The following is a 47082-nucleotide window of genomic DNA, read 5'->3' as shown; positions in this document are numbered from 1 at the left end:
CACACCGGAAAGTAATACAAATCAATATAAGCTGTTTATCAGATAAACAGAACGGTGGACTTCCTCATAGGGCAATCCACCGTTTTTAATGCAGTTAAATTAAGAGAGAGAAGGAGTTTCACAACTCCTAATTTATTTTTATCTGCTGGCAGTCAACAGAGTTGCTTCATTCGTTGCCGGAGTAGCCACGTTCATAGCCCAGTTCACACTAGATTCTTCAATCCATTTATCATTCCATTTATAGTTCATATAAGCTACCGGCATATTAGCGTCGTTCAATTCGTACACGCTCTTTTCAACAGCCGCATCGTAAGCTCTGTGAGAATCATTCCAACGTGCGTATACCAAAGTGATTTCATTAGAAGAATAAGTATAATCAATCTTGAAGTACGGCAGCCATTTGTCAGTGGAAGCATCCCATTTGAAAGCCTCTTTGGTAGCCATTCTCTTTTGATCGTCATAGGTAAAATCATATTTCATGTGGCGATAAAGAGAGCCATCTAATCTGTAAATCACCTTCGATACTACAAGATCACCTACTGTTTCTTCATTAGTAATGAAGTTATTGTTTTGTGCCTTCACTGTTGCATTAGAGATACCTGCAAATACCATAGCAACTAAAACGATCATTCTGAATAATACTGTAGTTTTCATAATTGTATATTTTTTATTTGTTCAACATTCTGTTTTTTGTTCTTCTGTTTATTAGACGGATCAAGTGTCTCAAACGGTTGCAACATTCTGAACTTTTTTCATGTTTCTTCGTTGTCCGCTTGCGACTATAGATATGCAACGAGCGTGCCAAAAAGATAACAAGTTAATAATCAGAAAGATTGCAAAACAGAATGGTGTACGAAAATGAACAGTTGTACGCTTAGAATCGAACAACCAATTAAAAAACGAACAAATAAATAAATTACTGACTAATAATGCTATTGAAAGAATGTTCGAAAGGTTCGTCATACAGTGATTTATATTCCCTGCAGAAGTGTTCATAGGTAGTCTTAGCCATATATTGCTTACGCATGAATACGTATGTGGCACATTTGAGTCTAAGTGCCGCTTCGTTCACGGAGTCGAACCGGAAGATAATATCGGATATTAATAGTTTGGTATCAAAAGCTTCATGCTCATCCAGTAAAGTGGCGTACTTTAATAAAGACTCAATAAGATTGTCTGCTATCCGGCTTTTAAAAGCGTCAAGCCACAGATAGTCACATTCATTCAGCAAGCCCCCCTTAGCAGTCAGTGCTGCAATGATTTTGATTCGTTCAGTTGTCAGGCTATCGGGACGAATCCGCTCCGGAAGACATTCATAGTAATCCACAAAAGCGTTCTTCTCAAATTGCACCCGCCAGTTACCCGAGATCTTGGAAATCGTACACCCGCCAACAGATTCTACCAGCACCCGCAACTTGGAAAGATTAACCGCCCGATTGTTTTTGGCACTTACATCATCTTTATCAAACCACAACATGGTAGTGAGTTCTTCCGACGATATTCCATTCTCCGTCGACCGCAAGATCAGCAAAACAAACAACTCACGCAAAAGCGGAGAAAAACGTTGCGAGACTTCTTCACCATTACGGTCAAAAACCTGCAATCCACCAAACAGATAAACGGCATTATAGCGGGGCAACCTGACCTTTTCTCCTTCATCGCCAAATGAAGTGAGTATTTCAACCCGGTTGCTTGCCTTCAACCTCTTCTGGCGCCTACGCCGCCAATGCATCCCCAGAAATACAATCATGTCCACCACTATAATCAACAGAATCCAATACCAGGCGGACAGATGTTGTTCTTCCTTTCCAACCGACAACAATTCAGCGTGCCTCTCAAGTAACTTCAAATGAGAACGTTTATCGCCAAGAATATGGAACCGATACCCCCGGTCCGAACGGATACCATGCGACGAAAAGGCATAAGAATGTCCATTTGCGGATATATAAACGGAGTCTGCCGGAAAATAAACCGAAAAGCCAACCGACATGGTATCGGTTGAGATTGAATCTTCCGGAGAACTGACCTGCACTTTCTCCACCTCCGAATTGCACACCCATAATAATTCGGTACCGGCTTGAGGAGAACGGGAAAGAATCAGATTATATAACTCTTTATCTGTACTTTCAATGCGCATCAGCGACTCAAACACCACTTTATCCTGTCCGGGAAGCATGACTTGCAATGTGATGACACTTCCCTTATCCAAGTAATTAAACTGCTTGGTATCAAGTATCTGATCTGCCTTGACACTCTTAATCTCTTCTGCTGAACGCACAGCACGCAGGGATACAGTGAAAAGGAGGCAGAATATCAATAATATAATCTTTTGCCCTGAAGAATAGAAGCCTTGTATATACGATGCCGATAGAAACATTTTAAATACCTGTGTCTGATGAATAGGTCAACAAAAATAAGCTATTTAACTGATGACTCAAAATTTTGGTCTTACTTAATAGAGTATTTTTGCCCCGGCTGCCGCCATTTTAGCATACTCGTGCGCAACACCTGTCACCTCATACTTATCCCAGTTCAACGAATAACCGCCTTTGGCACTGATACGCTTTACCTCCGAAAAATAATACTTACCACGCTGATATCTGTTTGCGCCTTGTGCTTCGGCACCGGTTGAAGTGTTCAGTCCGTTACGATCCGTATCTGCCGTACCCAAATGAACAATCAGTTTACGGGCAAGCAACGATGCTACTTGGGAAGAAGTCGCGACATCCGTATTTTTCAGGCCATAAGGATAAGCAACATCCACATCAGGTAGTGTATACCAGCCCGCGTTGGCACTCACTGCCCTGTCGACACGAGTATCGGGCATAAACGTCACATACCGGTGCACAAACTGCGCTCCGGCAGAATGTCCCCACATATCATATTTAGTCCGCGAAGAACCGGTATCTTTCCGGACAGTATCAAAAACGGACTTGATAAGCGAGAATGTCCATTCCGAACGGTCGAGCAGTGTATTTCCCTGAAACATACCGCCTTCGATATACTGTGCAGTAGAGTAAGTCTCCGTAGGAAACTCAAACACAAATACCATCACATTCCTATTGGACGCTTCTGTACGCCATGCATTCAGATAATCAGCAGCATTCCTTTCCAGTCCGGGAAAAACAAACAACATCGGCATCTTTTTCATATCCCCGTTGGCAGGGATATGAAAATGTATGCGGACAGGACGGTCAGCCAAAGGCGCATATCCGGAATATGTCACGATACCGTCTCCCGGGAGAAACTTGGAGGTTTCTCCCAAAGATTCTGATTCGTCGTCTTTAAAACAACTCGTCATCAATACGGCAATAAGTAAAATCAATAAGTTTGCTACACGCATCATTATCAAAAGAGAATATGAAGATTCAACTTAACCTGAAATTCCTTGGAACCTGCACCCACTAACTGATTGTATGAGGTATATGAACCGGCCAGCTGCAACTTGAACGTATTATTATTGAAATATTTAGATGCGCCGAAAGTAATGTTATCCGCCTCACGCAAGACACTCTGCCCCGTCTCTTTCCATTCGGGGTTCACTTTACTATAAGCGACATCCAGTGCCCATAATTTACGGAAAAGATATCCGGCCTGTACATTGAGTCCATTTCCCAAAGCCAAGTAATTGGCTATCTGACGCGGTTTCAATTTTGCACCCTCATCCTTTTCTACATAAAGTCCGTTCAAGCCATTCGCCGTTGCATTGACATACTCTGCCAACAACGAGAAGCCATTCCACTTGAATAGTAAATCGGCCGACAGCTTACGATAGTCGGGATAATCCGCAGCACCTTCTTTATCATACATCTGAAAATCATTATGCCCTTCACCTACCATATTGCTGGCACCGACATTATAACTATATGCCGCACCGATAGCCAGTTTAGGAGATTTCTCACGAATAAAGTCATTAAAGACCAACTCATTACCGCTCGTAAAGAAACCCAACGGATAAACAGTGACACGTCCGCCATATTTCAATCCGCCCAAATCCGGATCAGTACTTGAGGAACCAAATGAATTGCGTCCGTCACCGGAAGTAACAGCAGCACCTAAATCGAATCCTAACTTGCCAAGTGACAAGCGGCTTTCAACAAATAATCCCAATTCACGCCCTGTGCGGGAGAATGTACGATCCATCAACGAATGTTCACCGAAAGCAAGTCCCTGATCGAGCATCATCATTTGCCGGGTATTAGTAAAGGTCTGTTTCTGTCCGGCACTGATTTTCAATTGTTTCCAGGGAGCATACGAAACCCATGCATCCAATAAAGGATAAGAATCGGCAAAATCAGCTTGCAAGAAGAAGCCCAGTTTCTCATTCAGGAACGAACCTTCCAGGCTCAAATAAGCATGATCGATATCAAATCCATATTCCGACTCTGCGTTCTTTATATCTGTATAGTAACCGGAACCCTGGAGATAACCGCCAAAACGCAGTTTCTGACCGGGTGCTCTCAAGTTCAAGTCAAGCAAACCATCTTTCAGTTGCGGAAATGCCTCGTTTCCAATTGTCTGCGCATACAGACCAGTAGCCAAAATCAAGGAGAAAACTCCTATTATTATCTTTTTCATATCTTGTATTCTATTTATCGTCATTAATTAATCTATTTCATTTTACGATAGACGCCCAGCGTATTATTTACTGCAGCATCAATCACGCGGTAGTTGACGAAACCATTGGCCGATTCCGGTTCCAGCAATACTGTCACAAGGGTAGCCAAAGGTTGGGACATGGAAATACGATAGCTACCGGCCGGAAGAGTAATCGTACGGTTACTGGTATTTGTTACCACGTTCAACGGCAAGATACCAGCCACTAAATCATGACTTTCTACCGCCTTGGTAACGGTATAGCACTCCAGTTCAATCGTTTCCGGAGATGCCAGCCGCTCCAGTTCAACTCCATATTGCTGCAATATTTCGACTGCACGATTTTGGTTCGCATCCAGATAATAGGCAACAGGACGTTGGCGGGTCAATACGACTTCCGATTCGGGAGCAATACGTGCCTCAACAGGCACAGTCACCTCTTTACAGGCAAGCATGTCGATAAAGGTCAATGGATAACCGGAAGCGGCCTTTGAACGGAATGTCACAGCAACATCACCATTATAATGAGCGGATTCGTCCACTGCTTTTCGTATTTGGCCTTCATGTTCAAAAGTAGTACGGGCAAATGACTCTGCCAATTTGTAAACAGTATATACCCTACGCTTATAGGAGGTACGCCCCAGACCGACACCACGTACTTCCATCAGCATGGAGATAGCTCCACGCAAGGCCATGATATTAGTGGAAGAACGGGGTGAGGAACCGCCAATATTGAATATAATTTCTCCACGATTACTTTTGGTAGTGAAATAGGTGTGATGTGTCAGCCCTTCCGCATCGGCCATGCGAATGGCTTCAGGCACATAAAATTCGTCTACAACAGTACGCAATGCCGGAGACACATTCGGGTTGCTGCTCCACAAAAACATAAAGTCGTTAGGGTTGGTAACCAGCAGTCCGTCGGTCACTTCTTCATAAGAAGCGCGGAGTGGTTTATACTCATGGAAGTCAATAAACAAATGAGGTTTGACTGTCAAAGCAACCCGTTGTAAGGTACGTGCTTCCGGAGTTGACAAAAGCGTCTGATCACGGTTCAGGTCTATACCATTGGCAGTGACCCGTTCTCCCTGTTCGCTTCCGTCAATATTTACCGAAGGCATAATATAGAAGTCCATTTTATCAAGCAGAGCAGACAGTTGAGAGTCACAAGTCAGTTGTTTCATAAAATACAGAAGACCTTCGGTGCCAGCAGGTTCATTTCCATGCACACACCCTGTATAGAGGACACGTAATTTATCATTTCCTCCCTTGCTCACTTTTATCATGGGTATTTCACGTCCACGCTGGGTGCGACCAACAATTTGAAGTTTCACTCGTTCCGGATACGTAGTAGCCAGGTCATGTAAGAACGTCATCATCTCACGATATGTGGTGAAGCCGTGTTTCTTGGCAAATGCCGGGGTATCAATATCGACCTGCGGATCCGGGAAAAACTTCGCCGTCACCTTTCCGGTCTGTTGGGCATAGAATGGAAGACCGGACAATAAAAGACAGAGTATTAATAATATTCGTTTCATAGCTTCATCAGAATTTAAATTGGAACAATAGGTTACCTATCCACTCATTGCCATTATAGGTGTATGTACTATCAGGAGTACGGTTTTCACCATTGCTACGAGCCAGTCCGACAGTCAATTGTATCTTGGCAGCATAATTGCGTGTCAGATACTTGGAGACACTGAAATCATAAAAGTTATGCCTGTTGAAATACAGATTATTATTCATATACGAATATTCATCAGGCTTAAGGTATGTATAGCGCAAATCAAAACTCCAAAGACTACGGAGCATATATCCTGCCTGGATATTAAATCCTTGTCCCAACATCATTCGGTTTTTGATGTAAGCTTCTACATTCTGTTCTCCGTTCACGTCAAAGGTGGTAGCGGTGGAACCGTCGTTTCGTACCCGTTTCGTTATAGAAGAAGGAACATATCCCCATGTCTTTGCATATTCGCCCAACATCGAAAATCCGCGATACTTAAAAGCAAAGTCCGCCACCAGTTTAGCATAATCGGGAAGATCTATTTCATCACGGTCATTCATATAAAGAATATCTCCGTTACTGCGCCCGCCACGACGGTCGGATGTACCGTCCGCATAGCTATATGCAACACCGACACTCAACTTCGGAGTCAGTTCGTAAGCCATATCCCCTTCTCTGCTTCCTCCCATCGAACGGAAAGCTCCAAAAGGAAGGTAATTCAACCGGCCGCCATACTTCAATCCACCATAACGCTTTCCTTCCGAGATCGGACCGGAACCATCGGTGATAGCAATGGAAGGACGTAAAAGTCCTTTGCTGCCTAGCCGGAAAGAACTTTCGGCAAAAACACCCAATTCACGAATCGTGCTAAATGCAGAAGTTATTTTACTACGTTCACCAAACTGTAACGTGTGAGAACTCATCTGCAATTCATAGTTATCCGTAGGAGTGGAACGCTGCCCAAACGAAATGACAAGTTTAGAGCCCCAAGGGCGATAGGCAGCATAGGCATCCATCAATAACGACCCGGAGTCATCATCCGTCTCACTACCTTTCACCAAGTCGAGTCCCAACCGGAAACGCAATTTATCGTGATAGACACTTCCATCAAAACGTACACGGGCACGACGCACACGAAAACGGTTGTACATCTGATCCACATCTTCAAAGCGACGGCTTTCTACCGATGTTTGTACCATCCCGCTGACCGTCAGTTTATTGCCGCCTTGTGTTGTGAATCTTAAGCCATCCCCCATTTTATAGCGATGGAGGACTACTTTATTGTCGATATCTGATAAACTTTCATCGCTGGCTTCCACTATTTCGGCGTCATCACTACCTTCGTCTGTCTGTGCCATTACCGGAAGGAGCAAGAATAGCCCTATCAGGAATAATAGATATTTTTTCATATCCATATTGTTTTAGTATTACATTTCAAAATTTCCCTTACGCATCACGACACCTTCGTGCATCATTTCCGCACCACGGGCATAGACACCTTGCAGTTTCCAATTGTCATCAAACAGCGTTATATCCGCATCCCATCCTTCCCGAAGTTCTCCTTTTCCTTTCAGCTTCATTGTACGGGCAGGGTTGGAAGTTATCAGGCGGAAAGCATCCGAAGGAGCAATGCCTCCGTCCACAATCAGCCGGATCACTTGCTCTAGGTTTCGATGTAACGGCGCCACAGTATAACTATCCTCACCGGTTATCGGATCCTTACGACGTACGCCGGCATTACCATCCGATGAGAAAGTCATACGGTCAATAGATACTCCGGCATTCAATCCCTCCAGTACACTTTCATAAGGTTCACAATATTTTGTTCCTCCTGTGGAAATATCAATCATTCCCCCCATACGGGCAAATTCAATTCCTTGCAAGAATAAATCGTGTGTACGTCCCATGTGAGTAGGAGAAATATAGCTGATTAATGAAGGATACTCCCGTGCTATCTCTAACAATAGCTCAATTCCTCCGGGCAAAGCTCCCAAATGCACATGCATCACTCCGCCTTTGGCAGAAGTAAAACCTCCCAAGCGTACTTGCTGAATGATACGCATCAATTCGGTTTTAGTAGGATAGGAACTACGGTCGTCACTGATTGCTATCTTACAGCCAATCACTTTATCAATGAAAATCAAATCGTTGGCAATGCTATCTGTCAATGTGGGAGTGGGCAGGCCATAGTAACCGGTAAGCATATAAGCGGATATACCGTCCATGCACAGTGCTTTCGTTTTGGCATACAGTGCCGGTAATTGTTTCACGAAACCATCGGTTCCCAACAGTCCGACTACCGTAGTCGTTCCACAAGCCAGTAAACGGCTTAACGGTACTTCAGGGGCCAAAGAAAAGTAGCCGGTTTGTCCGCCTCCGCCAATGATATGTACGTGCTGGTCTATACAGCCGGGAGCAGCATTCATGCCTGCCCCATCGATCACTTCCACCTCTAATCCCCGAATATCGATATGGGGTGCGATACAAGCAATCTTTTCACCACAAATAAGCAGGTCGTTCATCCCCCTGTCTTCAGGAGCATAAAGATGTATATTTTGAATCAGTTTGAACATCATAATCAGTATTACTTGTTAGATAAAAAAGTGAATAACTATCATTACAATCAGTGTAATTGTCAGCGGAATGATATTGCGTTTGGCCAAATCGGTAGCCGACACGCCGGCAATCTCCGAGATAGCAATAATGACACCGGCAATAGGTGATGCCGCTCGTCCCATGCTCGATGCTAATTGCATAGGTAATATCATATCTACGGGAGTCATACCGACTTTGGTAGCAATTGACGGAACCAGCGGACCAAACGAGAAGAACGAAGCATTTCCACTTCCCATCAGGATAGCAGCCAGGAAAAGAATCAGGATAATGACAATCGAAACCAAAATGCCAGAGAATCCCAGACTGGTACATCCTTCAACCAACGCATCAATAAAGCCAAGGCTAATTAACCCCTTAGAGAAGATTTCTGCCGCAACAATCAGTGTCACCACATTGGTAAATACCTTACCCATCCCTTCCCAGAATGATTTCATAGTCATAAAAACAGCTTTAAAAGAACGAAGACGTATCAACTCAAACAACATGGAAACTGCCAGAGAGACAAACATAGCCGTAGTGGTATCCAATTCAATCGGAGGGTCGAACAGGTGTACATATTTCGAAAAGATGATTAACAGGAATAACGGCAACACTGGCAGAATCGCATAAATCAATGGAATATCCACCTTGAAATCTTTTGTATCCATCATTTCTGGTTGCGTACGTCCTGACTGGCGATCCTTGCGGTCAAAATAACGATTGGTGAGATAGTAAACAATCATTAGCAAAATAGTAAGCGGAATGGCCAGCGGAAGCTGGTGTTCAACAAAGTACAGCATATTATTTTGACCGACAAGTTCCGCCGCCCGGGCGGTATTGGCCGAACCGGGACCCATATCAAAAATAGTGCAGGCAGAAATAACCGATACTGCCGTCAGACGACTCACTCCCAAACCTACCAAAATAGGAAAGATAGAAGCAACCAGCAACAAACCAAGTCCTGTTGCGCTCGGTGTACAAATGAAAAGCATCTGTCCGATAGGGATTACAATGGAAGCAGCGATATAGGGAAACTTCTTGAAAATAGCCAGCGGTTGCATAGACACATATACCAATGCATCACTAGCCTTGATCTTTTTCATGTAAGCTACATAACCTCCAATAGTCATAATCATCAAACCAACACGAAGCATGTTCGATGAAAAAGTTTCTTTTATAATCCGAAAGAGGTCGAAAACCGGCGTCCCCGTTGTTTCGGTCAGACTTAGCGAATGCATACCAAGCAACATGCTAAGTGCTAACATCAAAATCCCGGCTACCATCAATACTCCTTGCGGGTTATTCTTTTTCATTAGCCAATAAGCTACCAATACAATTACCTGTAAGGCTATAAATGCACCTATATATATCATCATAGTATTCTTTATTTGAATTATTCTGCTTCTACACCTTTGTTTTTAGTAGTAGTCAAATTATTAAATATTGCGCTCGGAATCTTGAAGTTTGCACCAGGATTGCCACTTAAGTCGAGTTCTGTCAATTTAACCAGATTCGAAACATTGATTTCTGTCAATTTATTATTTTTCAGATTAAGAGTTTCCAGATTGGGGGTATATGAGAGATTAATGGTCGAAAGCGTACCATATCCACTTTTCGTACTACCATTACAATTCAAAATACGCAACTTAGGGTTACCACTCAAATCCAATGAACCGACTCCTGCCGTATTCACTTGTAGGACCTCTAAATTACTAAGTCCAGTAAGCGGAAGTGCCTCGGTAAACTTATTTGAGGTGGCAGTAAATTCAACCAGTCCTGTAAAGAACTGCAAGCCATCTACAGAAGCTATAGGGGTCTCTGCCGTTTCAAGACCGGCTGTAACCAACTCACTGGTAGCGGCTGATGTTTTCGCTACATTTACCGCCGTAACAGTAGCCGCCATCGTCTTATCCAACTGATATTCATTGCCCTCTTTCACAACCAGCCCTTGTGGCAATTTACCAGCATCTGTTGAAAGATAATAAAGATACTCTCCAAAAGCCTTATCCGGGATTGTGAACAATTCACCGTCTTCACCTCCTCCACCTTCGGAATCAGCCACCACTCCGACAGCAGTAGTCAACTGGGTCATTAAATCCTCCGGAATAGCAAAAGGAGCAGCCGGGTTATTGCTCAAATCAAGTTCTTTCAATGCTGCATAGTTTGAAGGAAGAATAAAGCCATTCTCCTGAAGATTTTGGTTCTTTAAATAAATATGTTCTATCACATTATTATTTGCAAAGCTAATTGTAGAAAGTTTGGTAGATGTATCACCGGCCGAATTTCCACCATAGCGAAAGCGAATAAGTTTTGTATTCTGCGACAAGTCCAGTGCTGTAACAGAGTTATTATTCATCTCAACCGTTTCCAGCTCGGTCAATGCAGTCAGATCCATACGCTCCACCGAATTGGAAGTAATCTTCAATGTCTTTAGAGCGGTAAAGAACTGCAAACCGTCCATATCTACAATCTTCACTGCAGCTGTAGCCAATCCCGCATTCTCCAGTTTAGCTATCTGCGCATCGTTTTTTACCAGATAGAGATTTTCTACGGTAGCAGCCTTTTGGGTGTTCAGGTAGAATTTGCCATTTTCCGCAACAGCCATTTCATAAGGAAGCTTGTTTTCGTCTGTACGGCTACAGTTATAAACAAGGTATTCTCCCAACGCACGATCTTTAATTTCATAAAGGTCTTGCTCACCACCTCCCTGTATATCTTCCACATCATTAGTGGTACAAGATGAGAGTCCTCCAAGCAATAATGCCATGCAAAACATTGCAGTAGTCATCGGTTTGTTCATTCGCATCATAATTTCAAAAGTATTGGTTTTGAGCGTAAAAGTAACATTAACGAGTAAACGAAAAGATTAATACAGACCTTAACAAAAGATTAATATTGCAAATAAAGCGCCTTTTTTTGTATTTTCTTCTCTCTACTGATGAATATAACTCTAAAAATGGGAAAATACTCCGCTTGTTGCCCAAATTATTATCTACCTTTGCAGCGATTATCATATCAAAAAAAAGAAGATGGAAACGTCCAGCAAAAAAAGAATTATTATTCTATCCGCTACCGGCATCTTGCTTACCGGCCTCATTTGTCTCTTTATATCCCGCAATATTATTTTATGCCATATCGTTGACAAACGGACTACACGTATCGAACAGGCATACGGACTGCAGATTCATTATCAGAAGTTACAAATGGAAGGCTGCAATAAGGTGGTTTTACAAGGACTTTCTATTATTCCCAACCAACGGGATACCCTGCTGACATTGCAATCTGTCAACGTAAAACTAAGTTTTTGGAAGTTACTAAAAGGAGAAGTCGAAGTACGCAATGTCCATATGGATGGGCTGGCAATAAACTTTATCAAATATGATTCCCTAGCCAACTATGACTTCCTGTTCCTTAAACGACAACAAGAGACAGAGTCAAAGCCTGCCATAGAGAGCAACTATGCCAACCGCATCGACCGGGTATTGAACCTCATTTACGGCTTTCTGCCCGAAAACGGCCAACTCAACCAAATAAAAATAGCCGAACGCAAAGATAGTAACTTCGTTGCAGTCAACATCCCCTCCTTTGTTATTAAGGATAATCATTTTCAATCAACCATTCAGATAAAAGAAGATACACTGCCTCAACAACAATGGCAAGCATCGGGTGAACTGAACAGAAGAGACTATACATTAAAAGCAGCTCTCTTTGCTCCGGAGAAAAAGAAAATCTCACTACCTTATATTACCCGCCGTTTTGGAGCAGAAGTCACTTTCGACACATTATCTTATAGCATGACTAAAGATAAACGTGCGACCGCCCAACTGCTCCTCAAAGGAAAAGCAAGAGTGAACGGACTGGACGTATTTCATAAAGCCTTCTCTCCTGAAATCATTCATCTCGATCGCGGACAACTCTGTTACGAGATGAACATAAACGGACACTCATTTGAATTGGACAGTACCACCATTGTTGACTTCAACAAACTCCAGTTTCATCCTTATTTACGGGCCGAGAAGGAGAAAGGAAACTGGCATTTCACTGCAGCAGTCAACAAATCCTGGTTTCCGGCAGACGATCTGTTCAGTTCTCTGCCGAAAGGATTATTCAGTAATCTGGAAGGCATCAAGACAAGTGGTGAGCTGGCTTATCATTTTCTGTTAGACATTGATTTTGCGCAACTGGATAGTCTCAAACTGGAATCTGAATTGAAAGAAAAAGATTTCCATATCATAAGCTATGGAGCTACTTCACTCTCCAAAATGTCCGGTGAGTTCATTTACACAGCTTATGAGAATGGAGTGCCGGTACGAACCTTCCCTATCGGCCCTTCATGCAATCACTTTACACCCTTAGACAGCATTTCCCCCATTCTAAGAATGTCTGTCATGCAAAGCGAAGATGGAGCATTCTTTTATCATCGCGGTTTCCTGCCCGATGCCTTACGGGAAGCACTGATTTACGACCTGCAAGTGAAACGCTTTGCACGCGGAGGAAGTACGATCACCATGCAACTGGTAAAGAATGTATTCCTGAACCGTAACAAGAACTTTGCGCGTAAACTGGAAGAAGCATTGATTGTGTGGCTGATAGAGAATGAAAGACTAACTTCCAAAGAACGTATGTACGAAGTATATCTGAATATTGTAGAATGGGGACCGCTCGTTTATGGTATTCAGGAAGCGTCTGCTTATTATTTCAAGAAACGCCCTTCGCAACTGACCACGGAAGAAAGTATTTTCCTAGCTTCCATTATCCCGAAACCCAAGCATTTCCGCAGTTCTTTTGCAGAAGACGGACAATTAAAGGAGAATATGGAAGGTTACTACAAGCTGATTGCAAAACGTCTTGCACAGAAAGGAGTAATAAGTGAAATCGAGGCGGATAGTATCCGCCCCGATATCCAAGTTACGGGCGACGCCCGGAATAGTCTAGCCGGTGAAAAACCGAAGTCTAGTTCTCCTACCGCTGAGGAGCAATGAGATTGATATAAATAATAAAGGAATAGGTTATCTTCTTGAACTGCTGTTTCTTTCAGAAGAACGGGAAGAGCTTTGAGTGCTATTACTTCTCGTACTTCCGGAAGAAGAGCGTCTTTCTGTTTGTCCGCTGGAAACATTGCTCCGGGTAGAGCTACCGCTGCTTCGAGTAGAACTCGAACTACCGCTACTACGGCTAGAGGTAGTACTACTGCTACGGCTGGTAGTATTTTCACTACTGCGACTGGAAGAACTACGACTGGAGCTAGAACTGCCACGACCGGAGCTACCACGACTGGAAGAACTATTGTTTCTATCAGAACTGTTATTTCTATTATAGGAACCACTACTATCGTTTCGCCTACTTGAACTTTCCCTTGAGCTGCTACTTGTCTTGCCACTTTCACGGTTGGAACCGCTACTTGTCGAACTTCCGCTTGTCGACCTGCGATTAGAGCTTGAAGAACCGGAACTTGTTTCCGGACGAAGACCGGAATTACGATCTCCTTCTACTCTGTTTGTATTCCCGTTTCTATCAGGAACAACCTCTTTATTCGGTCTCCCATTTCCGGACGATGTAGACGGTCTGACAGAAGTTGAAGGTCTATCTCCTGATTCCGGACGGGGACGAGTAGACGTACCAGGTCGCGTTGTCATTCCGGGACGAGACGTATCAGGACGAGTAGATGTGCTTGGACGAGACGTTCCGGGACGTGTTGTTGATGAACCCGGACGGGAAGAATTACCCGGACGTGTCGGTGCATTATGCGGACGAGTGGAAGTATTCGGACGAAACCGGACAGAACCGAAGTCCGAACGACGATAAGAGTGATATACTCTCTGATCTCTCACCCGGTGCGGTGCAGAGTAATGGTTGAAATTAGTATATCTTCCCCGATAGTAGCTTGTATGGTGAAAGTGCGGACGATAATGCGCTCCACAATAAGTACGGTAATGATAAGGCACACCAAAATAGAATAAGCTACGGTTCGGGTAATTGATGTACACCCTGAAACTCCATTTCCCTCCGGTTACATAAATCGGCCGATAGAAATACTCGGCACCGAGAAACCGGCGATACTGCGCATCACTCAATACCCAGCGAAGATCGTCGTTACGGATATCCAAAGCTTCATAATAATCATCCAATGCCCATTCGTAACCACGTGCTACGTAATCCATTATATTACGGACAGAATAAATAAAGTCGTAATTAATCTCATACGCATCATTATATTGCTGTGTACTCAAACTCAATTCATACGCCATCTTATCGGTAAGAAAACGTGTCTCCTTACGTACCTTGCTGGTGCTCATTCCAGCCATTACGGTCATATTGGCAGTCAGACCGACCGCAAAGAGTAAAAAAAGTATTCGTTTCATAATTCAATCTCCTATCATTTATTATTCCGATAATATTCCTCAATAAACATGCGTAACATATCTCTATAACCGTACAGTTAATAGTATCAACGCCGACCATACCCTATCACAAAATCATTCATCTTGTCCTTGCTGGAAGTAAATGTCAGGGTATTAATCACTGTAAAGAAAGCTTCTTTATCTACAATGCGGGGATACATTATCTTCATAATTTCCATCCGGTCATCGTCAAATGTATAAAGTTTGGTCAGTTGGAGACATTGGGCAGATGTAAAATCAGAACCGGCCAATGCAGCATTAAGCAACTTTATACGATCATCTTTAAAAGGCTCCTTCTTCATCTCATTATAAAACGTTTGAAAGAGCTGATCGTTCATGACCCTGTTGTAACCATATCCCGGGCGGTGTTCTCCTTGTCCCGGACGATGTCCCCCCTGTCCGGGGCGGTCAGGTCTTTCCGGCTGCACGTTATCACGTCCGTCTACCCATATCTCTTTCACTCCCCTACCATCGAAATAAACATAGTCTTTATACAATTTTTCTCCTTTCCATACTCGCTCTCCCGGACGGGTAAAGCGGGTGGCATATACTTCAACAGTATAATGTCCGGGATTCAAATTGGCTATAAAGCAGGTAGTAGTAGGCAAACTGATTTGGTTTCCTCCCAAGTAAACAAGTATCGGAGTATTCCCGCCATCGATACGGATTCCGTTAACAGACTGCGCTTGTAAGGAAAGGGCAGCGAACAGGATGCAGAAACTTATTATAATCTTACGCATAACTTATCTCGTTTTTATTATTTATATCTTTAATCTGATACCACAAAAATAGGGTGAGGAAACTCCCCACCCCAATGATTCTCTCTATTCGTATGTAGGGAAATCCCTATTCTGTTTAGGAATCCGCCAAAACAATGCCATCCTCGTGCAAGGTAATCAGACGTTTCTTATACAAGTCGCCCACTCCTTTCTTAAAGGTTTTCTTGCTGACACCAAACGTGTCGTAGATATCTTCCGCAGGACTTTTATCATTCAAGTTGATTCGTCCCCCGTGCTCTTTGATATAGTCTAGCAGCGTTTTCGAAAAATCGTCAATCTTTTCAAAACCGGGTTTCTGAAGAATCAAATCTACCTTACCATCTTCACGCACCTGTTTCACAAAAGCTTTCATTTCCATCCCTGTCTCCAACGGACAGAATATTTCATTTTCATACAACAAACCGCTATACATATCATCTATAATTGCCTTAAAGCCTAAGTCCGTCTTCTGCCAGATAAGAATATTCACCTCTGCTCCCGGAGCATATTCCGGCTTTTCTTTCGACAGATAACGTTCCACTTTTGCTGAAGCCACAATACGGTAACTCTCTTCATCCACATGTGCATGAACCACGTATTTCCGTCCAACCTGCATTTTCATCTTCTGCTCACGGAACGGCACAAACAGGTCTTTCATCAATCCCCAGTTCAGGAAAGCTCCGTATTGATTTACCCAGGAGACTTCCAGACAAGCAAACTGTCCGACCTGCACTAACGGGGTCAGTGTCGTAGCAATCAGCCTCTCATCCATATCCAGGTAAAGAAACACATTCAAAAAATCTCCTATCTTACAATCCTCGGGCACATAGCGGGTAGGCAACAAAATCTCACCTTCTTCTCCACCATCGAGATATACGCCGAAATCGACTTCCTTCACGACTTCAAGCTGGTTGAACTTTCCTAATTCGATGCTCATATTCTTATCTATTATATTATATAAGCAGCAAAGATAATCTATTTTGAATAGATCCCTCAATCAGTCAGCTATAACTTTTCGTTATCGAGAAAAACTATTTGCAATGAACAATCTGCGTTCTAATATGTTAACTTTGTAGCGACAAAAAGAAAGAGTAAATTATTCACCTTTTTAAACATATAAAATTATGGAATTTCTAACCAACGAGAAACTTACGATTGTGGGAGCTGCCGGAATGATCGGCTCCAACATGGCACAAACAGCCATGATGATGAAACTCACTCCGAATATTTGTCTCTATGATCCATTCGCACCAGCTTTGGAAGGAGTAGCTGAAGAACTGTATCATTGCGGTTTTGAAGGTGTCAACCTTACCTATACTTCCGACATCAAAGAAGCGCTGACCGGAGCTTCTTATATTGTTTCTTCCGGTGGAGCAGCCCGTAAGGCAGGTATGACCCGCGAAGATCTGTTGAAAGGAAATGCAGAGATTGCCGCTCAATTCGGAAAAGACGTTCGTCAATATTGCCCGAACGTAAAACATATCGTTGTCATCTTTAATCCTGCAGACATCACCGGCTTGATTACTTTGTTGTATTCAGGTTTGAAACCTTCACAAGTTTCTACATTGGCTGCGTTGGATAGCACCCGCCTGCAAAACGAACTGGTGAAATACTTCCATATCCCCGCTTCCGACATTCAGAATTGTCGTACGTATGGCGGTCATGGAGAACAAATGGCTGTATTTGCATCTACCACCAAAATAAAAGGAGAACCCCTGACCGATTTCATCGGTACTACCCGCCTTCCGTTGACGGAATGGGAAGCACTGAAAGTACGTGTCATCCAGGGTGGAAAACATATCATCGACCTGCGCGGCCGTTCTTCTTTCCAAAGCCCGGCTTATCTGTCTATCGAAATGATTGCTGCTGCTATGGGCGGACAGCCATTCCGCTGGCCTGCCGGAACGTATGTTTCCAATGGCAAATTCGACCATATCATGATGGCGATGGAAACTTCAATTACTAAAGACGGCGTTACTTATAAAGAAATAGCCGGAACTCCTGCCGAACAGGAAGAATTAGAAAAGAGCTACGAACACTTATGTAAACTTCGTGACGAAGTGATTGAAATGGGAATCATCCCAGCCATCAAGGACTGGCATGCTTTGAATCCCAATATTGACTAATCAAACAATATTAGCGAAAGCAGAAGGCCGAAACCTGACGATCTTTTTATCGTTCCGGGTTTCGGCCTTTTTTATTTCATTGCCAATGTCATTCCCACGGAAGAACATTCCTGACAAATCCCTTTAAGGACATAATTAATGCTATGCAAAGTAAATCCTTCAGGCAAATCAATCACCGGGATATGGGTACCTTCCAGGCAGAATGTACGATGACATTTCTCACAATAAAAATGCGAATGTAAATCCTGTACCACACAATTGCAAGAGTTGTCGCAAACGGCATACTTCAACGAACCGCTTCCATCGTCTATGCTATGTATGAGGTGATGAGACAAGAAGAGAGCGATGGTACGGGATATGGTCGATTTATCAACTGTGTCGAGCAATGTTTCGAGGTCAAGCAATGACACTGCACGCTCTGCCTGCATCATCTCTTTTATCACCAAGAGCCTTATTGCAGTTGGCTTAATGTCTCTTCTGACCAGCTTATCCAAATAAATATCTTCTTCCATCTTTCTCCTACTTTATCATTTTCTGTATTCTGACGGCGTTCATTATGGCAAGCAACGCAACGCCTACATCTGCGAAAACAGCTTCCCAAAGAGTAGCGATTCCACCGGCTCCCAAAATCAATACAAGCAATTTCACTCCAAATGCCAGTGATACATTCTGCCAAATGATTCTTCGTGTCAGCTTTCCAACTTTGATAGCTTCGGCTACTTTCGACGGCTGGTCTGTCTGTATCACGACATCGGCTGTTTCAATGGCTGCATCACTGCCCAATCCGCCCATAGCAATACCGACATGACTCAAAGCAAGCACCGGTGCGTCATTCATTCCATCGCCGACAAATGCAATCCGGTTTGCCTCATCCTGACGCAATTCTTCCAGGTGTTTCACTTTCCCTTCCGGCAGCAAGTCGCCATAGGCTTTCGATATGCCGAGCTTCTCCGCAAAGTTAGTAACAATACTCTGTTTATCACCGGATAATATCTGTATGTTTTCAATATTTAAAGCTTTTAAGCGATCAATAGCTACCTTTGCGTCTTCTTTCAAGGCATCAGCCAACAACAGATAACCGGCATAACGGTTTCCAACAGCACAGGCTACAATGGTATCTGTCATCTTCAACAATTCTTGCGGAAAGGATATATCAAACTTGGACAGTAACCGGCAATTACCAACCAGAACCGGTATTCCGCCTACCGTTGCTTCCAATCCGAAGCCGGCATATTCTTTCGTATCGGTAACGGTTACGCGTTCTATGTTTTGTTCTTTTGCGTAGTTTACAACAGCCTTGGCAATCGGATGTGTGCTATCACTTTCTACCGAAGCAATCAGTTTCACTAATTCTTCTTCCGAAATATCGCCTGCACTTTTACAGGCCTGCACGTCAAAGGTTCCTTTTGTCAGGGTTCCTGTTTTATCGAATACCACCGTATTGATCTTAGTGATAGCGTCCAGATAATTACCTCCTTTGAATAAAATACCCAATCGGGATGCCGCTCCAATACCACCAAAATAGCCTAATGGAATACTAACCACCAATGCGCATGGGCATGAAATCACCAAAAAGACCAAAGCTCTGTATAACCAATCATTAAATGTGAATACAAATGCAGGATTGATAAGTGAATAGACAAATGGAGATAATACAATTAATACGGCCAGTATGATAACAATCGGTGTGTAAACACGGGCAAACTTGCGAATAAACAATTCTGCCGGAGCTTTGCGTTCGGCGGCATTCTGAACTAGTTCCAATATTCGGGCGAGTGCGCTCTTGTCAAAAGGTCTCGTCACTTCAAGTCGGATTACCTTGTCGGTTACAATCATTCCGGCAAGCACTTCCTCCCCTTTCCGAATATTACGAGGCACGCTTTCGCCCGTTAATGCGGCTGTATTAAAGGCGGCAACTTCATTCTGCATGATTCCATCCAATGGCACTCGCTCACCTGCCTTTATTTCTATGATTTCACCGACTTTTATCTTTTTAGGACTTTCAGTAACAAGATTACCCTCTCTAAGTACCAGTGCTTTTTCGGGTCTTACGTCCAATAAGGCTCCGATATTACGTTTGGCTTTATCTACCGCTTTACCCTGAAACAGTTCTCCTACCGTATAAAATAGCATCACGGCTACACCTTCCGGATATTCGCCAATATAGAAAGCTCCCAGAGTAGCAATAATCATTAGAGTAAACTCACTGAAATAGTCTTTTTCCCTGATGCTTTCCCAGGCTTCTTTCATCACCGGAATTCCTACCGGAAGATAGGCTACGATATACCATATCAAAGAAACATATCCTTCACGGAAGAATGCTAAATCGAGAGCATTCATTATTATTCCACCTGCCAGCAGCAGGAGAGAGAATATCACTTTCCCATATTCATGGAAGTTCGAAACCTTTGCATCAACCTTTTTTTCTGCTGCGCATGAATGAGCGCCACAACTACAATGTCCCATAACATTCATCATTTAGTTGATGCAAAGGTAGCAAATGATTTATGCAACAAAGTTGCAAAATCGGTTTTAGAACATATATCCCAATGAGATCATCAGGTTTCTGTTCTTCATTCCTACTTCTTTGATTACCTCAACAAGTCCGAAATCATAGCTTATGGCAACCTGATATTTCTTACTGAACTCAACTCCGGCTTTCAGTCCAAGACCGAGGTCGAATCGTTTCAGACCATCGTCGCCAAATATATCTTCGGATGCTGAATTGCCTCCTATTTCATCAAAATCAAAATAATCACCGTCCACTTTCGCTTTTGCTTTTCCAAACAGTCCGACAGCAATATAAGGACCTACACTACCAAATAATGAGAAATCATCATTCACTGCATATTTATATCCTACACGTACTGGTACTTCCAGATAGTATGGATTAAATGTTATGCTTGCAAGTGATCCGCCATCAACTTTAGCACCTTTCAATGTCAACAATGCAGCGAAATCCATATAGGCACCACTACCATTCGCATCCTGCGACAATCCCACTTCTGCTTTAACTCCTGCGTGAAAACCTATCCTGCTGTCAAAACCTGTAATGGTGTATTTACTAACATTCATACCTGCCATCACACCCCATTTCAGGTTGTCTTGAGCATTGATACTCACTACGCTTATCGCTACTAGAGCGAACAATAACAAGGCCTTTTTCATACGAATAAATAATTTAATTATTGTTTAGAAATTATGTGAGGCAAAAATAACAATAATTCGCACAACTCCGAGAGGTTTAGTGAAAATATATAAAATAAACGATATGAATCTTATGAGATATAGTCATAGCAAGGGAACCAGACTATTTCAAACGATTTTATGGAACATAGAACAAAAACACTCTGCACAGAGAAAAAAACATAGGATGAAAGACTGTATAACTTAATTAATTGTTATCTTTGCACAATCAGTCGTAGCGCGACTGTATCGTTTGTTTTAAGAAAAAAAGCGTTTAGCTGATTTCTGTGCCGGAGAAAAGTCGAAAATTCCAAACACACAGAGAAGCAGATAGATGCTCCTTGCAATATGCGGGGAGTGTTTCCTGTTTGTGTGTTTAGGGCTTCGACTCCCTCTCTGGCGGATAGGCAAATGCTCTCCGCTTTTTTTGTGCCTATAAATTTGCGGTAGATGTAAAACAACAAGTTAATAATAACCACAAAGGCAAGTCAATTCGGATGGAGCGGCACCCGAACGACTGCAAAGTCGAAAACGTAACATTTAGATGTTGCTACTTGCCTTTGAAAATATAAGAGATAAAGGCTAGCAATACCCTCGAGGGGAACAAATGGATTCATCCAGAAGTTCCCCTCTATTTTTGTAAAGATGTGTACTATTGGAAAGACAGATATTAAGTCTACATATAAATTTGATGATTCTTATTGTCAACCAAAGTTTTTACCCGATAGTATAATGATTATCATCGGTTTACATGCTGACAATAAGCCATGACAATAGGCTGACAATAAAAAATTAGAACTTTTATTGTCAGCCTGTTCTTTGATTGCTTTGGGGCAGGATGCACCAAGGACATCATCGCCTGCAGTAACCATACCATCCACATAGAAAGCAGCTTTTTAAAATGAATCCCCCTATTAAATGAATGATATATAGCTGGTATCTTTCACTTAACAAGTAGGTATTGTTACATTAAAGCATCAGTATTGTTAACTCTCCACGGCCGTGACGAGATCTTTCCACGGCCGTGGTAGGAACTCGTCACGGCTGTGGGAAGAAGTCACCACGGCCGTGACAAAGTAAAGATAGCGGTACTTCAGTAGAACTATACTGACACTCTAGGGCAACTACATAGGCACGTTAATGGAACTATATAGGTAGATATCACTTTGGGAGGCTGTTATTAAAATGCGACGTTACTTCAGAACATGCTTCTAAGACTATTATTTATCAAGTCATAAAAGGATCATAAGAGATAAAAATAAGACTGACAGTAAAAGTAGAGGTATTTTATTGTCAGCCTATTGTCAGCATCTATTGTCAGGTGATATAGTATTGATATTCATATACTTGAATATCACCCTGACAGTTTGACAATAATACTGGTACAAATCAATAGAAACGATCATAAAATTTTTAATTGGGAAGGGTAAAGAATTTATAAAAAGAAAGAAAAAGTTTGCCGTTCCCTTAAGAATAAATATCTTTGTAACCGTGGTTACAGTAACCACAGTTACTAATATAATTCACTGACTATGAGGTTTTATAATAGAGAAGAAGAACTAAAAGAGCTAAAACGAATTCAGCAATTGGCATTTGAGGAAAGTTCAAGAATGGCAGTCGTTACCGGTTGCCGTAGAATCCTCATCATGAAAGTTAGGCACGGATGACAGGTTTTCTATGAGATCAGTCCCCATCACCTGTATTCCGTGCCCAATTATCATTGTTGGTTCTCTTCCCGATCTGTTCGGATAAACTCCAGGAGTCGTTCTACCGCCTCTTCTTCAGGAATATTCTTTTCTACACAGACCTTGCCTTTATAAAGACTGATTTTACCCCGTCCGGCACCTACATAACCGTAATCAGCATCCGCCATCTCACCGGGACCATTCACGATACAGCCCATAATGCCGATCTTCAAGCCTTTCAAATGTGAAGTGGCTGCCTTGATACGGGCGATTGTTTTCTCCAAGTCGTAAAGCGTACGGCCGCAACCGGGACAGGATATGTATTCTGTCTTAGAGGTACGGGTACGTCCAGCCTGCAAGATTCCGAAAGCAGTGGCGTCGACAACGGCATGGCTCAAACTGCCCTGATTGAACAGGAAGATACCATCGCAAAGACCGTCAAAAATCAAGGCTCCCATATCGGCTGCGGATTTTATCTGCAAATTCTCCGCATCATCTTCCGCATAATGCTGGAAGAAGACAACCGGATTCTGCAAACCTTCCGTCATTAGCTGATGCACCAATGCACGGTGCTCACCCAAACGGTTCGGATGGTTGCTTTGAGAGATGATTACCACTTCCGGGTGGTACTTCAGACAGGCTATCACTTCATCTGTTTGGGCCATATAGGGTATAAACAGGAATTTAAGCGCTGCATCACATTCACCCATCAACGGTAGTTGCGCATGATTGAAAGCAGGCCAGGTTCCGGCCTCTCCTTGCCATACGTCCGCATCAAGAATATATTCCACGCCTTCTTCCCGTTGTTCGGGCAAGGCTCTTCCGGCATAAATATAGTCCGGAGTGAATTGCGGATTTACTTCCGTCTTTCCGTCCATGCGGTCGGCAATGACTACGGGCACATGTTCGCCTCCAATATTACGGACCGCTTTTGTCTTCCGGCGTTCAGGAGACAGATAGTTGAATTCTGGCGCCTCCAATCCCGGAATATAGGGATGATCCTGCCTCAACAGAACATAATCCACCAATTTACGGGCTACCGGAATTTCAGCTTCGGGTGCTTCACTCAAAGATACGCGGATGGTATCGCCCAACCCGTCGCTCAACAATGCGCCGATGCCGAGAGCAGACTTGATACGCCCGTCCTCTCCGTCTCCGGCTTCTGTCACTCCGAGGTGTAGCGGGAAAGTCATCCCCTCTTTTTCCATGACGTCCACCAACAAACGAACGGTCTTCACCATTACCACGGTATTGGAGGCTTTGATGGAAATCACCACATCTGTGAAGTTTTCCGCTACACAGATACGAAGGAATTCCATACAGGATTCCACCATTCCTTCGGGAGTATCACCATAGCGTGACATGATGCGATCGGACAAAGAGCCATGATTCACACCGATCCGGATCGCAGTGTGATTCTCCTTACAGATATTCAGGAACGGGACAAACCGGTCATGGATTTTCTGTATTTCCTGCGCATACTCCTCGTCTGTATATTCCAGTTTCTTAAAAGTACGTGCAGCATCTACATAGTTTCCCGGATTGATGCGCACCTTTTCCGCATATTGAGCAGCTACATCCGCCACTTTCGGATTGAAATGCACATCGGCAACCAATGGAACCATATATCCCTGACTGCGTAGTCCGATATTGATATTCATCAGATTCTCCGCTTCCTTGATACCCTGCGTTGTGAGGCGGACATACTCGCCACCTGCATCAACAATACGTTTCGCCTGTTCCACACAAGCCTGCGTGTCCTGCGTAGACGTATTGGTCATCGACTGGACACGAATAGAATTGGGGCCGCCCAACGGCACAGCCCCAATATTTACTTCTGTGGTTTCTCTTCGAAAATAATTGAATAGATCAACCATTTTGATTTATGATTTTACGATTTACGATTAAAAATACTTTATGCACAATGTGAAAGACAAGATACCATGTACAAAGACAACATACGATTTACGAAGATATTTCAATCGTCAATCGTAAATTGTCAAATCGTAAATCACATTAGTTTGTTTTATATTCAAACTTAACTTCTTTCAGTTCTTCGTTTGCTTTTACGATTTTCTTTTTCAGTCCTTCTTTGTAAGCAGCAAAAGCTTCTGCCAATTTCTCGTCACTCAATGCCAACATCTGAATGGCAAGGATAGCGGCATTCATCGCTCCGTTTATAGCAACCGTTGCCACAGGAATGCCCGGAGGCATCTGGATGATAGAATAAAGTGCGTCTACACCATCGAGCACGGAACCTTTTACGGGTACTCCGATCACCGGCAGTGTAGTGTTGGCTGCAATTACACCGGGAAGGGCGGCAGCCATTCCGGCAGCGGCGATAATAACTTTAATGCCACGGTTGCGGGCATTCTTTGCAAACTCTTCCACAGCTTCAGGCGTGCGGTGAGCAGAAAGCGCGTTCATTTCGAACGGTACATGCATATCATTCAGCAATTGCGCAGCCTTCTCCATAACAGGAAGGTCGGACGTGCTACCCATGATAATACTTACAATTGGAGTCATAGGATAAAAATTAAAGAGCCACTTCTCAACCCTCTCCCCAAAAGAGAGGGTAAGGCTGGCTTCGGATTATAGTATCTTTTACATTATTCGATTGATGTAATGGAGAAAACCTTATCCATTCACCACTGCTTTGTATGCTTCGGCATCCAGCAGGTCTTCCACAGCTTTTATATCTGTCGGTTTCACTTTAATCAACCAACCTTCGCCATACGGATCTTTATTAACCAGTTCCGGATTTTCTTCCAATGCCTCGTTTTGTTCGAGCACCTCACCTGCTACAGGCAGGAAAAGATCGGAAATTGTTTTCACTACTTCGATGGTTCCGAATGTCTCACCGGCTTCCAACGTTTCACCAACAGTCGGTATATCTACGAACACGATATCACCCAATTGTTCTTGAGCATAATCAGTGATACCTACGTATGCAATGTCTCCTTCAACGCGAATCCATTCGTGTTCGTTCGTGTACTTCAAATTCTGTGGAAAGTTCATAATAATTAGTTTTTAGGATTTATACTGTTTTAAAATAAAAATACTCGAAATAAGATGTTGCTCACGGGATGAAGTACCAAAAGGGCACATATCAAGCCAACCGCAAAACCGGAAAGCACCTCACCCAACGTGTGATGTCCCAATACAATTCGTGCAGAACCTAATATACCGGCAATCAATATAAACAGGCATAACCATCCGACCGGATTGTAACCGAACAAAGCACTGAAAGAAACCAGTCCGCCAATCACTCCACCTATTCCTGCCATGTGTTCACTCAATTTCCATTTCAAATTCACTGCAATGCAGATAATAGATACTACCAAAGAAACGAGGATGATCCCTGTCATATACCAAGGTATATTCAGCCGGCGCATCATCAACAGGCAGAACACATACGAGATGATAGTCAGCAGAATCGGTACATAACGTTTCTTGCGCTCACTCAACTCCTGACGGGCAAAGCCATTGATTTTACGAAACAGGAAAATGGTAATGGTAGGTGTCAGTATGGTAAAGCAATAAACAATTCCCAACACGATCAACTTATATTGTATCGGCATGATACGAAGATAAGAAAACAGGAATAACACCAGAAACGATAAAAACGGAATAGAAAATGGAGTAAAGACCATCGAAGTAGCTCTCGCCACCTGCAACATTGTCTTATCCGCTATGATATGTTCTCTCTCTCTGTCCATCAGCACTAATACTTAATACTTTATACTTAATACTTTATATTCGTTCTCATTTTCGAAGTCGCGCAACCGGAATATTCAACTGCTGACGGTATTTGGCTACCGTTCTACGAGCAATGGGATAACCTTTCTCTTTCAAGATGTCCGCCAATTCATCATCTGTCAGCGGTTTCTTCTTGTCCTCCCCATCAATACACTCTTTCAGAATCTTGCGTATCTCGCGGACAGACATTTCTTCGCCGTCCTCTGTGGTATACCCGTCGCTGAAAAAGAATTTGAGCGGATAGATGCCATAATTTGTCTGCACATATTTACTGTTGCTCACGCGGGAGATCGTTGAAATGTCCAGTCCGGTACGTTCGGCCACATCTTTTAAAATCATCGGTTTCAGCAGAGATTCGTCTCCTTCCAAGAAAAAAGGACGTTGTAAGTCAATGATAGCCTGCATGGTAGTCATCAGGGTATTCTGACGCTGCCGCACAGCATCGATAAATCCTTGTGCCGCATCCATTTTCTGCTTCAGGAACATCATCGCTTCTTTGGATTCTTTTGATTGATTAGCCCTGTTTTTGGTATGCTCTTCCACCATTTCCGTGAAGTCGCGACTCATACGGAGTTCGGGGACATTACGGTTATTGAGGCTTATATTGATGGTTCCGTCATCATACGTTTCCACGATAAAGTCGGGAACTATCTGTTGGAGATTCCTGCCGATCGCTTCTCCCAAAGAAGCACCCGGACGGGGATTCAGCTTGGTTATCTCATTAAGAGCTTCCTGGAAAGTCTCTTCATCAATGTCCAGTTTCTTTATAATCTTCTCCCAGTGTTTACGGGTGAATTCTTCATAACACTCTCTGATGATACGTTCTTCCAGCTCCAGTATCGGGTTGGGCTTCTTCTCTTCATCCTTCTTCCGGCAAATCTGTATCAACAAACATTCTTGAAGGCTGCGGGCACCGATACCAGCGGGATCAAAGTCCTGCAAGATACAGAGTGCTTCTTCCAATTCTTCTTCTGTCGATTCGATGCCGGCATAAATCGCCAGTTCATCACAGATGCTCTCCAATGACTTACGGAGCAGTCCGTCATCGTCCAATGAACCGATCAGATACTCCACCAGGTCACACTGATGTTCAGTCAGGTTGCGTTCACGCAACTGTTCTTTCAGGATTTCATAAAAAGAGGTGGAATCGGAGAACGGAATATCCTCCGCCTGTTCGTCTTTCGAACGGTTGTTTTCTTGTAATTTATAATCGGGAATATCGTCTTCAGTCAGATAATCACTCAAAGAATCATAATCGTTGGCATCACTATCCATGCCATCTTCCGTAGTGTCGGAATCAGCATACTCATCCGCAGCGTTTTCTTCTTTACCTTCTTCAAGTGCCGGATTTTCAAGCAGTTCAGCATGGATACGGTCTTCCAGCTCTACTGCGGGAAGCTCCAACAGTTTCACGACCAGAATCTGCTGGGGCGAGAGCGTTTGTACCTGCTGTTGCGCCTGAGATTGTATTTGACGGGAACCTTGTGCCATATTCGTTTTTGCTTTCTACTATTTCTCGCTACAAAAGTAACTTTTTAACGAGAGATTACACAGATTAGGGAGATAATTTTTAATCCTATAACACAAAATTCGTTATCTTTGTTGCACGAACTTAAAAATTAGGACAATATGTTTGCCAAAGAAACGTATATGCAGCGAAGAGCCCTGCTAAAAAAGAATTTAGGCTCCGGGGTATTGTTATTTCTCGGAAATGACGAGTGCGGACTGAACTACGAGGATAACACCTTCCGTTATCGTCAAGATTCTACTTTCCTTTATTATTTCGGACTTTCATGCGCCGGCCTTTCGGCTATTATCGATATTGATGAAGACAAAGAAATCATTTTCGGAGATGAACTGTCTATCGACGCAATCGTATGGATGGGATCGCAACCTACATTACACGAAAAATGTGAACGTGTGGGCGTAAAAAATCTGATGCCGTCCGCAGAAATTACAAGCTATCTCCACAAGTGCGTCCAGAAAGGGAAAGCGGTTCATTATCTGCCGCCTTACCGTCCCGAGCATAAATTGAAACTGATGGATTGGTTGGGTATTCCCCCTACACGTCAGGAAGGTTCTGTTCCATTTATCCGTGCCGTTATCGCCCAACGTAATTACAAATCTGCCGAAGAAATTGTAGAAATAGAGAAGGCTTGCGATGTAACTGCCGATATGCACATCACCGCCATGAAAGTGCTCCGTCCGGGCATGTATGAATACGAAGTGGTAGCGGAAATGAACCGAGTGGCCGAATCTAACAACTGCCAGCTTTCTTTTGCCACCATTGCCACTATCAACGGACAGACTTTACACAACCACTATCATGGAAATAAAGTAAAACCGGGTGATTTATTCCTAATTGATGCAGGCGCAGAAGTAGAATCAGGCTATGCAGGCGATATGTCGTCTACTATTCCTGCCGACAAAAAGTTTACAGCCCGCCAGCGCGAAGTATACGAGATTCAGAATGCGATGCATCTGGAATCTGTAAAAGCCCTCCGCCCGGGTATTCCTTATATGGAGGTATACGAACTGTCTGCCCGTGTCATGGTAGACGGTATGAAGGCACTCGGATTGATGAAAGGAAATACGGAAGATGCGGTCCGCGAAGGTGCTCATGCGTTATTTTATCCTCACGGATTAGGTCACATGATGGGATTGGATGTACACGATATGGAAAATCTAGGAGAGATATGGGTAGGATATAACGGTCAGCCGAAGAGCACACAGTTCGGTCGCAAATCGCAACGTCTCGCCATTCCGTTGGAACCGGGATTTGTACACACGGTAGAACCGGGTATTTATTTTATCCCGGAACTGATCGACATGTGGAAAGGAGAAAAGAAATTTACCGATTTCATCAATTATGATGTAGTGGAAACTTATAAGGACTTCGGTGGTATCCGCAATGAGGAAGATTATCTGATTACAGAAACCGGCGCCCGCCGATTAGGTAAAAAGATTCCTTTGACACCGGAAGAGGTGGAAGCGTTAAGATAAAAAGCTTCATCAAAATAAAAATAAAAGCCTCATCAAAATAAAAGAAGAACCTTTCTTCTATTCAAAATCAATAGCGGAAGTTTTTCATCCGGGTGAAAAACTTCCGCTATTTTTGTCAAAGTACCAAATAGTCCATCTAAAAGCACATTTTTTCTACCCTCCCTTTCCCAAATCTTGCGTAATATTGCAACAGAATTAAAACAACTCACTTTTTAATGATATAAAACCAATGAATAACACCATGAAAAGACTACTTTTATCTGTATGGCTATTGTCACTTACCTTGCTGTCCGCCGTAGCTGAAAACTATCCTTATAAAAGCGATGTGCTTTGGGTCACCGTACCCAATCATGCCGACTGGCTTTATAAAACGGGAGAAAAAGCAACTGTGGAGGTACAATTCTATAAATATGGTATCCCCAAGGATAACGTAACCGTCACTTATGAAATAGGTGGTGATATGATGCCTGTTGCCGATACAAAAGGAAGTGTAACTTTAAAGAATGGCAGGGCTGTGATTCCTGTGGGCACAATGAAAGAGCCGGGATTCCGCGACTGTCGCCTGAAAGCAACCGTAGATGGAAAGACCTATTCACATCATATCAAAGTAGGATTTTCACCGGAAAAACTTCGTCCGTATACCACCATGCCTTCCGATTTCAAGGAATTTTGGGAAAAGGCAAAAGCGGAACAAAAGGAATTTCCCCTAACGTATACCAAAGAACATGTCGAAAAATATTCCACTGATAAAATAGACTGTTATCTCGTAAAATTGCAACTGAACAAACGTGGGCAATGCGTCTACGGATATTTATTCTATCCGAAAAAAGAAGGAAAGTTTCCGGTGGTCCTGTGCCCTCCGGGAGCAGGTATCAAAACCATCAAAGAGCCTCTACGCCATAAATATTATGCGGAGCAAGGATGCATCCGTTTTGAATTCGAGATACACGGCCTGAATCCGGAAATGACTGATGAAGAATTTAAAGAAATCAGCAACGCTTTCAATGGCAGAGAAAACGGCTATCTGACCAACGGGCTCGACAGTCGTGATAATTATTATATGAAACGGGTATATCTGGCCTGTGTACGCGGTATCGACTTTCTGACTTCCCTGCCGGAATGGGATGGCAAAAATGTAATCGCACAAGGAGGTAGTCAGGGAGGCGCCCTGGCATTAATCGCTGCCGGACTGGATGAACGGGTGACAGTTTGTGTCGCCAATCATCCTGCATTAAGCGATATGGCAGGCTATAAAGCCGGACGTGCCGGTGGCTATCCTCATTTCTTTAGAAATTCGGTGGATATGGATACCCCCGAAAAAATAAAGACAATGGCCTATTATGATGTAGTGAACTTTGCTAAATTGATAAAAGCAGACACCTATATAACATGGGGATTCAATGACGATGTATGTCCTCCGACTACCAGCTATATAGTATACAATGTACTAAACTGTCCGAAAGAAGCCCTGATTACTCCTATTAATGAGCATTGGACCTCCAACGATACGGAGTATGGACATCTGCTTTGGATAAAGAAGCATTTGAAATAAAGAATCAATCATTCCATCTGGATACGGGCAACTCTTTTTTCCCGTAACCTTTCTTCCAGGCATACGCTTTTCTCTTTCGGAGATAAAGCGTATCGCCGCTATGCTTTATCGCCTCCCAATTAAATATTGAATGGTGGTAGATGATCTTTTCAAACCAATAAAGGAGGTCATAAGTTATGAATGGTAGTATCATACACCACCATGAAAACAGTAATGACAAAATCAACGCTGGTATCAGAGTCAGAGAAAAGCATTCCCAATATTGCTTTGCATGTATCCGTAACTCCATATCTTCCCAAACTTCCAGATATTTATACCGGGTAAAGAAAAACCAGCCTAACATAAAATAGTGTTTCTTTCCTTTTCCCAAGAACCACTTTGCTAAAAGACTATTATAAAAAATCATATTCACATTTTTTTTGTTGCATGTAGTCCTTTTATAACAGCAAAAGTAACCAAAGGTTCAATATTATAGTTTAGTATAACAGTCATTATACAGTATTCTCCCCTAAAGAATCCTATTCAAATATTGTTTATTTTGTGTTCTCTTGCCTTACTACAACAAAAGGTAATTCATATTTTCTGCAAAGAAAGTACAAATAACGAATATATCCTAATTTTTCTACTTAATATTTAAAGCTACTACCTCCCAAAAATTCGCGCAGTAAGGACGTAGGCGGAATCTCCTTATCCTGTACAGGAACAAAATATTTGATAAACTTAAGTAACCGGTATGCTTCGCAATATTCAGGACAGTTGCGCGGGACACCCATCAGAATAGGTTCGGCATGCAAACGGAGTACTGCAAACTCAAAAAGCAACGCTGAATTAAACATTACGTCAGCATTCTCCTGATAGGGAAAAATCCATTTATCTTCACCGGCACGTACACTCGGCCAGCGTGATATCGTTTCACGTGCCGAATATCCCCGATAATTGAAGTCACGGATAATACGCCGCAACAGACGGTTATCAGTTGTCGGAATCCAGTTATGGTCATCCAAAGAGATGGTGGTTAATGCTGAAACATAAATCTTGAATTTCCGTTCAGCCGGTATATGTGGTGTCAGTTCCGGGTTCAGGGCATGAATACCTTCCAGAATCAGAATTGTATTATCTTCTATTTTCAGTTTATCGCCTTTATACTCCTTCTTGCCAAGAGAGAAATTAAAACGAGGCAGTTCGACCTCTTCACCGCGCAAGAGTGCCTGCAACTGTTGGTTGAACAATTCCAAATCAAGTGCATACAGTGATTCATAATCATAATTTCCGTTTTCATCCAGAGGAGTCTCTTCACGATCCACAAAGTAATTATCTAAAGAGATCGGGAATGGTTTCAGTCCATTGGTCATTAGCTGGATAGAAAGCCGTTTGCTGAAAGTTGTCTTTCCCGAAGAAGATGGTCCGGCAATCAATACCAGTTTTACCCGGTTACCGTTTTCACCACGATGGAATATGGTATCGGCTATCTGGGCTATTTTCTTCTCCTGCAGTGCTTCTGCAACATTTATCAGATCGGTTGCATGTCCCTCTTCACAGGCCAGATTAAAATCTCCGGCATTGTTAAGCCCCATGATATAACTCCAGTTCAGATATTCTTTAAAGACATCCAGCATTTTTTCCTGCTTCACCACATCTTCAAGCACATTCGGGTTTTCCCGGCTCGGAATCCGGAGAAGCAATCCATCGTAATATTTCACGATATCGAATAATTTAAGATATCCGGTACTGGGCAGCAGATTCCCATAATAATAATCAATGGTATCACCCAATGTATAATAATAGGTATAGAGCGAACCGGAAGTTTCCAGCAATCTCACTTTATCATTCATTCCCCGTTCGCTGAAAACACGCACAGCTTCAGCCGTATGACATTCGATGCGATGATAGGAAATATTCTCCGCGATAATCTCCTGCATCCGTTGCTTGATGCGTGTCACATCTTCCAGTTCGATGGGACGGCCAATCCGCAAATTGCAGAAATAGCCTTTTGAAACAGGATGTTCTACAAACAATTTTCCGTCGGGAAACAGTTCCGTGACAGCCTTAAACAAGACAAAACAAAGCGAACGGACATACGTACGCATACCGGACTGATCTCTCACATCCAGAAACTCTACATCTTTATTATTATAAACTCTGAAATTCAGTCCCTCGGAACGATTATTGACCTTGGCACTTACTACTTGATAAGGAAAATTAAGATTAAAACCGTAATAAATATCCAAAAGTGAGCTTCCGATAGGGAATTCTTTGGAAATATTGTTATTTTTGCAACATATTTGTAACATCTGTTTCATCGAGTTCGTTAAAAGGTGAATAATTTGGGACTAATATACTTATAATCAGATAGAGAACAAATAACCATTAAAAATATTATAGATGGAATATTCTTTTTATGATTTTTTAAAGCTCATAGGCTCATTAGGACTCTTCCTTTACGGAATGAAGATTATGAGCGAGGGCTTACAAAAGGTCGCGGGTGACAGATTGCGAAGTATTCTAACGGCAATGACTACCAATCGGGTAACGGGAGTTTTAACAGGAGTGTTGATAACAGCTCTTATCCAGTCTTCTTCAGCAACGACAGTGATGGTCGTAAGTTTCGTAAACGCCGGATTGCTCACACTTGCCGAATCCATCAGCGTCATTATGGGTGCTAATATCGGTACTACCGTGACTGCCTGGATCATTTCAATTTTCGGATTTAAGGTTGATATGGCTGCCTTCGCTCTCCCGCTCTTAGCCATCGCCCTTCCGCTCATCTTCTCCGGCAAAAGCAACCGCAAGTCCATCGGTGAATTCATTTTCGGTTTTTCTTTCCTTTTCATGGGGCTTTCTTATCTGAAAGCAAACGCGCCCGACCTGAACGCCAACCCGGAAATGCTTGCCTTCGTACAGAACTACACGGACATGGGATTCTTCTCCATCATTCTGTTCTTACTCATCGGTACTATATTGACGATGATTGTACAGGCCTCCGCCGCCACCATGGCAATTACATTGATTATGTGCGCCAACGGCTGGATCAGTCTGGAACTGGGAGCAGCACTTGTTTTGGGAGAAAACATCGGAACCACTATCACGGCCAATCTTGCCGCACTTACAGCCAATACACAGGCTAAGCGGGCAGCATTGGCCCATTTTGTTTTTAACGTGTTCGGTGTTATCTGGGTCTTGATTGTCTTCCATCCTTTCATGGAACTGGTAAACTGGGTAGTAGATACCTTTTTCCAAAGTAACAATCCGGAAGTTGCCATCTCCTACAAGTTATCGGCTTTCCACTCAATTTTCAATATCTGTAACGTATGTATTCTGATATGGGCGGTTAAACTGATTGAACGTACCGTATGTGCTCTTATCCACCCCAAAGAAGAGGACGAAGAGCCCCGTTTGCGGTTTATCACCGGTGGTATGCTTTCTACCGCTGAACTTTCTATCCTTCAGGCACGCAAAGAAATCCATCTTTTTGCAGAACGTACACACCGGATGTTCGGCATGGTGCAGGATTTGCTACACACAGAAAAGGATGACGATTTCAACAAGCTGTTCAGCCGGATCGAGAAGTATGAAAATATCAGCGACAACATGGAACTTGAAATAGCCAACTACCTGAATCAAGTATCTGAAGGCCGGTTAAGTTCTGAAAGTAAACTACAGATACGTGCCATGTTGCGTGAAGTGACGGAAATTGAAAGTATCGGTGACAGCTGTTATAACCTGGCACGTACCATCAACCGGAAACGCCAAACCAACCAGGACTTTACCGAGAAACAATATGAACATATCCACCTCATGATGAAGCTGACCAACGACGCACTTGCTCAAATGATTGTGGTTGTAGAAAAACCGGAACATCAGAACATTGACATCAATAAGTCCTTCAACATCGAGAATGAAATTAACAACTACCGTAACCAACTGAAGAATCAGAACATTCTGGACGTAAACAACAAAGAATACGATTATCAGATGGGAGTTTATTACATGGATATTATCGCCGAATGTGAAAAACTAGGTGACTATGTGGTGAATGTAGTAGAAGCCAGTAGTGATGTAAAAGAGAAAAAAGCTTCTTGATAGAGCAAAATTGAATCCTAAAAAAGGAGAATCAGTCTATCATAGCATTACTGATTCTCCTTTTTAATTTAAATCATCCTCCAGAAAAACAAAAAAGACCGGGCATATATCTATACACCCGGCCATTCTCCTCTTAAATAATTCTCTCTCTCTTGGTTTTATCCTTCGTACGGTTCAAAATCTTCTTTGCCGACTCCGCATAACGGACAAGTCCAATCATCTGGAATGTCTTCAAAGGCTGTTCCTGGTTCAATTCCGCTTTCCGGATCTCCTTGTTCGGGGTCGTAAATATATTCACAGACCGTGCAAATGTACTTTTTCATAACGTTCGTATTTTTAAATGGTTTTCTGAATAATATAACACAAATAGCTGGATATTTGTTCAACACTATTTTCCAAACTAAAGAAAAAAGCTATCTTTGTAGTCATATTATCAAGCTAAAACAACAATATTATACTATGCTTATAGCACTATTGTCAACTTTAATAGTTTTATGCGCAGTCCTACTAATCAGTTTTTTATGGGAACGCAGGAAATGCCTACGGATGCAACAACGATTATTCCGTGAATCCAGAAAGTTGGAACGTACCAGCCATATCGCCGGTGCCGTTTTAAAGAATGTACATGCTTTTATTCTGCTAATAGATAACGATTTTAAAGTACTGAAGACCAACTATTACCAAAAAACCGGAACCAGAAAAGGAACAGAAGAAAAAAGAGTGGGCGACCTGCTGCAATGCCGTAACGCATTGGCTGCCGAAGGAGGCTGCGGCACACATAGCTTCTGCGGTTCCTGTCCGATACGTACTGCCATACGTCAGGCCTTCGAACAGAGACGGAACTTCACGGATCTCGAAGCAACTTTATCCGTAGTCACATCGGATAATACGACTGTGGAATGTGACGCAGTAATATCCGGCTCCTACTTCCTTCTCAATGAAGAAGAGAATATGGTTATCACCGTACATGACGTCACCCGACGAAAACAGGCCGAAAATGAATTGAGACTAGCCAAAGAAAAAGCTGAAAAAGCAGATATTTCAAAATCGGCCTTTTTAGCTAATATGAGCCATGAGATCCGTACTCCTCTCAACGCTATTACCGGATTTGCAGAAGTATTAGGCAGCGCAAATACCGAAGAGGAAAAGGCTCAATACCAGGAAATCATAAAAATGAATGCTGATCTTCTGATGCAGTTGGTCAACGACATTCTGGATATGTCTAAAATCGAAGCCGGAACCTTGGAATTTGTACAGACAACGGTGGACGTCAATCTATTGCTTTCAGATTTACAACAACTTTTCCAGATGAGAGTCAATGAAGCCGGAGAAAATATACAAATTATAGCAGAACCGTCTCGTTCATCATGCATGATCCAAACGGATCGCAACCGGGTGGCACAGGTGCTTTCCAACTTTGCTGGCAACGCCATTAAATTCACCCATGAAGGTAGTATCCGCATCGGATATGAGGCAAGAGATACTGAACTTTACTTTTATGTAAAAGATACCGGAGCCGGAATTCCGGCAGAAAAACTACCGGATGTCTTCGAGCGCTTTGTGAAACTGAACAAAGATAAGAAAGGAGCCGGACTGGGACTCTCTATTTCTCAAACCATTGTCGCCAAACTAGGCGGTCAGATCGGCGCGGATTCCGTAGAAGGTGAAGGTTCTACATTCTGGTTTACAATTCCTTATCGCACATGTGGTAAACCACGATAACAAATTCGACTTCATAAAAAGTTTTAATTAAACAATTTATCACAATTTTATGTTGTATTTTTGCGGTTCAAACTAAACGCATGTATCTGCATGAGTACAAATAAAAATGACTATTATCATTTAGGACTTACGGATGACGAAGTCCTACAAAGCAGGGAGAAAAATGGTATTAACCTGTTAACACCTCCCAAGCGTCCTTCCCTCTGGAAACTTTATCTGGAAAAATTTGAAGACCCGGTTGTACGCGTACTGTTAGTAGCAGCCGTTTTCTCGTTAATCATTTCCATCATCGAGAACGAATACGCTGAAACAATCGGAATTATAGCAGCTATCTTACTGGCCACCGGAATCGGTTTCTTTTTCGAATATGATGCCAGCAAAAAGTTTGATCTGCTGAATGCAGTCAATGAAGAAACATTGGTAAAAGTGATCCGAAACGGACGTGTACAAGAAATTCCCCGCAAAGACATAGTGGTAGGTGATATTGTAATTCTGGAAACGGGTGAAGAAATTCCCGCCGACGGAGAACTGCTGGAAGCCATCTCTTTGCAAGTAAACGAATCTAATCTGACAGGCGAACCCGTTATTAATAAAACAACTGTAGAAGCTGACTTTGATGAAGAGGCAACTTATGCTTCCAATCTGGTGATGCGTGGAACGACAGTGGTGGACGGTCATGGCACCATGCGCGTGCTGCATGTGGGAGATGCTACTGAAATCGGGAAAGTAGCCCGACAAAGCACGGAAGACAATCTCGAACCTACTCCGCTGAACATACAATTGACCAAACTCGCAAACCTCATCGGAAAGATTGGTTTTACCGTTGCCGGTCTCGCTTTCCTTATTTTCTTTGTCAAAGACGTATTGTTATTCTTTGATTTCGGTTCACTGAACGGATGGCACGAGTGGCTTCCTGTTTTCGAACGGACACTGAAATATTTTATGATGGCAGTTACGCTGATTGTGGTAGCTGTGCCTGAAGGATTGCCAATGAGCGTCACTCTTAGTCTGGCATTGAATATGCGTCGTATGCTTTCCACCAACAATCTGGTGCGGAAAATGCATGCTTGCGAAACAATGGGAGCCATCACCGTGATTTGTACGGATAAAACCGGCACACTGACTCAAAACCTGATGCAAGTGCACGAACCCAATTTTTACGGCATCAAAAATGGCAGTGTTTTGTCCGACGATGATATCAGCACACTCATTGCGGAAGGAATCAGCGCTAACTCAACCGCTTTCCTCGAAGAGTCAACGACCGGTGAGAAGCCGAAGGGAGTAGGAAATCCCACCGAAGTAGCTTTATTACTCTGGCTTAACAAGCAGGGAAAAAATTATCTGGAACTTCGCGAGAAAGCACATATCCTCGACCAACTCACTTTCTCTACCGAACGGAAATTCATGGCAACCCTTGTTGAGTCGCCACTGATCGGGAAAAAAATACTCTATATAAAAGGAGCCCCGGAAATTGTTTTGGGCAAGTGTAAAGAAGTTGTCTTGGACGGACGACGAGTGGACGCCGTAGAATATCGTTCCACAGTAGAAGCACAACTGTTGGGCTATCAGAATATGGCTATGCGCACACTTGGATTTGCATTCAAGATTGTCGGAGAAAATGAGCCAAACGATTGTACGGAACTGGTTTCAGCCAACGACCTGAATTTCTTGGGAGTAGTTGCCATCTCCGACCCGATTCGTCCGGACGTACCTGCTGCGGTTGCTAAATGCCAGTCCGCAGGTATCGGCATCAAGATCGTGACCGGTGATACTCCGGGAACTGCAACGGAAATCGCACGTCAGATAGGTCTTTGGAACCCCGAAACAGATACCGAACGAAATCGAATCACCGGTGTTGCATTTGCTGAATTGAGCGATGAAGAAGCATTGGATAGAGTGATGGATTTAAAAATCATGTCCCGCGCCCGCCCGACTGACAAGCAACGTCTGGTACAGCTGCTTCAGCAAAAAGGAGCAGTCGTAGCCGTAACCGGAGACGGAACCAACGACGCCCCGGCTTTGAATCATGCCCAAGTAGGTTTGTCAATGGGTACAGGTACTTCTGTAGCCAAAGAGGCCAGCGATATTACCCTGCTCGACGACTCCTTCAACAGTATCGGAACTGCCGTTATGTGGGGACGCTCCCTGTATAAGAATATCCAGCGTTTCATTGTTTTCCAGCTGACGATCAACTTCGTAGCACTGCTCATTGTCTTGTTAGGTTCTGTGATCGGTACGGAACTTCCGCTGACTGTAACACAAATGTTATGGGTGAACCTGATTATGGACACTTTTGCCGCTTTGGCTCTTGCTTCCATTCCCCCCAGCGAAACCGTAATGCTTGAGAAACCCCGTCGAAGCACTGATTTTATTATCAGTAAGGCAATGCGGTCTAATATATTAGGTGTGGGCTCCATCTTCCTCATCGTACTGCTCGGAATGATTTATTATTTCGACCACAGCACGAAAGGTATGGATATACACAACCTGACCATTTTCTTCACCTTCTTTGTCATGCTGCAATTCTGGAATCTGTTCAATGCCCGTGTATTCGGCACTACCGATTCGGCATTCAAGGGACTTTCCAAATCGTATGGTATGGAACTTATTGTATTGGCTATTCTTGCCGGACAATTCCTGATCGTACAGTTCGGTGGAGCTGTATTCCGTACGGAGCCGCTCAACTGGCAAACCTGGCTTCTTATTATAGGCGTTTCGTCCACGGTGTTATGGGTTGGAGAACTTATTCGCCTTGTTCAACGTATTATTCACAAAAAAAACAGAAATGAAAAGTAAAGGAATAAAAAACCTTCTTATTGATTTGGGTGGTGTACTTATCAATCTCGACCGCCAACGTTGCATTGAGAACTTTCAGAAATTAGGGCTCCGGAACGTGGAGGACCTACTGGACATCCATAATCCGAACGGACTCCTGATGCAACAGGAAAAAGGATTGATTACACCCGCCGAATTCCGTGACGGAGTTCGGCAGATGATAGGCAAAGCAGTGAGCGACATACAAATAGATGCAGCCTGGAATAGTTTTTTAGTAGACATACCGACACACAAACTTGATTTATTATTAAAATTACGTGAGAAATATGTCGTCTATTTATTGAGCAATACCAACCAAATCCATTGGGACTGGACATGTATTCACCTGTTTCCCTACCGCACATTTAAGGTGGAAGACTATTTTGAGAAAACGTACCTCTCTTTTGAAATGAAAATGACCAAGCCCGAACCGGAAATCTTCAAGGCAATCATAGAGGATGCCGGTATCGAGCCGAAAGAAACACTCTTCATCGATGATTCCGAGATGAACTGTAAGGCAGCCCAGAATTTAGGAATTTCCACTTATACAGCAAAAGAAGGCGAAGACTGGAGCCATCTTTTCAACAGCAAATAATTTTAGAGATATGCAGATTATACGTGACACATCGGCTATTAACCCGGAACCCAGTGTAGCTACCATCGGTTTTTTTTGATGGAGTACATGCAGGACATCGCTATCTGATTCAGCAAGTGAAAGAGATAGCCGCCGCCAAAGGTCTACGCTCTGCATTGGTTACTTTCCCCGTTCATCCCCGCAAAGTGATGAACACGAATTATCGTCCGGAACTTCTGACTACCCCGGAAGAAAAAATAAGTCTGCTTGCAGACATCGGGGTAGACTACTGCCTGATGCTTGATTTCACCCCGGAAGTTTCCCGGCTTACCGCCCGGGAGTTCATGACACAGCTGTTAAAAGAACGCTATCAGGTAAAATACCTGGTTATCGGCTATGACCATCGTTTCGGGCACAACCGCAGCGAGGGCTTCGAGGATTATGTACGCTATGGGAAAGAAATTGGCATAGAAGTGATTCGCGCCAAAGCATATACCAGCAATATAGAAATAGAGAACGTACCCAACGTTCCGGTAAGTTCTTCCCTGATCCGCAAACTTCTTCATCAAGGAGAAGTGGACTTGGCTGCCGATTGCCTGAAATATGAATACTTCCTGGACGGAATAGTAGTAGGCGGCTATCAGGTAGGCCGCAAAATTGGTTTTCCAACGGCCAATTTAAGCGTGGATGATCCTGATAAACTGATCCCCGCGGACGGTGTATATGCCGTATGGGTGACATTTGATAAAAAGACATATATGGGGATGCTGAACATAGGTGTCCGCCCGACGATTGATAATGGCCCTAACCGGACCATTGAGGTGAATATCCTTCACTTCCATTCGGACATATACGATAAATTCATCCGGCTTACTTTTGTAAAACGGACGCGTCCCGAACTGAAATTCTCCAGTATCGACGAGTTAATAGTGCAACTCCATAAAGATGCAGAAGAGACGGAAGCTATTCTTCTTGCCAGCAAGGCAGGCAGTAACAGCAGAGAAACAAAATAAATAATACAATAACCGAACAATAATAATTTAAAAATAGATTCTTATGCAAAAGTCATTTATGAGCATCTCTTTGGTGGTAATAGCTATTTCGATGTTAGCTATGTTTATCTATAGTTTCTTTACAACTAACTAAAGACCAATGAAAACGGCTATCAAACTGATATTAATAGACCTTCTCATTGCACAGATTGTCGCCCCTATCCTGATTATGATTCCCTGTACGATCTATTTGTTAGTCACCACAGGAGATTTGGATAAGGTTGCCCTGACGCAAATGATTATGATTCCGGCCCAATTAGCCGGTCAGATTATGATGGGTATTTATCTATGGAAAGCCGGCTATATCAGTAAAAAGAAAGCGACATGGTCGCCTGTATCAGTGCCATTCCTAATTTGTAGCGGGCTGGCTATTCTCACCGCTGGCTTTCTGGTATCTGCACTTATGGGACTGCTAGACTGGATACCCAACATCATGGAGCAATCTTTCGACATTCTCCAATCCGGTTGGGGCGGTATTCTTGCAATAGCTATCATCGGTCCTGTACTTGAAGAAATCTTGTTTCGCGGAGCAATCACCCGAGCTTTACTTCAACAATATAATCCGACTAAAGCCATTCTGATTTCCGCGCTTCTGTTCGGCGTCTTTCATATAAATCCGGCCCAGATCCTTCCCGCATTTCTGATCGGTATCCTGCTGGCATGGACTTATTACAAAACAGGCAGCCTGATACCTTGTATACTCATGCACGTGCTCAACAACTCGCTATCCGTATATCTTAGCATCAAATATCCCGAAGCCGAGAATATGGATGACCTGATTAACGGTAGCCCGTATCTCGTCACTCTGGTCGGTTCAATCCTGCTACTTATCTGCACCATACTGACCATGAACAATCTGACTTCCAGAAAGCAACCATAAAAAAAGGGAAGTTTTTCACTTCCCCTCTTTTGCTTTGAATGCTAGTGCATACATTCGTATTTGTTTCACCATCGACAGCAAACCATTGCTACGCGTTGGCGACAGATGCTCTTTCAGCCCAATCTTGTCTATAAAATAAAGATCTGTATTCAAGATTTCATCAGGAGTATGTCCTGAAAGGACTTTAATCAATAAGGCAATAATTCCTTTGACTATCAAAGCATCACTTTCCGCTTTAAAAACGATTTTACCATCTACATCATCCGCTTGAAGCCACACCCTACTTTGGCATCCTTCAATCAGATTTTGTTCCGTCTTATATTTTTCTTCAAGTGGTTCCTGCTCATTTCCTAAGTCAATAAGTAGTTGATAACGGTCCATCCAATCGTCGAAGTCACTGAATTCTGCAATCACTTCGTCCTGTAATTCATTAATTGACATTATAAATAATTATTTAATCCTGTTATTTCTCATTATAGATCACTTCCAATACCGTCTGGCCTACTGCTTTCAACGTATTCTTATCTATATGCTCCATATTGTCATTGACGGTATGCCATGTCGGAGTAAAGTCACCCTCCTGATTATATGGAATAATATCGATTGTTTTAATACGTGCCAAGCGATTAATGAACAGATGGTCGTCGGTAACAAATCCTCCGTTACCATCCATGAACGTCTTCCCGTTGCCAATCTTCTTCGCCGCTTTCCAGACTTTCTTATTTATATCGGGAGCAAATTCTTCAGAATATCCCTCTTTCATAAACACGCTACCTTCACCGCCCACCATATCGAGCAGGATGCCAAAACGTGCATTATATCCCTGTACATGAGGATTGCGTGCCCAATACTGTGATCCGAGACACCAGAATTCCTCTTTATGCTGCCCCGTATAGAACTGCGGCGCACCATAATCCTCTGCATCCAGCAAAATAATATCGATACCTAACTCCGGTTGTTGCTGATTGACCAAGCGAGCTATTTCCAATAAAGCCCCTACACCACTGGCACCATCATTGGCACCCAAAATCGGAGTATTATGATTCTTCTCGTCAGGATCGTTATCAGCCCATGGACGTGTATCCCAGTGCGCAAACAGAGCGATTCGTTTTTTGCTTTCCGGCTTATAAGAACCGATAATGTTTCTCGCTTTCAACAGAGTTCCGTCATAAGCAATTAAATCTGCATATTGATTAGTCACTTGAGCACCGAAAGCCTCCAACTGACCGGCAAGGTAATTGCCACAGGCAACATGTTCTTTTGTATTAGGAACACGAGGTCCGAAATCCACCTGATTCTTTACATACAAATAAGCACTATCCGCATCAAATTGAGGTACATTCACTGCTGTCTCTTCGCTTTGTTCACTCGTACTATTTGCCTTATTACCTCCTCCGCAAGAGAATGCTGATAATAACAAAAAGGCACTCATTAATACTATCATAGTTTTCTTTTTCATCGTCCTTTCATCTATTAGGGCTTCAAAATTAGTTATTTTCATCACAGCATCGTTCAGATGGAATGGTTTATTAACATATAAACTTCAGTTCCACATTTTTCTTTCCGACCACAAGTTCCACTTTTGCGCCATTTATAAGCGGCAGATTATGAGTCACGTGTCCTACCGGAAAATTAAAGCAGACCGGATAATCATACTCTTTTACTAAATCCGCCAAAGCTGCATACAATTCCTTACCCAACGAACAGTCTTCTTCATATTCCGTAAATTGGCCGATAATCAGTCCGGACAGTTTTTCAAGCACGCCTCCCAATTTCAAATTATACATCATACGCTCGATGGCATGCGGACGTTCGCTGACATCTTCAATAAACAGTATCGTCCCTTCTGCCGGAATATCGTATGGAGTTCCCCGCAAACCGTATGCTACCGCCATATTACCACCATGCAAAACGCCTTGTGCAGTCCCCTGCTTATTCAGTTTGTGCTTCTCGCACGTATAAGAAGGGATATTCCCAAATAAGATATCCTTCAGATAGTTCGTACAAAGATCATCTTCCGGTTCTACCGTAAGATGACGGGCCATCAACGAATGTAGAGAAGCATATCCATTTTTCTGAAACAGATTGTGCAACGCTGTTATATCGCTAAAACCCAGTAACCATTTCGGATGTTCACGAAAAGCCGTAAAATCAATTTTATCAATCAAATGTACCGCCCCGTACCCTCCGCGACTACACAGAATAGCTTTCACCTCAGGGTCGTCCATCGCGTCCTGCAAATCTTTCAGCCGTTGCCTGATTGTTCCGGCATATCTCCCGGATGAACTTCCGGCATATTTTCCCATAGCCACTTTCAAGCCCCATGATTCTATCCGTTTCTTGGCTCCTTTCAGGAATTGTTGGTCTATCTTACTCGAAGGTGATACAATAACCACTTTATCACCTTTCTGCAAAAAGGGAGGAAATTGAATATCCATATATATTCTTATTTAATTGACTTTCGTTGATAAAATACCAGACTGCCCGGATGCATTTGTTTTCATCTGCAAAAATACAGGAAAAAACGGTTCCATGCACATCCAACAGTCAAAACAAATGAAATATAGCAAAATGTTACATAACGGATGCATTTTTTCGGGTTATAATCGTTATTTTTTCAATCATTTTTCTGATATTTGCTAAAAATCTAACGTTATGGAACCTATTCTAAATTTTGCCCAGCTAACGGCCCATCTCAAAAAACTAAACCATAGAAAACGAATTGCCGTGGTCTGTGCCAACGATCCTAACACAGAGTATGCCATCTCTCGTGCGCTGGAAGAGGGAATTGCAGAATTTCTTATGATTGGAGATTCTACAATTCTGAAGAAATATCCCACGCTCAAACAATATCCCGAATATGTAAAAACTATCCATATCGAAAATCCGGACGAAGCGGCACGCGAGGCTGTCCGTATCGTTCGCGAAGGGGGAGCCGATATTTTGATGAAAGGGATTATCAATACAGACAACTTACTGCACGCCATACTCGACAAAGAAAAAGGGTTGTTGCCGAAAGGAAAAATCCTCACGCATTTGGCAGTGATGGAAATTCCTACTTATCATAAACTGCTTTTCTTTTCGGATGCTGCGGTCATTCCGCGTCCCACGCTACAACAACGCATAGAGATGATTTGGTATGCTATCTGTACCTGCCGCCACTTTGGCATCGAGCAGCCGCGTGTCGCATTGATTCACTGTACGGAAAAAGTGAGTGCCAAGTTCCCTCATTCATTAGATTATGTGAATATCGTAGAGCTTGCCGAAGCGGGAGAATTCGGAAATGTGATTATTGACGGCCCGCTGGATGTACGTACTGCGTGCGAACAGGCAAGTGGTGATATTAAAGGGATTGTATCTCCTATCAACGGACAGGCAGACGTACTGATATTCCCGAACATCGAATCGGGCAATGCATTCTACAAATCTGTCTCCCTGTTTGCAAAAGCAGAGATGGCAGGATTACTGCAAGGACCTATTTGTCCTGTAGTACTTCCGTCGCGTAGCGATTCCGGCTTGTCCAAATATTATAGCATTGCGATGGCATGCTTACAAGTGTCAGGAGATTGCGAGTGCAGAAAACAGGCCAGTCAGGTCACCAACTCATCATTCTAAATTCACCATTTAAAACTCACCATTCATGAAAATACTGGTTATCAACCCCGGCTCAACTTCTACAAAGATTGCGGTTTACGAAAACGAGACTCCGTTATTTATCAGCAATATAAAACATTCCGTAGAAGAGCTGTCTGCTTTTCCCGAGGTAATAGATCAGTTTGAATTCCGCAAAAATCTGGTATTACAAGAATTGGAGAATAACAAGATTCCTTTTTCTTTTGACGCAATCATCGGACGCGGAGGTTTGGTGAAACCGATACCGGGCGGAGTGTATGAGGTGAACGATGCCATGAAACGTGATACAGTGCATGCCATGCGTACCCATGCCTGCAACTTAGGAGGACTGATTGCCAGCGAACTGGCCGCCACCCTACCCGATTGCCCGGCTTTCATCGCTGATCCGGGAGTGGTGGATGAACTGGAAGACATAGCCCGCATTACAGGTTCTCCGTTAATGCCGAAAATTACCATCTGGCACGCCTTGAACCAAAAAGCAATCGCGCGGCGTTTCGCCAAAGAACAAGGGACGCAATACGAAGAGTTGGATTTAATCATCTGCCATTTAGGAGGAGGTATTTCTGTCGCAGTCCATCACCATGGAAGAGCCATCGACGCCAACAATGCGTTGGACGGCGAAGGCCCTTTCTCACCGGAACGCGCCGGCACACTTCCTGCCGGTCAACTGATCGACCTTTGTTTTAGCGGTCAGCATACCAAAGACGAATTGAAGAAACGTATTTCCGGACGTGCCGGATTGACTGCTCATTTAGGTACGACCGATGTGCCTGCCATCATCCAATCGATAGAAGAAGGAGATAAAAAGGCGGAATTAATACTGGACGCCATGATTTATAATGTTGCAAAAGCGATAGGCGCCAGTGCTACTGTACTTTGCGGGAAAGTAGATGCTATCCTCCTGACAGGAGGAATCGCTTATTCGGACTATGTGGTTTCAAGGCTGAAAAAAAGAATCTCTTTCCTGGCTCCCATCTATGTTTATCCGGGAGAGAATGAAATGGAGTCGTTAGCTTTTAATGCCATAGGAGCATTGAAAGGAGAATTGCCGATACAAGTTTATAAGTAACATAAACTATTGATTTATCGGTTTCACCTTATTTTACTTTATACTTTTATCTGTTATCTCCTTATTTATCAGCATTTCAAGAATTAGGTA

Annotated in this window: 37 protein-coding genes and 1 pseudogene; 12 read left to right on the top strand and 26 right to left on the bottom strand. The window is 43.0% G+C overall.

Features of this window, described 5'->3' with window-relative positions; translation table 11 throughout:
* Positions 1 to 138: 138 nt before the first annotated feature.
* From BXY_RS08315 to BXY_RS08275, 9 genes are all read right to left on the bottom strand, one after another.
* Complete coding sequence (locus BXY_RS08315; protein WP_009040190.1) at positions 139 to 654, bottom strand: DUF3836 domain-containing protein; 516 nt, start codon at positions 652 to 654, stop codon at positions 139 to 141.
* A gap of 262 nt (positions 655 to 916) precedes the next feature.
* Positions 917 to 2377 carry a hypothetical protein gene (locus BXY_RS08310; protein ID WP_015531670.1) on the bottom strand — a complete coding sequence of 487 codons (1461 nt, stop codon included), beginning with the start codon at positions 2375 to 2377 and terminating at the stop codon, positions 917 to 919.
* Positions 2378 to 2452: 75 nt separating this feature from the next.
* The gene (locus BXY_RS08305) at positions 2453 to 3346 is read right to left on the bottom strand and encodes a hypothetical protein (protein ID WP_015531669.1); all 894 of its coding nucleotides are present in this window, start codon (positions 3344 to 3346) and stop codon (positions 2453 to 2455) included.
* A gap of 2 nt (positions 3347 to 3348) precedes the next feature.
* Entirely contained in the window at positions 3349 to 4578 is a 1230-nt protein-coding gene (locus BXY_RS08300; protein WP_015531668.1) for a hypothetical protein, read from the bottom strand.
* 32 nt (positions 4579 to 4610) lie between these two features.
* Complete coding sequence (locus BXY_RS08295) at positions 4611 to 6134, bottom strand: M14 family metallopeptidase (protein ID WP_134993100.1); 1524 nt, start codon at positions 6132 to 6134, stop codon at positions 4611 to 4613.
* Between the two features lie 7 nt (positions 6135 to 6141).
* On the bottom strand, positions 6142 to 7512 hold the full coding sequence (locus tag BXY_RS08290) for a hypothetical protein (protein ID WP_004314995.1): 1371 nt from the start codon (positions 7510 to 7512) through the stop codon (positions 6142 to 6144).
* Between the two features lie 18 nt (positions 7513 to 7530).
* Positions 7531 to 8676, bottom strand: coding sequence for a beta-aspartyl-peptidase (gene iadA / locus BXY_RS08285; protein WP_008997369.1), 1146 nt, complete (start codon positions 8674 to 8676; stop codon positions 7531 to 7533).
* An 18-nt stretch (positions 8677 to 8694) separates the two neighbouring features.
* Complete coding sequence (gene dcuC, locus BXY_RS08280) at positions 8695 to 10071, bottom strand: C4-dicarboxylate transporter DcuC (protein ID WP_008026208.1); 1377 nt, start codon at positions 10069 to 10071, stop codon at positions 8695 to 8697.
* Positions 10072 to 10091: 20 nt separating this feature from the next.
* On the bottom strand, positions 10092 to 11507 hold the full coding sequence (locus BXY_RS08275; RefSeq protein ID WP_009040185.1) for a leucine-rich repeat domain-containing protein: 1416 nt from the start codon (positions 11505 to 11507) through the stop codon (positions 10092 to 10094).
* Between the two features lie 220 nt (positions 11508 to 11727).
* Here BXY_RS08275 and BXY_RS08270 point away from each other — a divergent pair, with 220 nt between their 5' ends.
* On the top strand, positions 11728 to 13680 hold the full coding sequence (locus BXY_RS08270) for a transglycosylase domain-containing protein (protein ID WP_015531666.1): 1953 nt from the start codon (positions 11728 to 11730) through the stop codon (positions 13678 to 13680).
* Between the two features lie 27 nt (positions 13681 to 13707).
* Here BXY_RS08270 and BXY_RS08265 read toward each other — a convergent pair whose 3' ends face one another.
* The 3 genes from BXY_RS08265 to BXY_RS08255 form a co-directional block, all read right to left on the bottom strand.
* A complete protein-coding gene (locus tag BXY_RS08265; protein ID WP_015531665.1) occupies positions 13708 to 15060 on the bottom strand; it encodes a hypothetical protein in 1353 nt (450 codons plus the stop codon).
* A gap of 86 nt (positions 15061 to 15146) precedes the next feature.
* Positions 15147 to 15839, bottom strand: coding sequence for a DUF4476 domain-containing protein (locus BXY_RS08260; RefSeq protein WP_015531664.1), 693 nt, complete (start codon positions 15837 to 15839; stop codon positions 15147 to 15149).
* A gap of 115 nt (positions 15840 to 15954) precedes the next feature.
* Positions 15955 to 16794 (bottom strand): CvfB family protein, encoded by an 840-nt coding sequence (locus tag BXY_RS08255; RefSeq protein ID WP_004314988.1) that lies wholly within the window; start codon positions 16792 to 16794, stop codon positions 15955 to 15957.
* A 187-nt stretch (positions 16795 to 16981) separates the two neighbouring features.
* On the opposite strand from BXY_RS08255, the gene BXY_RS08250 reads away from it, so the two are divergent.
* Positions 16982 to 17983: a malate dehydrogenase gene (locus BXY_RS08250; RefSeq protein ID WP_008644979.1), complete on the top strand. Its 1002-nt coding sequence runs from the start codon at positions 16982 to 16984 to the stop codon at positions 17981 to 17983.
* A gap of 71 nt (positions 17984 to 18054) precedes the next feature.
* Here BXY_RS08250 and BXY_RS08245 read toward each other — a convergent pair whose 3' ends face one another.
* The 8 genes from BXY_RS08245 to rpoN form a co-directional block, all read right to left on the bottom strand.
* Entirely contained in the window at positions 18055 to 18495 is a 441-nt protein-coding gene (locus BXY_RS08245) for a Fur family transcriptional regulator (protein WP_004314986.1), read from the bottom strand.
* Between the two features lie 7 nt (positions 18496 to 18502).
* Positions 18503 to 20449, bottom strand: a complete 1947-nt coding sequence (locus tag BXY_RS08240; protein ID WP_182425230.1) for a heavy metal translocating P-type ATPase — start codon at positions 20447 to 20449, stop codon at positions 18503 to 18505.
* A 66-nt stretch (positions 20450 to 20515) separates the two neighbouring features.
* Positions 20516 to 21151, bottom strand: coding sequence for a porin family protein (locus BXY_RS08235; RefSeq protein WP_004314984.1), 636 nt, complete (start codon positions 21149 to 21151; stop codon positions 20516 to 20518).
* Between the two features lie 1735 nt (positions 21152 to 22886).
* On the bottom strand, positions 22887 to 24731 hold the full coding sequence (locus BXY_RS08230) for a 4-hydroxy-3-methylbut-2-en-1-yl diphosphate synthase (RefSeq protein ID WP_004316580.1): 1845 nt from the start codon (positions 24729 to 24731) through the stop codon (positions 22887 to 22889).
* A gap of 139 nt (positions 24732 to 24870) precedes the next feature.
* On the bottom strand, positions 24871 to 25380 hold the full coding sequence (gene purE, locus BXY_RS08225; protein WP_004296231.1) for a 5-(carboxyamino)imidazole ribonucleotide mutase: 510 nt from the start codon (positions 25378 to 25380) through the stop codon (positions 24871 to 24873).
* A gap of 111 nt (positions 25381 to 25491) precedes the next feature.
* Positions 25492 to 25872 (bottom strand): glycine cleavage system protein GcvH, encoded by a 381-nt coding sequence (gcvH, locus tag BXY_RS08220; RefSeq protein ID WP_009040178.1) that lies wholly within the window; start codon positions 25870 to 25872, stop codon positions 25492 to 25494.
* A 29-nt stretch (positions 25873 to 25901) separates the two neighbouring features.
* Positions 25902 to 26573 (bottom strand): phosphatase PAP2 family protein, encoded by a 672-nt coding sequence (locus BXY_RS08215; protein ID WP_004316578.1) that lies wholly within the window; start codon positions 26571 to 26573, stop codon positions 25902 to 25904.
* Between the two features lie 46 nt (positions 26574 to 26619).
* Positions 26620 to 28104 (bottom strand): RNA polymerase factor sigma-54, encoded by a 1485-nt coding sequence (gene rpoN, locus BXY_RS08210; RefSeq protein ID WP_015531662.1) that lies wholly within the window; start codon positions 28102 to 28104, stop codon positions 26620 to 26622.
* A gap of 138 nt (positions 28105 to 28242) precedes the next feature.
* Between rpoN and BXY_RS08205 the strand changes: the two genes are divergently transcribed.
* Together BXY_RS08205 and BXY_RS08200 are read left to right on the top strand one after the other, a co-directional pair.
* Positions 28243 to 29616, top strand: a complete 1374-nt coding sequence (locus tag BXY_RS08205) for an aminopeptidase P family protein (protein ID WP_015531661.1) — start codon at positions 28243 to 28245, stop codon at positions 29614 to 29616.
* A 241-nt stretch (positions 29617 to 29857) separates the two neighbouring features.
* A complete protein-coding gene (locus BXY_RS08200; RefSeq protein ID WP_055235826.1) occupies positions 29858 to 31168 on the top strand; it encodes an acetylxylan esterase in 1311 nt (436 codons plus the stop codon).
* Positions 31169 to 31172: 4 nt separating this feature from the next.
* On the opposite strand, the gene BXY_RS08195 is transcribed toward BXY_RS08200, so the two are convergent.
* Complete coding sequence (locus tag BXY_RS08195; RefSeq protein ID WP_008026182.1) at positions 31173 to 31574, bottom strand: hypothetical protein; 402 nt, start codon at positions 31572 to 31574, stop codon at positions 31173 to 31175.
* 220 nt (positions 31575 to 31794) lie between these two features.
* On the bottom strand, positions 31795 to 33468 hold the full coding sequence (locus BXY_RS08190; protein ID WP_008016291.1) for a nucleoside kinase: 1674 nt from the start codon (positions 33466 to 33468) through the stop codon (positions 31795 to 31797).
* Between the two features lie 82 nt (positions 33469 to 33550).
* On the opposite strand from BXY_RS08190, the gene BXY_RS08185 reads away from it, so the two are divergent.
* The gene (locus BXY_RS08185) at positions 33551 to 35248 is read left to right on the top strand and encodes a Na/Pi cotransporter family protein (RefSeq protein WP_008644967.1); all 1698 of its coding nucleotides are present in this window, start codon (positions 33551 to 33553) and stop codon (positions 35246 to 35248) included.
* A gap of 158 nt (positions 35249 to 35406) precedes the next feature.
* On the opposite strand, the gene rd is transcribed toward BXY_RS08185, so the two are convergent.
* Complete coding sequence (gene rd / locus BXY_RS08180) at positions 35407 to 35571, bottom strand: rubredoxin (protein ID WP_004306971.1); 165 nt, start codon at positions 35569 to 35571, stop codon at positions 35407 to 35409.
* Positions 35572 to 35794: 223 nt separating this feature from the next.
* Here rd and BXY_RS08175 point away from each other — a divergent pair, with 223 nt between their 5' ends.
* The 5 genes and pseudogenes from BXY_RS08175 (at position 35795) to BXY_RS08155 (ending at position 42290) form a co-directional block, all read left to right on the top strand.
* The gene (locus BXY_RS08175) at positions 35795 to 36970 is read left to right on the top strand and encodes a sensor histidine kinase (protein WP_004316658.1); all 1176 of its coding nucleotides are present in this window, start codon (positions 35795 to 35797) and stop codon (positions 36968 to 36970) included.
* A 90-nt stretch (positions 36971 to 37060) separates the two neighbouring features.
* Positions 37061 to 39766 carry a calcium-translocating P-type ATPase, PMCA-type gene (locus tag BXY_RS08170; RefSeq protein WP_015531659.1) on the top strand — a complete coding sequence of 902 codons (2706 nt, stop codon included), beginning with the start codon at positions 37061 to 37063 and terminating at the stop codon, positions 39764 to 39766.
* Entirely contained in the window at positions 39756 to 40379 is a 624-nt protein-coding gene (locus BXY_RS08165; protein ID WP_008026174.1) for an HAD family hydrolase, read from the top strand. The genes BXY_RS08170 and BXY_RS08165 overlap by 11 nt, the downstream gene beginning before the upstream one ends.
* A gap of 10 nt (positions 40380 to 40389) precedes the next feature.
* Positions 40390 to 41371, top strand: a pseudogene (locus tag BXY_RS08160) (bifunctional riboflavin kinase/FAD synthetase).
* A gap of 139 nt (positions 41372 to 41510) precedes the next feature.
* Entirely contained in the window at positions 41511 to 42290 is a 780-nt protein-coding gene (locus BXY_RS08155) for a CPBP family intramembrane glutamic endopeptidase (RefSeq protein WP_008026168.1), read from the top strand.
* A 15-nt stretch (positions 42291 to 42305) separates the two neighbouring features.
* On the opposite strand, the gene BXY_RS08150 is transcribed toward BXY_RS08155, so the two are convergent.
* The 3 genes from BXY_RS08150 to BXY_RS08140 form a co-directional block, all read right to left on the bottom strand.
* On the bottom strand, positions 42306 to 42731 hold the full coding sequence (locus tag BXY_RS08150; RefSeq protein ID WP_004316653.1) for a SufE family protein: 426 nt from the start codon (positions 42729 to 42731) through the stop codon (positions 42306 to 42308).
* Between the two features lie 22 nt (positions 42732 to 42753).
* Positions 42754 to 43749, bottom strand: coding sequence for a M20 family metallopeptidase (locus BXY_RS08145; RefSeq protein WP_004316652.1), 996 nt, complete (start codon positions 43747 to 43749; stop codon positions 42754 to 42756).
* Between the two features lie 70 nt (positions 43750 to 43819).
* Positions 43820 to 44728 (bottom strand): S66 peptidase family protein, encoded by a 909-nt coding sequence (locus BXY_RS08140; protein WP_015531658.1) that lies wholly within the window; start codon positions 44726 to 44728, stop codon positions 43820 to 43822.
* Between the two features lie 217 nt (positions 44729 to 44945).
* Here BXY_RS08140 and BXY_RS08135 point away from each other — a divergent pair, with 217 nt between their 5' ends.
* Together BXY_RS08135 and buk are read left to right on the top strand one after the other, a co-directional pair.
* Positions 44946 to 45905 (top strand): phosphate acyltransferase, encoded by a 960-nt coding sequence (locus BXY_RS08135; RefSeq protein ID WP_008026160.1) that lies wholly within the window; start codon positions 44946 to 44948, stop codon positions 45903 to 45905.
* Between the two features lie 25 nt (positions 45906 to 45930).
* Entirely contained in the window at positions 45931 to 46992 is a 1062-nt protein-coding gene (gene buk / locus BXY_RS08130) for a butyrate kinase (protein WP_008018575.1), read from the top strand.
* Positions 46993 to 47082 lie beyond the last annotated feature (90 nt).

Source organism: Bacteroides xylanisolvens XB1A, assembly GCF_000210075.1.
GTDB lineage: Bacteria > Bacteroidota > Bacteroidia > Bacteroidales > Bacteroidaceae > Bacteroides > Bacteroides xylanisolvens.
The sequence above is the reverse complement of the archived record's forward strand: the minus strand, read 5'-3'. Positions and strand labels throughout refer to the sequence as shown.

Bases quoted from the DNA above. Each gene is read 5' to 3' on its own strand.
- BXY_RS08310 (WP_015531670.1), bottom strand. From the start codon at position 2,377: ATGTTTCTATCGGCATCGTATATACAAGGCTTCTATTCTTCAGGGCAA.
- BXY_RS08150 (WP_004316653.1), bottom strand. From the start codon at position 42,731: ATGTCAATTAATGAATTACAGGACGAAGTGATTGCAGAATTCAGTGAC.
- BXY_RS08235 (WP_004314984.1), bottom strand. From the start codon at position 21,151: ATGAAAAAGGCCTTGTTATTGTTCGCTCTAGTAGCGATAAGCGTAGTG.
- BXY_RS08275 (WP_009040185.1), bottom strand. From the start codon at position 11,507: ATGATGCGAATGAACAAACCGATGACTACTGCAATGTTTTGCATGGCA.
- gcvH (WP_009040178.1), bottom strand. From the start codon at position 25,872: ATGAACTTTCCACAGAATTTGAAGTACACGAACGAACACGAATGGATT.
- BXY_RS08240 (WP_182425230.1), bottom strand. From the start codon at position 20,449: ATGGGACATTGTAGTTGTGGCGCTCATTCATGCGCAGCAGAAAAAAAG.
- BXY_RS08265 (WP_015531665.1), bottom strand. From the start codon at position 15,060: ATGAAACGAATACTTTTTTTACTCTTTGCGGTCGGTCTGACTGCCAAT.
- BXY_RS08250 (WP_008644979.1), top strand. From the start codon at position 16,982: ATGGAATTTCTAACCAACGAGAAACTTACGATTGTGGGAGCTGCCGGA.
- BXY_RS08145 (WP_004316652.1), bottom strand. From the start codon at position 43,749: ATGAAAAAGAAAACTATGATAGTATTAATGAGTGCCTTTTTGTTATTA.
- BXY_RS08175 (WP_004316658.1), top strand. From the start codon at position 35,795: ATGCAACAACGATTATTCCGTGAATCCAGAAAGTTGGAACGTACCAGC.
- rpoN (WP_015531662.1), bottom strand. From the start codon at position 28,104: ATGGCACAAGGTTCCCGTCAAATACAATCTCAGGCGCAACAGCAGGTA.
- BXY_RS08255 (WP_004314988.1), bottom strand. From the start codon at position 16,794: ATGAGCATCGAATTAGGAAAGTTCAACCAGCTTGAAGTCGTGAAGGAA.
- BXY_RS08190 (WP_008016291.1), bottom strand. From the start codon at position 33,468: ATGAAACAGATGTTACAAATATGTTGCAAAAATAACAATATTTCCAAA.
- BXY_RS08290 (WP_004314995.1), bottom strand. From the start codon at position 7,512: ATGAAAAAATATCTATTATTCCTGATAGGGCTATTCTTGCTCCTTCCG.
- BXY_RS08315 (WP_009040190.1), bottom strand. From the start codon at position 654: ATGAAAACTACAGTATTATTCAGAATGATCGTTTTAGTTGCTATGGTA.
- rd (WP_004306971.1), bottom strand. From the start codon at position 35,571: ATGAAAAAGTACATTTGCACGGTCTGTGAATATATTTACGACCCCGAA.
- BXY_RS08200 (WP_055235826.1), top strand. From the start codon at position 29,858: ATGAAAAGACTACTTTTATCTGTATGGCTATTGTCACTTACCTTGCTG.
- BXY_RS08295 (WP_134993100.1), bottom strand. From the start codon at position 6,134: ATGAAACGAATATTATTAATACTCTGTCTTTTATTGTCCGGTCTTCCA.
- purE (WP_004296231.1), bottom strand. From the start codon at position 25,380: ATGACTCCAATTGTAAGTATTATCATGGGTAGCACGTCCGACCTTCCT.
- BXY_RS08215 (WP_004316578.1), bottom strand. From the start codon at position 26,573: ATGGACAGAGAGAGAGAACATATCATAGCGGATAAGACAATGTTGCAG.
- BXY_RS08230 (WP_004316580.1), bottom strand. From the start codon at position 24,731: ATGGTTGATCTATTCAATTATTTTCGAAGAGAAACCACAGAAGTAAAT.
- BXY_RS08170 (WP_015531659.1), top strand. From the start codon at position 37,061: ATGAGTACAAATAAAAATGACTATTATCATTTAGGACTTACGGATGAC.
- iadA (WP_008997369.1), bottom strand. From the start codon at position 8,676: ATGTTCAAACTGATTCAAAATATACATCTTTATGCTCCTGAAGACAGG.
- buk (WP_008018575.1), top strand. From the start codon at position 45,931: ATGAAAATACTGGTTATCAACCCCGGCTCAACTTCTACAAAGATTGCG.
- BXY_RS08270 (WP_015531666.1), top strand. From the start codon at position 11,728: ATGGAAACGTCCAGCAAAAAAAGAATTATTATTCTATCCGCTACCGGC.
- BXY_RS08195 (WP_008026182.1), bottom strand. From the start codon at position 31,574: ATGATTTTTTATAATAGTCTTTTAGCAAAGTGGTTCTTGGGAAAAGGA.
- BXY_RS08165 (WP_008026174.1), top strand. From the start codon at position 39,756: ATGAAAAGTAAAGGAATAAAAAACCTTCTTATTGATTTGGGTGGTGTA.
- BXY_RS08205 (WP_015531661.1), top strand. From the start codon at position 28,243: ATGTTTGCCAAAGAAACGTATATGCAGCGAAGAGCCCTGCTAAAAAAG.
- BXY_RS08245 (WP_004314986.1), bottom strand. From the start codon at position 18,495: ATGGAAGAAGATATTTATTTGGATAAGCTGGTCAGAAGAGACATTAAG.
- BXY_RS08305 (WP_015531669.1), bottom strand. From the start codon at position 3,346: ATGATGCGTGTAGCAAACTTATTGATTTTACTTATTGCCGTATTGATG.
- BXY_RS08260 (WP_015531664.1), bottom strand. From the start codon at position 15,839: ATGCGTAAGATTATAATAAGTTTCTGCATCCTGTTCGCTGCCCTTTCC.
- BXY_RS08155 (WP_008026168.1), top strand. From the start codon at position 41,511: ATGAAAACGGCTATCAAACTGATATTAATAGACCTTCTCATTGCACAG.
- dcuC (WP_008026208.1), bottom strand. From the start codon at position 10,071: ATGATATATATAGGTGCATTTATAGCCTTACAGGTAATTGTATTGGTA.
- BXY_RS08185 (WP_008644967.1), top strand. From the start codon at position 33,551: ATGGAATATTCTTTTTATGATTTTTTAAAGCTCATAGGCTCATTAGGA.
- BXY_RS08300 (WP_015531668.1), bottom strand. From the start codon at position 4,578: ATGAAAAAGATAATAATAGGAGTTTTCTCCTTGATTTTGGCTACTGGT.
- BXY_RS08140 (WP_015531658.1), bottom strand. From the start codon at position 44,728: ATGGATATTCAATTTCCTCCCTTTTTGCAGAAAGGTGATAAAGTGGTT.
- BXY_RS08135 (WP_008026160.1), top strand. From the start codon at position 44,946: ATGGAACCTATTCTAAATTTTGCCCAGCTAACGGCCCATCTCAAAAAA.